The 57,671-nt window shown below is 66.4% G+C and carries 38 protein-coding genes, 4 tRNA genes and 3 pseudogenes (1 of these 45 cut by a window edge); 15 read left to right on the top strand and 30 right to left on the bottom strand.

What is annotated here, in order from left to right; all coding sequences use genetic code 11:
- The 6 genes and pseudogenes from CSQ85_RS06425 to CSQ85_RS06405 all read right to left on the bottom strand — a co-directional run.
- Positions 1-817, bottom strand: the beginning of a protein-coding gene (locus CSQ85_RS06425; protein WP_150383367.1) for an alpha-amylase family protein. It extends 1,157 nt beyond the left edge of the window; the window shows 817 of its 1,974 coding nt (coding positions 1-817); it begins with the start codon at positions 815-817; its stop codon lies beyond the left edge, outside the window.
- Between the two features lie 815 nt (positions 818-1,632).
- Positions 1,633-1,942: pseudogene (locus CSQ85_RS13695) on the bottom strand (4'-phosphopantetheinyl transferase superfamily protein); the annotation flags it as partial.
- A gap of 452 nt (positions 1,943-2,394) precedes the next feature.
- Positions 2,395-8,220 (bottom strand): annotated as a pseudogene (locus CSQ85_RS13625) (acyltransferase domain-containing protein); the annotation flags it as partial.
- A gap of 615 nt (positions 8,221-8,835) precedes the next feature.
- Positions 8,836-11,847: pseudogene (locus tag CSQ85_RS13690) on the bottom strand (fatty acid synthase subunit beta domain-containing protein); the annotation flags it as partial.
- Positions 11,848-11,929: 82 nt separating this feature from the next.
- Positions 11,930-13,555: an acyl-CoA carboxylase subunit beta gene (locus tag CSQ85_RS06410; protein WP_150383365.1), complete on the bottom strand. Its 1,626-nt coding sequence runs from the start codon at positions 13,553-13,555 to the stop codon at positions 11,930-11,932.
- A complete protein-coding gene (locus CSQ85_RS06405; protein WP_150383364.1) occupies positions 13,552-15,471 on the bottom strand; it encodes an acetyl/propionyl/methylcrotonyl-CoA carboxylase subunit alpha in 1,920 nt (639 codons plus the stop codon). The genes CSQ85_RS06410 and CSQ85_RS06405 overlap by 4 nt, the downstream gene beginning before the upstream one ends.
- Before the next feature lie 145 nt (positions 15,472-15,616).
- On the opposite strand from CSQ85_RS06405, the gene CSQ85_RS06400 reads away from it, so the two are divergent.
- The gene (locus tag CSQ85_RS06400) at positions 15,617-16,249 is read left to right on the top strand and encodes a biotin transporter BioY (RefSeq protein ID WP_150383363.1); all 633 of its coding nucleotides are present in this window, start codon (positions 15,617-15,619) and stop codon (positions 16,247-16,249) included.
- Between the two features lie 7 nt (positions 16,250-16,256).
- On the opposite strand, the gene CSQ85_RS06395 is transcribed toward CSQ85_RS06400, so the two are convergent.
- The 3 genes from CSQ85_RS06395 to CSQ85_RS06385 all read right to left on the bottom strand — a co-directional run bounded on the left by CSQ85_RS06395 (position 16,257) and on the right by CSQ85_RS06385 (position 19,247).
- Entirely contained in the window at positions 16,257-17,168 is a 912-nt protein-coding gene (locus tag CSQ85_RS06395; protein WP_150383362.1) for a biotin--[acetyl-CoA-carboxylase] ligase, read from the bottom strand.
- 70 nt (positions 17,169-17,238) lie between these two features.
- On the bottom strand, positions 17,239-18,549 hold the full coding sequence (locus tag CSQ85_RS06390) for a sensor histidine kinase (protein ID WP_150383361.1): 1,311 nt from the start codon (positions 18,547-18,549) through the stop codon (positions 17,239-17,241).
- On the bottom strand, positions 18,546-19,247 hold the full coding sequence (locus CSQ85_RS06385; RefSeq protein ID WP_190972923.1) for a response regulator transcription factor: 702 nt from the start codon (positions 19,245-19,247) through the stop codon (positions 18,546-18,548). Before CSQ85_RS06385 ends, CSQ85_RS06390 begins: the two co-directional genes overlap by 4 nt.
- 149 nt (positions 19,248-19,396) lie before the next feature.
- On the opposite strand from CSQ85_RS06385, the gene CSQ85_RS06380 reads away from it, so the two are divergent.
- Positions 19,397-19,597 carry a hypothetical protein gene (locus tag CSQ85_RS06380; protein ID WP_150383359.1) on the top strand — a complete coding sequence of 67 codons (201 nt, stop codon included), beginning with the start codon at positions 19,397-19,399 and terminating at the stop codon, positions 19,595-19,597.
- A 23-nt stretch (positions 19,598-19,620) separates the two neighbouring features.
- Here CSQ85_RS06380 and CSQ85_RS06375 read toward each other — a convergent pair whose 3' ends face one another.
- Positions 19,621-20,502, bottom strand: a complete 882-nt coding sequence (locus tag CSQ85_RS06375) for an alpha/beta hydrolase (RefSeq protein WP_150383358.1) — start codon at positions 20,500-20,502, stop codon at positions 19,621-19,623.
- Between the two features lie 373 nt (positions 20,503-20,875).
- Between CSQ85_RS06375 and CSQ85_RS06370 the strand changes: the two genes are divergently transcribed.
- Positions 20,876-22,243 carry an amino acid permease gene (locus CSQ85_RS06370; RefSeq protein ID WP_223846881.1) on the top strand — a complete coding sequence of 456 codons (1,368 nt, stop codon included), beginning with the start codon at positions 20,876-20,878 and terminating at the stop codon, positions 22,241-22,243.
- 455 nt (positions 22,244-22,698) lie between these two features.
- On the opposite strand, the gene CSQ85_RS06365 is transcribed toward CSQ85_RS06370, so the two are convergent.
- The 3 genes from CSQ85_RS06365 to CSQ85_RS06355 form a co-directional block, all read right to left on the bottom strand.
- A tRNA-Val gene (locus tag CSQ85_RS06365) sits at positions 22,699-22,771 on the bottom strand.
- Positions 22,772-22,831: 60 nt separating this feature from the next.
- Positions 22,832-22,903: transfer RNA gene (locus CSQ85_RS06360), tRNA-Val, on the bottom strand.
- A 34-nt stretch (positions 22,904-22,937) separates the two neighbouring features.
- Positions 22,938-23,010: transfer RNA gene (locus CSQ85_RS06355), tRNA-Gly, on the bottom strand.
- Positions 23,011-23,303: 293 nt separating this feature from the next.
- On the opposite strand from CSQ85_RS06355, the gene CSQ85_RS06350 reads away from it, so the two are divergent.
- The 5 genes from CSQ85_RS06350 to CSQ85_RS06330 all read left to right on the top strand — a co-directional run bounded on the left by CSQ85_RS06350 (position 23,304) and on the right by CSQ85_RS06330 (position 28,585).
- Positions 23,304-24,560 (top strand): DUF2974 domain-containing protein, encoded by a 1,257-nt coding sequence (locus CSQ85_RS06350; RefSeq protein ID WP_150383356.1) that lies wholly within the window; start codon positions 23,304-23,306, stop codon positions 24,558-24,560.
- A 136-nt stretch (positions 24,561-24,696) separates the two neighbouring features.
- Positions 24,697-25,338, top strand: a complete 642-nt coding sequence (locus tag CSQ85_RS06345) for a TetR/AcrR family transcriptional regulator (RefSeq protein WP_150383355.1) — start codon at positions 24,697-24,699, stop codon at positions 25,336-25,338.
- Between the two features lie 69 nt (positions 25,339-25,407).
- Positions 25,408-26,946: an aspartate ammonia-lyase gene (locus CSQ85_RS06340; RefSeq protein ID WP_150383354.1), complete on the top strand. Its 1,539-nt coding sequence runs from the start codon at positions 25,408-25,410 to the stop codon at positions 26,944-26,946.
- A 171-nt stretch (positions 26,947-27,117) separates the two neighbouring features.
- A complete protein-coding gene (locus tag CSQ85_RS06335) occupies positions 27,118-27,909 on the top strand; it encodes a mechanosensitive ion channel family protein (protein ID WP_150383353.1) in 792 nt (263 codons plus the stop codon).
- Positions 27,910-28,117: 208 nt separating this feature from the next.
- Positions 28,118-28,585, top strand: a complete 468-nt coding sequence (locus tag CSQ85_RS06330; RefSeq protein WP_150383352.1) for a hypothetical protein — start codon at positions 28,118-28,120, stop codon at positions 28,583-28,585.
- A gap of 234 nt (positions 28,586-28,819) precedes the next feature.
- Here the strand turns inward: CSQ85_RS06330 and CSQ85_RS06325 are convergent, their stop codons facing one another.
- The 7 genes from CSQ85_RS06325 to CSQ85_RS06295 all read right to left on the bottom strand — a co-directional run bounded on the left by CSQ85_RS06325 (position 28,820) and on the right by CSQ85_RS06295 (position 37,051).
- On the bottom strand, positions 28,820-30,073 hold the full coding sequence (locus CSQ85_RS06325; RefSeq protein ID WP_150383351.1) for an ABC transporter ATP-binding protein: 1,254 nt from the start codon (positions 30,071-30,073) through the stop codon (positions 28,820-28,822).
- 5 nt (positions 30,074-30,078) lie between these two features.
- Positions 30,079-30,954, bottom strand: coding sequence for an ABC transporter permease subunit (locus CSQ85_RS06320; protein ID WP_223846876.1), 876 nt, complete (start codon positions 30,952-30,954; stop codon positions 30,079-30,081).
- The gene (locus CSQ85_RS06315) at positions 30,945-31,874 is read right to left on the bottom strand and encodes an ABC transporter permease (RefSeq protein WP_107042450.1); all 930 of its coding nucleotides are present in this window, start codon (positions 31,872-31,874) and stop codon (positions 30,945-30,947) included. Before CSQ85_RS06315 ends, CSQ85_RS06320 begins: the two co-directional genes overlap by 10 nt.
- 57 nt (positions 31,875-31,931) lie before the next feature.
- Positions 31,932-33,101, bottom strand: a complete 1,170-nt coding sequence (locus CSQ85_RS06310) for an ABC transporter substrate-binding protein (RefSeq protein ID WP_150383350.1) — start codon at positions 33,099-33,101, stop codon at positions 31,932-31,934.
- A gap of 688 nt (positions 33,102-33,789) precedes the next feature.
- On the bottom strand, positions 33,790-34,911 hold the full coding sequence (locus CSQ85_RS06305) for a D-alanine--D-alanine ligase family protein (protein WP_150383349.1): 1,122 nt from the start codon (positions 34,909-34,911) through the stop codon (positions 33,790-33,792).
- Between the two features lie 218 nt (positions 34,912-35,129).
- A complete protein-coding gene (locus CSQ85_RS06300; protein ID WP_150383348.1) occupies positions 35,130-36,131 on the bottom strand; it encodes an NAD(P)H-dependent glycerol-3-phosphate dehydrogenase in 1,002 nt (333 codons plus the stop codon).
- 20 nt (positions 36,132-36,151) lie between these two features.
- On the bottom strand, positions 36,152-37,051 hold the full coding sequence (locus CSQ85_RS06295) for a lysophospholipid acyltransferase family protein (protein WP_150383347.1): 900 nt from the start codon (positions 37,049-37,051) through the stop codon (positions 36,152-36,154).
- A gap of 243 nt (positions 37,052-37,294) precedes the next feature.
- Here CSQ85_RS06295 and CSQ85_RS06290 point away from each other — a divergent pair, with 243 nt between their 5' ends.
- Positions 37,295-37,927, top strand: a complete 633-nt coding sequence (locus tag CSQ85_RS06290; RefSeq protein WP_150383346.1) for a TetR/AcrR family transcriptional regulator — start codon at positions 37,295-37,297, stop codon at positions 37,925-37,927.
- A gap of 13 nt (positions 37,928-37,940) precedes the next feature.
- The gene (locus tag CSQ85_RS06285) at positions 37,941-39,197 is read left to right on the top strand and encodes an MFS transporter (protein WP_150383345.1); all 1,257 of its coding nucleotides are present in this window, start codon (positions 37,941-37,943) and stop codon (positions 39,195-39,197) included.
- 259 nt (positions 39,198-39,456) lie between these two features.
- On the opposite strand, the gene murA is transcribed toward CSQ85_RS06285, so the two are convergent.
- Positions 39,457-40,782 carry a UDP-N-acetylglucosamine 1-carboxyvinyltransferase gene (murA, locus tag CSQ85_RS06280; protein WP_150383344.1) on the bottom strand — a complete coding sequence of 442 codons (1,326 nt, stop codon included), beginning with the start codon at positions 40,780-40,782 and terminating at the stop codon, positions 39,457-39,459.
- 326 nt (positions 40,783-41,108) lie between these two features.
- Between murA and CSQ85_RS06275 the strand changes: the two genes are divergently transcribed.
- On the top strand, positions 41,109-42,461 hold the full coding sequence (locus CSQ85_RS06275; protein ID WP_150383343.1) for an NAD(P)/FAD-dependent oxidoreductase: 1,353 nt from the start codon (positions 41,109-41,111) through the stop codon (positions 42,459-42,461).
- Positions 42,462-42,744: 283 nt separating this feature from the next.
- Here the strand turns inward: CSQ85_RS06275 and CSQ85_RS06270 are convergent, their stop codons facing one another.
- From CSQ85_RS06270 to CSQ85_RS06260, 3 genes are all read right to left on the bottom strand, one after another.
- Positions 42,745-43,878 carry a beta/alpha barrel domain-containing protein gene (locus tag CSQ85_RS06270; protein WP_150383342.1) on the bottom strand — a complete coding sequence of 378 codons (1,134 nt, stop codon included), beginning with the start codon at positions 43,876-43,878 and terminating at the stop codon, positions 42,745-42,747.
- An 89-nt stretch (positions 43,879-43,967) separates the two neighbouring features.
- Positions 43,968-45,347, bottom strand: coding sequence for a CPBP family intramembrane glutamic endopeptidase (locus tag CSQ85_RS06265; protein ID WP_263390568.1), 1,380 nt, complete (start codon positions 45,345-45,347; stop codon positions 43,968-43,970).
- A 245-nt stretch (positions 45,348-45,592) separates the two neighbouring features.
- Positions 45,593-46,717 carry a CPBP family intramembrane glutamic endopeptidase gene (locus CSQ85_RS06260; protein ID WP_150383341.1) on the bottom strand — a complete coding sequence of 375 codons (1,125 nt, stop codon included), beginning with the start codon at positions 46,715-46,717 and terminating at the stop codon, positions 45,593-45,595.
- A 224-nt stretch (positions 46,718-46,941) separates the two neighbouring features.
- Between CSQ85_RS06260 and CSQ85_RS06255 the strand changes: the two genes are divergently transcribed.
- A complete protein-coding gene (locus CSQ85_RS06255) occupies positions 46,942-47,652 on the top strand; it encodes a response regulator transcription factor (RefSeq protein ID WP_190972922.1) in 711 nt (236 codons plus the stop codon).
- On the opposite strand, the gene CSQ85_RS06250 is transcribed toward CSQ85_RS06255, so the two are convergent.
- Positions 47,646-49,004, bottom strand: a complete 1,359-nt coding sequence (locus CSQ85_RS06250; RefSeq protein WP_150383339.1) for a sensor histidine kinase — start codon at positions 49,002-49,004, stop codon at positions 47,646-47,648. The two genes, CSQ85_RS06255 and CSQ85_RS06250, sit on opposite strands and share 7 nt — an antisense overlap.
- On the bottom strand, positions 48,995-49,777 hold the full coding sequence (locus tag CSQ85_RS06245; protein WP_150383338.1) for a DUF805 domain-containing protein: 783 nt from the start codon (positions 49,775-49,777) through the stop codon (positions 48,995-48,997). The genes CSQ85_RS06250 and CSQ85_RS06245 overlap by 10 nt, the downstream gene beginning before the upstream one ends.
- 131 nt (positions 49,778-49,908) lie before the next feature.
- On the opposite strand from CSQ85_RS06245, the gene CSQ85_RS06240 reads away from it, so the two are divergent.
- Together CSQ85_RS06240 and CSQ85_RS06235 are read left to right on the top strand one after the other, a co-directional pair.
- Entirely contained in the window at positions 49,909-50,424 is a 516-nt protein-coding gene (locus tag CSQ85_RS06240; RefSeq protein ID WP_150383337.1) for a PH domain-containing protein, read from the top strand.
- Positions 50,424-52,268: a PH domain-containing protein gene (locus CSQ85_RS06235; protein WP_223846880.1), complete on the top strand. Its 1,845-nt coding sequence runs from the start codon at positions 50,424-50,426 to the stop codon at positions 52,266-52,268. The genes CSQ85_RS06240 and CSQ85_RS06235 overlap by 1 nt, the downstream gene beginning before the upstream one ends.
- Before the next feature lie 222 nt (positions 52,269-52,490).
- Here CSQ85_RS06235 and leuD read toward each other — a convergent pair whose 3' ends face one another.
- Positions 52,491-53,183 (bottom strand): 3-isopropylmalate dehydratase small subunit, encoded by a 693-nt coding sequence (gene leuD / locus CSQ85_RS06230; RefSeq protein WP_150383335.1) that lies wholly within the window; start codon positions 53,181-53,183, stop codon positions 52,491-52,493.
- 143 nt (positions 53,184-53,326) lie between these two features.
- On the bottom strand, positions 53,327-54,730 hold the full coding sequence (gene leuC / locus CSQ85_RS06225; RefSeq protein WP_150383334.1) for a 3-isopropylmalate dehydratase large subunit: 1,404 nt from the start codon (positions 54,728-54,730) through the stop codon (positions 53,327-53,329).
- Between the two features lie 260 nt (positions 54,731-54,990).
- Between leuC and CSQ85_RS06220 the strand changes: the two genes are divergently transcribed.
- On the top strand, positions 54,991-55,815 hold the full coding sequence (locus CSQ85_RS06220) for an IclR family transcriptional regulator (RefSeq protein ID WP_223846875.1): 825 nt from the start codon (positions 54,991-54,993) through the stop codon (positions 55,813-55,815).
- A 189-nt stretch (positions 55,816-56,004) separates the two neighbouring features.
- Here the strand turns inward: CSQ85_RS06220 and CSQ85_RS06215 are convergent, their stop codons facing one another.
- Complete coding sequence (locus CSQ85_RS06215; protein WP_150383333.1) at positions 56,005-57,375, bottom strand: metallophosphoesterase family protein; 1,371 nt, start codon at positions 57,373-57,375, stop codon at positions 56,005-56,007.
- Between the two features lie 211 nt (positions 57,376-57,586).
- Positions 57,587-57,661 (bottom strand) — tRNA-Gln (locus CSQ85_RS06210).
- Between the last annotated feature and the right edge of the window lie 10 nt (positions 57,662-57,671).

Below are 57,671 nucleotides of genomic sequence, written 5' to 3'. Positions count from 1 at the left end.
TCACCCACTTGCCCATCTTCTCGTTGTACGTGAAGTTGCCGGGCGCGGTGTTCGGGAAGACCTGCGGCACCTGGGAGTCGTACTTGTCCGGGACGGTGCGGTCGTCGTAGCAGAAGTAGTAGTCCTGGTACTTCGGTTCGCCGGCCTCGGCGGCCTTGGCCCAGCGGTGGCTGGAGGCGGTGTGGTTCATCACGAAGTCGAGGCACAGGCTGATGCCGGCCTCGCGCAGTTTCGCGGTGAGCGCGGCGAGGTCCTCGTTGGTGCCGATGAGCGGGTCGACGGTGTCGAAGTCCTCGATGGCGTAGCCTCCGTCGTTGTCCGGATGGGGCATCTGGAGCAGCGGCATCAGGTGCAGGTAGGTGAGCTTCTGCTCCTTCAGGTAGTCGATTTTGCCCGCGAGCTTCTTCAGGTCGCCGGCGAACAGGTCGGTGTACATGGTCATGCCGAACATGTCGCCGCGCTTGTACCATTGCGGGTCCCGCTCGCGGGTTTCGTCGAGGGCCTTCAGGTCGGCGGGGCGGGCGGCGTAGGCGTCGGCCATCGCACGTTCGAACTCCTTGAGTTCGGCGCAGTCGCCGTAGAGCATGCGGAAGAGCGATTCGAGCTCGTCGCGATGGCGGTCGAGGCGTGCGGCGAAGACCTCGTCGGTGGAGTGGACGGGCGCGGCAGGGGCGGTGGAGACGGTGGAGGCGACGGCGGCGGAGCCAACGGCCGGATCGGCCGGATTCACGGCCCCGCCTTCCTTCGCGGACTTGTCGACCTTGGCGGACTTGGGATTGATGGACTTGGGCTTGGCGGCGTGGGACTTGGCGGACATCTTCGCTCCTTGACTGTTTGCGCTGGACTGCACGCAACTTCACTTCGTTGTTCTGTCGTCGGTCGATGCCGTGTCGCATCGGCTGTGTCTTTATGGTATCCGCGCGCGCACGAAATATCAAACCGGTTCGATACCGGCGTGTCGAACCGTTTCGACATCGTTTGGCCAAGCAATCGATCCCGCAGAACACCGGCATACGACATCCGTCAGCGTCAGATTCTCTCGGAATGCGCCGGTTCCCCGAGAAAAACCGTCGCTGCGACATCGCCAGCGTCAGGTTCTCTCGAGCACTGGGGCGATTTCGAGAAAACCTGACGCCACGAAGCGGTCAGCGACGGCTTTTCTCGAGAATACGTACATCACGACACAACGGCTCACGCGCAGCGTCGATCAGCGGCCGTCGATGATCACGACGGCGGAGGCGACGGGGCCGTCGTGGCTGAGGGAGACATGGATGCGCGCCGGGAGTGGGATGCCGCCCGACGGACCTGCCGACAAGCCGCCGCGGGCAGTCGCCCCCGCCGCGCCACGCATCACGGCGTGCGGCCCCAAAGAGGGATCGACGGGGCGGGCATTGCGCATCATGGCATACGGGCTCATATCCGAACCGGGGGCATACCCGCCGGCGGCACCATCGTCATAGCCACCGCTGCCATAGCCACCGCCAACAGCTGCGGCACCGCCGCCATAACCGTTGCCAGCAGACCGCACACCGACGCCGACGCTCCCGACACTGGAGCCCCCGACGCGCGCATCATCGGCATCCCCCAGAGCCTCCTCCATCGAGGTTCGGAACGCCTCGGCGACTTTGCCGGACAGGGTCACATGGGGAACACCGCGCGAATCGTCGAGGATCTCGACGCCGGACCACGGGAAATCATCGAGCGTGAACGGGTAGTCGCACTCCCCCAGCGCCTCGCACCACGCCTTGAGGAACGCCTCCTTGCCCGCCCACTTGGCGGCGAGATGCACGGCCTCGTCGTCGTTCTTGCGCGCCGCGCGGGCCGCGGCCTGCCGCACCTCGCGCACCGAGAAGAGACCACGCATGCGTGAGCCCGGCTCCGCCAGCTGCTCGCCGAACGCCGCGACGTCCACCACGTCATGCCCCAGTCCGTATACGCCCATCGCGACTCCCTTTCATCCTGCGCCACCGGCATGCGTACATGCCACAGCCACGTGCGCCGTCGGCATGCGAGCCATCGGATACCCGACGACATCAGCTCCATGCGCCACAACAATATCCACGCAGACGCTATCTGCATTGCAAGGGGTACATTGCGCCAACTGCGGACATCTATCTCGCTTATGAGGGGTACCCGTATGAGGTATCAAAGCCCATAAATGGCTTAACTCCATCGGTGTCAAGCCGTTTTGATGACCCCATACCCACGACGAGTACCCCTCGCAAGCGAGATGGATGTCCGCAAGACCGCAGAAGTACCCCTCGTAACACGAAAAGGTCAGGAGCAATGAGGTGCACCCTGTTGCTCCAGACCTTTCCGTGCCGATCCATGCCGGCGCACCGGCCTCACGCGCCTATCTCACAGGTCAGGCGCACATGATCGCGTTCACGCCACTCACGCCTCGAAGTAGCCGGAGGCGCCGAGACGGGCGTCGGGGTCGAGGAGCATGGCCTTCTCGACCTCGTGCGCGTCGTAGCGACCGCCGGAGGCGAGACGCGTGCCGTCCTCGCGGAAGCGGCGGTTGTCGATCGGCTCGTAGAGCGCGGCACGGCCCATCATGCCCTCCTCGAGGCGGCGCTGGCCGGCGGCGAGGCGCGCGTTGGCGCGTTCACGCCATGCCTCGAGCGCGGCCTCGCCGTCAGCCTTCGCGACGGCCGCCTCGAAGGCGCCGGGGTGCACGAGCGCCACGAAGCCGCTCACGTGGCCGAAGCCGAGCGACGTGGCGAGTCCGGCCTTGACCGGTTTGCCGTCCGCGACGCGGCCGAACGCGTCCTCGCCGCCGCCGATGCGCAGCGGCTTCCTCAGCCACACCATGTGGTCGTCGCGCTCGAGCTTCGGGTCGACGCAGTCGAGCGAGGCGTTCGCCGGGATGACGCCGGAGGCGAACAGCTGCGTCAGGCCGTTGACCTGGAAGACGCAGGCGCCGCCCTTCGCGTGGCCGGTGAGGGTCTTCTGCGAGATGACGAACAGCGGGTTGCCGTCGGTGCGTCCGATCGCGTGGGCGAGCGTGTTGTGCAGCTCGGACTCGTTCGGATCGTTGGCGTTGGTGGACGTGTCGTGCTTGGAGACCACGGCGATGTCGTCCGGGGTGACGCCGAGACGCGCGAGATCCTTGACGAGCTTCGCGTCACGTCCGCCGAGGCCGGCCGCCAGCGCGCCGAGGCCCGGGGCCGGGATCGACGTGTGCGCGCCGTCCGCGTAGGAGTGGATGAAGCCGACGACGCCGGCGACCGGCAGGCCGAGCCTCAGCGCGATGTCGCCTCGGGTCAGCAGGATCGTGCCGCCGCCCTGGGATTCGAGGAAGCCGCCGCGACGACGGTCGTTCGCGCGGGAGAAGAACCGCGCGTCGATGCCCTTGTCGTACATCTCCTCGGAGTTGGCGGTCGCGTTCATGTTGCCGAAGCCGATCACCGACTCGACGCCGATGTCGTCGATCGCACCGGTGACGACGAAGTCGGCCTTGCCGAGCGCGATCTTGTCGGCGCCCTCCTCGAGCGACACCGCGGCGGTGGCGCAGGCGGAGACCGGCTGGATCATGTTGCCGTAGCCGCCGATGTAGCTCTGCATCACATGCGCGGCGACGACGTTCGGCAGCGCCTCCTGGAGGATGTCGGTCGGGATCTCGTGGTTCAGGAAGCGATCGAGGTAGAGCTTGCGCATCGACATCATGCCGCCGAAGCCGGTGCCCTGCGTGGACGCGACCAGCGACGGGTGGATCGCCTCGAGGATCTCGGCCGGGGTGAAGCCGGCGGACAGGTACGCGTCGACCGTGGTGACGATGTTCCACAGCGCGATCTCGTCGACGTCGCCGACCATCGAGGCGGGGATGCCCCACTTGATCGGGTCGAAGCCCTTCGGGAACTGGCCGCCGACCGTGCGCGTCATGGTGGCGCGGCGCGGCACGCGGATCATCGAGCCGGCGTGGCGGGTCACGTTCCATTCGCCGGACTCGTCGTCCTTCGCGTAGGAGGTGTGGGCTTCGTCGAGCTTGACGTATTCGCGGGCGACATCCTCGCTGGGCACGGAGAAGGTGACGTCGTGGTCGAGGTAGACCTCGCTCTCCTCCTCGTCGGCGCCGTCCTTGTAGTCGTTGCCCATGCCCTCCTCGAACGGGCGGATGCCGGAGCGGGCCACGACCTCGTCGTGGTAGCGCTCGGCGATGTCCTCCTCGGGCACGAGGTTGCCGTCGGTGTCGTACCAGCCCGGCTTGGGGCTGTCGGCCCAGGTGAGCAGGCCCATGTTCCATGCGAGTTCCAGCACGGCCCCGGCGTTGAGGTCGACGGTGCCGTCGGAGTGGATGCCGAGCTCGGCCTGGGCGCGCGTGCGGCCGGAGCCCCACGGACCCAGCTCGCCGATGGAGACGATGACGATCTCGTCCTCGGGGCGGGCGGTCACGTTCGCCCAGTCGGCGAGGTCGACGTGCGGCTGATGCGGGGTGTGCGGGCTGGGCAGCGCCTTGATCAGGGTAGAGCTGTCGTTCTCCCCCTCAGTCGCGCCGCGCACGCCGGCTTCCCCGTCAGAGGGAGCCGAAGCTGCGGCCTCGGCGCGCAACGCCTTGATGTCGATCGGCTCGGAACCGAGTCCGCCGGTCAGGTCCACGTCGAGCGGCGCTTCGGCGGCCTTCGCACGCGATTCGGCGGTGCACAGGTCGAGCAGCTTGGCGGCGATCTGCGCGGTCGAGTACGTGTGGATGCCGTGGCGTTCGACGACGGCGACCAGCGGGTCGTTGCCGCCCATGAGTCCGGTGCCGCGCACCCAGCCGATCTTCGGGTGGGCGAAGGTCACGCGGTCGGACCACACGCGCTCGGCGTGGGCGCGGTTGACGATCGCGTCGAAGGCCGACTTGACCTCGCCGTACGCGCCGTCGCCGCCGAACACACCGCGGTTCGGCGAGCCGGGCAGCACGACATGCAGGCGATGCTGCACGTCGGTGTCGGCGCCGATCCTCGACAGGCCGGCGATCGCGCGCTCGACGCCCCAGAGCATGAGGCGGGCCTGCGATTCGAACAGTTCGCCGGAATCGGCGAGCGTGCCGTGCACCGGCGGGGCGGCGAACGGGAAGAACAGGGTCGGCTCGTACGCGGGCTTGAGGATGGTCGTGGTCGCGCCGGTCGTCTTCTTCTGGACGTTGCCGACCCAGTCCACGAGCGCGTCCACGTCGCGGAAGCTGGACAGGTTCGCGGGCGCCAGCCACAGCTTGGCGGCGCCGGCCGCGTGGGTGCGGTAGGCGCGCTTCGCCCACTCCTTGATCGACGGCCTGAAGCTGTGCGACGTGGCGATGACGGTCGCGCCGCCCGCGAGCAGGCCCTCGACCACCTGCGCGGCGATCGAGTTCGGGCTGACCCCGGTGACCACGGCGACGTCACGCGCGAAGCGGGACGCGGCCGGGTCCTCGGCGACGGGTTCGAGCGCCTCGGAGGCGACACGGGCGAAGGCGGCCTTCAGCGCGGCGCCGGCCGGATCGGACGCATCAAGCTTCGATGCGAACCACTGCGCCTCGTCGGCGACCGCCTTGCCGAGTCCGACGAATCCGCCGGACAGCAGGTCCGCGTCCTTCTCGTAGAAGGCGCGGGCGAGGTCCTCGCGGGCCGACGCCCAACGGTCGTCGAAGAGGATGGCCTTGTTCGCGTCGAAGCGCGGCTCGACCTGCTTGGGCCAGTCGGAGCCGAGCTCGGCGTCGACGGCCGCGACCACGGCGGCGTTCTCGTCCTCGCCCGGCTCGGGGGCAGGGGCGGCCACGCCGAGCTCGTTCAGGACGAATCGGGCGGTGGCGGCGAGCACGCCGTTGGAGCCGGTGACCTTCTCGGCGAAGGCGTCGAGCGCGGCGGAGTCGACCACCGCGCCGCCCGCGGCACCGCCGGCGGACGGCTTGGAGACCGGCACGCCCTTGGTCTGGCCGACCAGCGCCACGGCGTCGTCGATGAGCTGATCGGCGGCGGCCTGGTTGGCGGCGGCGCCGGTGGGCAGCTTGGCGAGATCGCCGCCACGGGAACTCGAGCCCTCGCGGGTGTCGAGCAGGAGCGCGGCGGTCGTGGCCGCGACCCAGCCTTCGCCGAGGCCCCACACGCCGGTGACGCGCTCGCGGATGTGCGCGGGCTTGACGCCGGCCGCGCCGAACAGGGCGCGCAGACGGTCGCGGATCGCCTCGGAGAGGACCGGTCCGAACGGCTTGTAGTTCGGTGCCACCTTGTTGACGATCTTGGCGAGCTGGTCGAGGGTCGCCTCGGCGGCGCCGTCGACGCTGGCCACGCCCAGCTCGGAGCTGATGTCCATGAGCAGCTGGTTGCGGCGCGAGGAGACGCCGTTGGTCAGGGTGTCGGTGGTGTCGGAGGTGCCGATCTGGTCGATGCGGATCTTGGTCGAGTAGGCCATGAGCACGCCGATCGCGTCGGACGCCTTGAAGGGGAGGTCGGCGACCGGGCCGCTGGCGGCGGCCGGAGCGGCGGCGGCCTGCGACGGAGCGGCAACCGGAGAGGCGGGAGCCGCGGCGGACTTGGCGGCCGCGGGCTTCTCTCCCTCGGCAGGGGCCGAGCCGAGCTTGGCGACGGCGGAGCCTCCGGCGGGGGCGGCTTCGACGGGCGCCGGGGCCGACTCAGCCGGCTCGTCAGCCTCGTCGGGCACGAGCGAGTCGGTGTCGGTCATGTACACGCGGCCTTCGTCGCGACCCACGTTGTACACGGTCACGTCGGTGCCGGAGAACTCGGGCAGACGCAGGGTCTTGGACCCGAGGTTCGCGAGCGTCGGCGCGTTGCCGAGACCGACCTCGACGTACTCCTCGACGCCCAGACCGCCCTGCGCCGCGTGGCGGAACAGCAGCGACTGGGTCTCGATCCAGCGCACCGGGGACGCGAACTGCCAGGAGAGCAGCTCGGTCAGCAGCAGTCGGCCGAGCTTCTGGTCGTCGGCGGCGTAGGAGTCCCACACGGCCGGGTCCTCGAGCGCCTTGCGAATGCGCTCGGAGGGCACGACCTCGAGGATCTTCGCGGCGAACTCGCGTGTCATCTCGAACGGGCAGGCCACGAGGTTCGGGATGTAGCGGCCGACCAGTCGCCCGCGGTAGTCGATGTACTGCGGCAGCAGCGCGTCGAGCTTGTCGCGGAACTCCGGCACGCCCTTGCGCAGCAGCACGGAGTGGAACGGCACGTCGATGCCCGGCACGAGCATGAACGCCGGCTTGCCGCCAGCCTCCTTGGCGCGGCGGTTCGCGTCCTCCTTGAGGAACTTGAGGCCCGCGATGGTGCCGGCGATCGCGTACTGGGCGCCCGCGAGGTTGTAGTTGACGATCTGCAGGAACTCGCCGCTCTTCTCGGCCACGGATTCGACGTACGCCTTGACGTGCGCGTCGTCGACGCCGAACTGGTTCGGGCGAAGGGCTCCCATGCGGTAGTTGGAGCAGCCCTGCGCGTCGCGCGGGATCAGGTGGTGCATCGTCGAGCCGCGGTGGAAGACCAGCTCGAGCACGGTCTCCAGCGGGATCACGCCGGCGAACGCGGACAGCGCGTTGTACTCGCCGAGCGAGTGTCCGGCGAAGTAGGCGGGCCAGATGTCGGCGCCGGCCTCGCGCAGTCGCGCGGTCTGGGCGAACGCGACGGTGGCGAGCGCGACCTGCGTGAACTGCGTCAGGTTGAGCAGTCCCTCCGGGTGCCGGTAGGTGACGCCGTTGGCGGTGAGCTCCTTCGGGTTATCGCGCACGAGGGCGATGATCGAGAAGCCGAGCTTGGCGCGGGTGAGCCTGTCGGCGCGCTCCCACACATCGCGCGCGGCGGGCGACTTGGCGCGCTCGTCGAGGACCATGCCCTGCTTCTGGATGCCCTGTCCGGGGTAGACGAACGCCGCGCGGGGGGCGCGCACGAGCGCGGTGCCGCGGGAGACGAGCTGGCCCGCGATGCGGCAGGTGACCTCGAGGGCCATGCCGGCATGCTCGACGCGGCCGACACGTTCGACGGAGATCTCGACCTGGTCGTTCAGCTGGACCATGCCGTACATGTTGTACGTCCATCCGGCGATCTCGTAGTGGGCGCCCTTGTCGTCGACGGCCTGCACCGCGTGCTGCGCGGTGGCGGACAGCCACATGCCGTGCACGAGCGGGGCGGCGAGTCCGGAGATCGCGGCGCCGCGCTTCGAGGTGTGGATCGGGTTGAAGTCGCCGGAGGTGCGGGCGAACGCGGTCATGTCGCCGGGCGCGGTGACCTTGACGCGGCGCAGGAGGCGACGCGCGGTCTGCTTGATGCCCGCGTCGGCAAGACCGCCGTATTCGGGCGCGTCCGCCGGCAGCGCGCCGGAGTAGACGCGGCCGCGGATCGCGAAGCGTTCGGTCTCGCGCGCCAGCAGCGTGCCGTCGGCGGCGGTGTGCGTCACATGGATGGTGACGACGCGGCCGGAGGCGGATTCGAAGTAGTCCTCCGCCCACGACTTCAGGGTGATGGTCTCGCCGACGTGCTTCAACAGCTCGTCCTCGGTCTGTTCGAGTTCGATGAGGTGATCGAGGTGGACGGCGTTGAGCAGGCCTTCGATGACCGGGTAGCCGTGGACGGACACCGAGCCGAGTGCCGCGTAGATCGCCGGCCACGCCGGGCCGACCAGCGCGTCGGGCGCGATGCGGGAGGCTCTGAGGGTGGACGGCAACGCGCCGCCGGTCGCGGCCTCGTGGTCGTAGCCGAGGTTCGCGGAGAACGTATAGGTGGCGGTGGCGACGCCGAACGGCGCCTCGTCGGCGTCGGTGGCCGTGATCTCCGGCATCGCGGCGAGCACGTCGCCGGTGATGGCGGTGTTGCCGATGCCGGCCGTCGCGGCGAGCATCGCGTACACGTCCGGGATCAGGCGCTCACGGTTGACGATCGGCATGCCGCCGGTCGCGTCCTTCGGCACGGTCAGCGGGATGACGATGTCGCGCACGGCGTGCTTCGAGGTGCCGCCGTCCGGGTCGTTGTCCCAGTAGGTGTCGAGGTGGATGTCGAGGTCGTACTCGCCCTTCTCCTCGTCGACGGCGCGGATCTCGTAGTCCTTGTCGCCGAGCGCGGTGCCGTAGGCCGGGTTGTCGGTCACATGGCCGACCCAGGAGATGTTCGGGGACTTGCGGATGAAGTCCTCGGCGCTGGCCGCCTCGCCGAGCGTCGCGTACAGCGGCGCGGCGGCATCCTCCGTCAGTTCCTTGGCGCGCTCGATCGCGGCCGACTCGAAACGGCCGAGGATGTCGGCCACTGGCTCGTCGACGGTCGTGATGCCAGCCACGGAGATCGGGCCCGGGATCACACGCACGGAATCGGCCGGATAACGCGGGTCCTCGGACTGCCACAGCTGGTCCTGGCCCCACCAACGCAGCAGGTCGTTGTCGATGACCGGCACGAACGGCATCGGCTTGGGGTACTCGCGCACGAGCACCGGGAACCACGCCTCGTCGGCCGGCGTCACCGTGATTCTGGCGGCCTGCGGGTACTCGCGCTCCAACGCGGCGATCGCCGGCGCGGGGTCCTTGATCACGTCGTCGCGCGTCACGCCGAGCTTCGAGGCGAACTCGCCGGAGTCGACGTCGGCGACGCGCGCCTCGATGCGGTGCAGCAGGTCGAGGAAGCGGTCGGCGTACGTGTCGTCGACCCACGGGTAGGCGAGCTCGGCGAAACGCTGCGCCCACTGGAGGTAGGTCATCGTCTTCAGGTCGCCGAAGTACGGCTTGGCGGTCTTGTCGAGCGCCTCGATGATCTCGGCGCGGCGGGACTCCAGCTCCTCCGGGTGCTTCATCACGCGCACGAGCAGGCGGCCGCACTCGGCGGACGAGTTCTCCACCTCGTAGATGTCGGCGTGCAGATGGGACAGGCCAGAAGCGACGCCGCCGATCGACTTGCCGGACGGCACCCAGCGCTCGCCGGCGGGGGCGAACGGGTCGGTGTCGGAGTCGGCCGCGGTCTCGGCGGTGATGCCGGGGGTCCTGACGAGCAGCTGCTTGACCTCGGGGCTGGTGTGCGCCTCCTTGGCGGTCATCACGGCGGTGCCGACGAGTACACCGTCGACCGGCATGTCGGGCAGGCCGTAGGCGCGCGACCACTGGCCGGACAGGTAGTCGGCCGCGCGGTCGGGCGTGCCGATGCCGCCGCCGGCGACGAGCACGAGGTTGTCGCAGGCGCGCACCTCGGCGTAGGTGGAGGTCAGCAGGTCGTCGAGCGACTCCCAGCTGTGGTGGCCGCCCGCGGCGCCGCCTTCGACCTGCATGAGGATGACGGTCGGGGAAACGGCCTTGGCGATGCGGATCACCTGACGGATCTGGTCGACGGTGCCGGGCTTGAAGCTCACGTACGGCAGGCCGTCCTTCTTCAGCTGCGCGATCAGCGAAGCCGCCTCGTCGAGCTCGGGCACGCCGGCGGAGATGACGACGCCGTCGATCGGGGCGCCGGACGCGCGCTTCTTCGGCACGATGCGGCTGGAGCCGAACTGGAGGTTCCACAGGTAGCGGTCCATGAACATCGCGTTGAATTCGACGGTGCGACCCTCGTCGAGCAGCTCCTCGAGACGGGCGACGTGGCGGTCGAACACCTCGGCGGTGACCTGGCCGCCGCCGGCGAGCTCGGCCCAGTAGCCGGCGTTCGCGGCGGCCGCGACGATCTCCGGGTCGACGGTGGTGGGGGTCATGCCGGGCAGCAGCACCGGCGGCTTGCCGGTGAGCTCGGAGAACTTGGTGACGAGCCTGTCGCCGGCGGGCGTATGCGCCACACGCGGGGCGAACACCGTCCAGTTCTGGGTGCGCGCGGGCTCGTCGGTCGCGGTGGACAGGGCGGCGCGTTCGGCGAGCGTGGTCGCTTCGACGACGCCGACACCGGTGCCTTCGACGACGTGGCCGATGAGCTTGCCGAGCGTCGATCCCGGCCCCATGTCGACGATCCACAGCTTGGCCGGGTCGGCGCCCTCGAGCGCGGCGCGCACGCGGGCGGCCCAGTCGACGTGGTTCAGCAGCACCTCCTCGGCGAGGGCGCGGGCGCGGTCCTCGTCGAAGCCGCAGGCGCGGGCCCAGTCGACGGTCCGGTCGACGGCCGGCTGCATGAGCGGCGAGTGGAACGGCAGGGTGACGTCGAGGTATTCGAGCACGGGGGCGAACACGGCGCCGCCGCGCACCTTCTCCTCGCGCAGGCGCGCCTGCTTCTTGTGCTCCTTGGCGGCTTCGACGCCGAACGCGGCGAGGTCGTCCGGGAAGCCGGACAGGACGTGGTGGCTGGCGGAGTTGGTCACGGCGATGGAGATCGGGCCGCGCGGGTTGTTGACACGGGCGGCGAGCGCCTCGACCTGGGCGCGCGTGGCGCCGCGCACGGACAGCATCGGCGTGGCCTCGCCGGCGCGCGGACTCAGCGCGAGCTCGCGGGCGGCGCGGGTGCCGGCGGCGCCGATCAGCGCGGCGGTGGCGAGGATCTCGTCGATCTGGTCGCGCGCGGCGTCGATCGAACCGGCCTCGCGGATCGCCTTGACCATGTGCACGGCGAGCACGCCCTGCGAGTGGCCGAGCACGGCGGTCGGGTTGGCACGGGTGACGTCGTATCCCAGATGGTTCAGGTCGATGAGCGCGCCGAGCTGGGTCAGGGCGATGCCCTCGACCGAGGCGGTGGCGTCGGCCGCGGCGCCGAGACGGGCCGGGTTCGGGGTGAAGCCGAACAGGTCGACCGGCCGTCCGGTGGTGGCCAGCAGCTCGGCGTTGACGGGGGTGAGCTTGGCGTAGGCGGCGTCGACGTGGGCGTGCAGCGCGTCGGCGAGCTCGGGGTCGGTGGTCTGGTCGGCGAGCGCGACCGGCCACGGCGTGGATTGGCCGGCGAAGGCGAGCGCGTGCGGTTCGCCTTCGGCCAGGCGGTTGAGGAAGAAGGTGGTCATGGTGTTCCTATCTGTTCCTGATTGGTGGTGTTGTGTAGGTCTGTTGTGTAGGTCTGTTGGTTACGTTTCGTTATGCGGTGAATCAGAGTGGCTGGTTCCCGTGGTGCTTGGTCGTGCGCCTCACGCGCCGCTTCGAGGCGAGCGTCGCCAGCGATTCGACGATCGCCTCGCGCGTCTGCTCGGGGTCGATCATCGCGTCGATCTGCCCGAGTTCGAGCGAGAGGTTCGCGTTGACGGTGGTCTCCTCGTATTCGGCGATGTACTTCGCGCGCAGCGCCTCGACGTCCTGCCCGGAGGCCTTCGCCTTGGCGAGGTCGTGGCGGTGGATGATGTTGACCGCGCCGGCCGCGCCGAGCACGGCGATCTGCGAGGACGGCCACGCGAAGTTCATGTCGGCGCCGATCGCCTTGGACCCCATCACGATGTACGCGCCGCCGAACGCCTTGCGCAGCACGACGGTGACGAGCGGCACCTGCGCGTTGGCGTAGGCGTAGATCACCTTGGCGCCGCGGCGGATGATGCCGGCGTGCTCCTGTTCGGCGCCGGGCTTGTATCCGGGGGTGTCCACGAGGGTGATGACCGGCAGGTTGAACGCGTCGCACAGGCGCACGAACCGGGCGATCTTCTCGGAGGCGTCGACGTCGAGGATGCCGGCGTTGACGTTCGGCTGGTTGGCGACCACGCCGACCGGATGCCCATCGACGCACGCGAACCCGACGAGCGCGGAGGCGGCGAAGCGTTCATGCACCTGCACGAACTCGCCGTAGTCGACGACGCAGCGGATCACGTCGAGCATGTCGTAGGGCTGGCGGTCGTTGTCCGGGACGATCCCGGCGAGACGCTTGGCGGTCTCGCGTTCGGCGCGCGTGGCGGCGTAGGCGTAGACCGGCGGCTGCTCGTCGGAGTTGGACGGCAGGTAGGCGAGCACGGTGCGCGCGTAGTCGATCGCGTCGGACTCGTCCTCGCCCAGGTAGTGGGCGACGCCGGACTTGCGGCTGTGCACGTCGCCGCCGCCCAGATCGGCCATCGAGATGGTCTCGCCGGTCGCGGCCTTGACGACGTCGGGGCCGGTGACGAACATGTTCGAGTTCTCTCGCGTCATGATGATGAGGTCGGTCAGGGCCGGGCAGTAGACGGCGCCGCCGGCGCACGGGCCGAGGATAAGGGAGATCTGCGGGATGAAGCCGCTCGCCTCGCACGTCTTGCGGAAGATGCGCCCGTACTGGGTGAGCGCGGCGACGCCCTCCTGGATGCGCGCGCCGCCGGAGTCGACGATCGCGACGACCGGCACCTTGAGGCTGATCGCCATGTCCATCAGGTGGCAGATCTTCTCGCCCTCCGCGGCGCCGAGCGTGCCGCCGCGCACGGAGAAGTCCTGCGCGTAGACGGCGACCTTGCGCCCGTAGACGAGTCCGAAGCCGCAGATCACGGCCGATCCGGCGTTGCCGGCGTTGATGTTGCCGCCCTGGAAGCGGCCGATCTCCTCGAAGGTGCCGGTGTCGAACAGCAGGTCGAGGCGCTCGCGCGCGGTCTTCTTGTGCTTGGCGTGCTGCTTGTCGCGCGCGCGGCTTTCGGCGTCGCGGGCGAGCTGCGCGGCGCGGATCACGGCGGCGCGCAGCGGCTGGCCGCCCTGTTCCTCACCCGACCCCTGTTCCACGGGTTGTTTCACGGCGTCGCGCACGGCGGGGCTGTTCATGATGTCGGTCATTTCGCGGCCTCCTCACCCTGCGGCTTGGCGGCGTCGCCCTTGGCCGAGCCACCCTTGGCCGAGCCGGACGCCCCAACCACGTCCAGCGTGACCAACGTGTCGCCGGCCTCCACGCCATCGGCGGGACCGACGAAGATCTTGGTGACCGTGCCGGCGGCCGGCGCGTACACGTAGTTCTCCATCTTCATCGACTCGAGCACGACGAGCAGGTCGCCCTTCGCCACCTGCTGGCCGGCCGCGACGTTGATGCGCGTGACGACCGCCTGCATCGGCGAGGCGATGACGCCCGACTTCGCGCCGTCGTCGATCGCGCCGCGCGCGGGTCCGGCGCTGTGCGACCCGCCGCCGCGCAACGGCTGCGTCGGGCGGTTCGCGCCGCGCACGCGCGCCCCGCCGGTCAGGCTCTCGACGATGTCGACCGGCACGGTGAGCTTGACGCGCTGGTCGTTCATCTCGATGACGAACGTCTCGGTGGCGTCCTTCTTCTCGCCGTCCGCCCCCGCGCCGGCCCCCGCCGCCGCGGCGAGCGAGGCGGGCTGGCCGGCGCCCACGGTGCCGGGCTCGCGGTTCAGGTACGTGCGTTCCAGCCATTTCGTGCTCACGTCGAAGGCGTGGCCGTGTTCGGCGGTGAACGCGTCGTCGCGGAAGATCCTCTTGAACAGCGGGATCGGAGTGGGCACGCCCTCGATCGTCATCTCGTCGAGCACGCGGCGCACGCGTGCGACCGCGTCGAGGCGGTTCTGCGCGGTGACGACGACCTTGCCCATCATCGAATCGAACTTCGGCGAGACGGTGTCGCCCTCGACGACGCCGGTGTCGATGCGCACGCCGGGGCCGGACGGCCAGACGATGCGCTCCAGCGTGCCGGCCGACGGTGTCAGGTTCGTGGCCGGGTCCTCGGAGGTGATGCGCAGCTCGAAGCTGTGGCCGCGCGGCTCGGGCGCGGGCGTCAGCTCGCCGCCGGAGGCGATGACGAGCTGCTCGCGCACGAGGTCGAGGCCACAGACCTCCTCAGAGACGGTGTGCTCGACCTGGAGTCGCGGATTGACCTCGAGGAAGTAGACCTTGCCGTTCGGCGTCACCATGAACTCGCAGGTGCCGAGGCCGGTGTAGCCGACCGTCTCGAACAGGCGGCGCGAGTACTCCTTGAGCGTCTCGGTGACCTTCTCGGGCAGGAACGGCGCGGGCGCCTCCTCGACGAGCTTCTGGTTGCGCCGCTGCAGCGAGCAGTCACGCGTCGAGTAGACGGTGAAGTTGCCGTGGCTGTCACGGCCGGACTGCGTCTCGACATGACGCGCCTTATCGATGAACTTCTCGATGAAGTACTCGTCGAGGTCGCCGCCCTCGAGCGCGTCGTGGTTGGTGTAGAAGCGACGCAGCTCCTCGTCGTCGCGCACGACGGTGATGCCGTGCCCGCCGCCGCCGTCCGTGCGCTTCATCATGATCGGGTAGCCGTGCGTGTGCGCGAAGTCGAGCAGCGTGCGGATGTCCCTGACCGACTCCGACAGGCCCGGCACCGGCGGCACCTTGGCTCGCAGGGCGACCCTGCGGGCGGTGATCTTGTCGCCGAGGTCGACGAGCGCGGTGTGATGCGGCCCGACCCAGATCGCGCCGGCCGCCTCGACCTTCTGCGCGAAGCTCGGCACCTCGGAGAGGAACCCGTAGCCCGGGTGCACCGCGTCGGCGCCGGATCGGTGGATGATGTCGACGAGCAGGTCCTCGTTGAGATACGTGTCCTGATAGGTGTCGCCGGGCAGGAGGTACGCCTCGTCCGCGAGGTCGACGTATTGCGAGTCGCGGTCCTGTTCGGCGTACACGGCCACCGTGGCGATGCCCATCTCGCGCGCGGTCCTCACCACGCGCAGGGCGATCTCACCACGGTTGGCGATCAGCAGTTTCTTGACGATATGCCCCATATCGTCAGATTGTTCTCCCGATTACTGACGCTTTCAATCGAAATGTCTACAAAACGACCGCGGAAGTTTTGTCGCGTTCCACAAACGTCACCGTAGGTTCGCGGGATTATCGTCGGTGGCAATCATCCAAGCAGAAGGGGAAATCATGTCCAACACACCCGAAACCACCACAGCCGCCAAGACGTCCGTCAAGACCGCCGTCAAGCCGGACGAGCCCAAGGCCGTCTCCGTCGCCCGCCGCGCGGCCGCCGTCTCATGGAAGCCGGCGCTGTTCGCCGTGCTCATGTGGGTCTCCGCCGCGGCCGGCCAGATCCCGATCCCCGGCACGCCGGTGCCGATCACGCTGCAGACCTTCGTCGTGATGCTCGCCGGCCTCATGCTCACCTGGCGTCAGGCCGGCGCGGCGGTCGCCGCCTACCTCGCCGCGGGCGCGGCCGGCCTGCCGGTGTTCGCCGGCGGCGCCTCGACGATGGCGCTGGTCGGCCCGAGCGCCGGCTTCCTGCTCGGCTTCCTGCCGGGCGTCGTCGTGATCGCGCTGCTGCGCGGCAAGGGCGGCAAGGGCAAGTCCGCATCGATCCTGACCGCGCTGCGCTACTTCGCCGCGGCGATCCTCGGCGGCGTCGTGGTCGTCTACGCGTTCGGCGTCCTCATCCAGTCGACGCTGACCGGCCTGCCGGTCGCCGCCGTGGCCGTCGCGTCGATGGGCTTCATCATCGGCGACATCGTCAAGGCGTTCGTCGCCTCCCTCGCGGCCGCCGGTCTCGCGCGTCTGCGCTGAGCCGGACCTACTGCAGCAATCCCACCTCGCTCGCCAGCAACGCTCGCGTCACGCCATCGGGCGTCTCGACGTTGATCGACGCGTCGTCGTTCAGCGCGACGACCACGCCGCGCACGGCCGACCCGTCGATCAGCTGCGCCTCGATCTCACGGCCCATCATCCAGCAGACGTGACGCATCTCCGAACGCAGCCGCCCGGCCTCGACCATCGGCGAGTCCACGAACGTCTCCAGACGTCTGCGCAGCGACTCGACGAACCGGGAGAGCACGCCGTCTCGCAACGACTCGATGTCCGGCAACGGACCCACGTTCATCTGCAGCGACGTGGCCTGCGGCGTGGGCAGGTGGTCGGCGGGCACCAGCAGGTTCGCACCGAAGCTGAACGCCACCACGCGCCACGCGCCGGACGCGGGGCCGCCGGACGGCGACGGCATCACCTCGGTCACGGTGCCGCCGATCTTGAGTCCGTGGCAGTAGATGTCGTTCGGCCATTTCAGCTTGAACCCGCAGTCCTCGTCGTACGGGCGGGCGCCGCACGCGTCGATCTCGCCCTCGAGCGCGTCCAGCGCGGCGAGTTCGCCGATCATCGCCAGCCATCCGTTGAACAGCTCGTCGTCCGCGACCCGCGCCGGCACCGGCACGACCGCCGTCGCCGTGAGCGATTTGCCGGGCACCGTGATCCACGGCCGGCCGAACCGCACCAGCGCGTTGCTCAGGTAGTCAGCGGCGATCACGGTGATCGGCAGATGGTCCGAGGCCAGTTCCCCGGACTCGCCCACGTTCACGACGATTTCGCCGCGTTCGACCATGCGTCGCGCCCCCGCATGAGTCGAATCCATGTCGGCCACCGAGACAACCATGTCCGCGACCGATCTCGTTCTTTCCAGTCGCGGCGCTGCGACCTTCAGCAATGACATCATAGTCTTCACCATACGCCCACATGTCCGATGCGTCAAAGCCACTGGACGCAGTCGACCAGAAAACAACCCGTCAACAGGGGAAGAGCGCGGTCAGGGACCAGTTCCCGGCGTCCTCCTCGATGGTGAGCGAGCCGCCACGGCGTTCCGCGAAATCACGGTAGTAGGCGAGCCCCCGTCCGGTGGAAGCCCCTTCGGCCGGACGATCACGGTCGGCGCCGTGCGCGCCAGCCCGCTTCGGCGTATCCGCCAGTGACACGACGACGCCCTCCGCGCGCCCCGAAACGGCCAACGCATAGCCCCGTTCGGGATCGGCGTGCTTGGCGATGTTCGCGAAACACTCCTTGAGGAAGGACGCCACCACCGTCAGATCCGCGCGTTCCAGACCGGCCGGCACGCTCTGCGGCATCACCACGGCGCCAGTGAAACCGATCCGCTCGAGCCGCGCGGTCTCGGTCGTCACCAAGGCGCGCAACACATCCCACGACGTTTCGCCACAGACGGACCCGCCGGACGCGCCAGACGCTCCAGACGGGTCGGCCGGATCACCGACGCCGGCGCCCGCCACATCCACGCCCTCATTCCCCGAGAGCACATGCACCGCCCGCCGCGTACTGTCCAGCGCGCCACGCACGTCCTGAACCATCTCCTGATCGCGATCAAGCCGACCGCCATCACGACCACCCCGATCATCGCGTTCGTCGCGCTGAAGCCGGAGCAGCACGTAACTCAACCGGTTCGCCACGTCGTCGTGTAGCTGATGAACGACCTGGTCGCGACGCAACCGCTGATCACGCTCCCACTGGTCACGCTCACGGCGACGGCGCGCGGACGCCGCCACGATCACCGCCATCACGGCGTTGAGACACACCATGATAAAGGCACACAACACCACCATCAGGTAGTCGGGATGCACCACGTCCGCGATTGACCCGGTGACCAGCGGCGTCAGCACGCACAGATCGAACGCGATCTGTCCCGCCAGCACGTTCCCGTGCGCGGTCACGACGATGGCGAGCAGCACGTTGAGCATCAGTGTCCACGTCGACGTGAACAGCGACGCGGGCAAGCATGACATGACCAGCCATATCCCGCATACGACACGCGCCGCACGGTACGGCATCCACCCGATGAACGGCGTCGCGACCGCAAGGCACGCCGTGCCCACGAGGGAGCAGACACCCATGAGCGCATATCGGGGATCGTCGAGGGAGAACCACCCGTTCATGAGGAGGTTGCCCGTATCGACCAGATTGGCGACCGCGATCAGCACGGCCACCACCGTCAGCAACGGATGCGGACGGCCATCGGCCAGCCCGCCCTCCGCCGCGGTTCTCGGCCGGAACAGCCTCATTAGTCCCGTCAACGACGTCATGAACGTCATATGCGATGCTGTACCTGACATATCCGTATTACCTCCTGTCGCGTGGCGACTCCCAGTTTCCTCATGGCGTGGTGCATGTGCACGTGGACGGTGGATTCGCTGATGCCGAGCGCCCGCGCGATCTCCCCAGTCGTCAGATGCCTGCCGTACAGTCTCGCGACCGCCAGCTCGCGTTCGCTGAGACGGCCGAGACGATCGACGCCCAAGGCCGGTTGACCGTGGCCGTCGGACGACTCCGGTCGACTCCAGCCCTGTGCCGCCTTGACTATCGCGGGACCAAGCATCCGCGGGATGTTCTCCTTGGCGACGAGCGCCTGGCCGCCGGCCCGCGTCAGACTGTCGGCGAACGACTCCGGGTCGAGGGCCGTGATGCCGACGACGCCGATCGTCGATCCGCCTCGGCGCAGGGCGGCGCACACCTCCGGCCCGGTCATGTCGGTGAGCGACATGTCGCTCACCAGCACGTCCGGCGGCTTCGGCGTGTGCAGGCACCGGTGGATCGCCGCGGCTCCGGTGGAGACCGCCCAGATCATATGGAACCTCGGATCAAGCCGTTCGATGGCCACGCGAAGGTACGCCAGGGCATACGGATCGTTGTCCACCAAGCCGATGGCGATGGCGCTCGCGGACCTCGCGGGTCCCGAGGACCCGTCGCGGGGAGATTCCGATGATTCCGGTGCACGGCTGATGTTGCTCATGAGGCCCATGCTAGGGAGCCGGCCGATGATCCCCTAATCGAAGTAAACGATCCCTTTACCGCGTCTTGGCGGGCGGGATCGGCCGGTTCACAATGGTGGTGACAGCACGGAATCGCGGCCAATCGCGAACGACGACGGGAGACGGCATCATGAACGCACGACACATGGCCAAGATCGCGGGATTCATCGTCCTGCTCATCGGCGGTCTCGCCGCCGTGCCGGTGCTCGACTACATACAGTACCTGCATTGGGAGATGCCCGTCTTCGCCGCGCACAACAGCCGCACCGAAGCCGGGATGTCGGATCAATTCAACGACGCGGAAGGACGCCCGCGGGATCCGATGTTCTGATTCATAGACCCGTCATCGATCCGTCACCGATCCGCCGGCACCCGAGCCGGCCTATGACCGGGCGCGTCCGCGAAGGTGCGGCGCAGCCAGTCCTCCGCCAGACGTGGCCAGCATTGCACGCACGGGACGACGTTGGCGTATTTGCCGGCGCCCGCAGTCTCCTCGTCGCCCAATGACAGCCCGTGACTGCCCTCGGGGAAGAGGTGCGCCTCGACGCTCACGCCGGCGGCGTGACAGGCTTGGACGAGCATGAGCGTGTTCTCCACCGGCACGGTGGCGTCGGTCATCGTGTGCCAGACGAATACCGGCGGCGTCTTCGCGTCGATGTGCCGTTCGATCGACAGGCGCTCCAGCATCGCCGACGACTCCGCGTCATCCGCATCCCCCGCCGCGTCGCCCAACAGGCAGCGGAAACTGCCGCGATGGGCCATCGGACCGGAGGTGATCACCGGATAGGCCAGCATCAGCGCGTCCGGACGGACCTCGTCCGGGTCCAGACCGTGCGCGCGAAGGTCGTCGTCGCCAGCCGCGGTGGCGAGGTTCGCCGCCAGATGACCGCCGGCCGAGAATCCCAGCACCGCCACGCGCCGCGGGCCCACATGCCATTCGTCGGCGTGATCTCGGATGAGGCGCATTGCCTCACCCGCCTCGACCAGCGCCACCGGATAGCGGCTCGGACGGACCGAATACCGCAGGATGAACACGTTGAACCCGCGTCCGAGGAACCTGAGCGCCACCGGCTCGGCCTCACGATCGGAGGTCATCGCGTACGCACCGCCGGGCAGGATCAGGATGGACGCCCGACGCCGTGCGGGGTCCATCTCCCGACTGTTGTCCGCCACGTATCCGGTGAACCGCGCCTCGCTGCCGTCGATGCCGGTGATCGTCCGCTCGATGTACTGCATATATGCCTCCTCGCCTTCCATCGTAACCGTGATCGTCCAACGCGCGCCCGCCCGAAATGCGGACCCCGCGCGTATACTGTTCGCGGCCTTTTCGCGGACACCCGCCGTTTCCGTTCCGGACAGCTCCGGGCAATCTCGGGCGGCGGCCGCATATGAGGAAGCAGCACATGACAACGACCATCATCGATCGAGAGAGAGCATGATCAAGACCGACACCGACATGAGGAAACGCCCCGAACCCGCGCCCCCGTCCGACGACGACGCGACGACCGCACATACGACGGTCGGCGGCAGCGACGACGCCGACCACACCAACGACAACACCACCAACACCAACACCAAGCACGCCCTGCACACCAACCTCAAACGCGGCATGGAGTCGCGACACCTCCAGATGATCTCGCTCGGCGGCGTGATCGGCACCGGCCTGTTCCTGAGCTCCGGCTACACGATCCAGCAGGCGGGCCCGATCGGCACGATCCTCGCGTACGGCATCGGCGCCGTCATCGTGTATCTGGTGATGCTCACGCTCGGCGAGCTGTCCGTGGCGATGCCGGTGACCGGCTCGTTCCACGTCTACGCCGAAAAGTTCATCGGGCCGGGCACCGGATTCGTCATCGCGATCCAGTACTGGCTCACCTGGACGGTGGCCTTGGGATCGGAGTTCACCGCCGCGGGTCTGCTCATGCAACGATGGTTCCCGCATACGCCCACCTGGATATGGTCGGCGGCATGCATCGTATTGATCTTCGTCGCCAACGCCCTTTCGGTGAGATTCTTCGCCGAGGCGGAGTTCCTGTTCGCCTCGATCAAGGTGTTCGCGATCTGCGCGTTCATCCTCATCGGCCTCTTGGCGATCTTCGGCGCGGTGCCGATCTCCGGCTACGACCACGCGCCCCTGTTCGGCAACCTCGTCAAGGACGGCATCTTCCCCAACGGCTTCATGCCGGTGTTCGCGACGATCCTCACCGTCAACTTCGCCTTCTCCGGCACCGAGCTGATCGGCGTGACCGCCGGCGAGACGCGCGATCCGGAGACCGCCGTGCCGAAGGCGATCCACACGACATTGTGGCGTCTGGTCCTGTTCTTCATCGGCTCGATCACCGTGATGTGCGCGCTGATCCCGTGGCGCGAGGCTGGCGTGGGCGAAAGCCCATTCGTGCTCGTGTTCAACTCGATCGGCATCCCGTACGCAGCCGACATCATGAACTTCGTGGTGCTGACGGCCGTGCTGTCCGCGTCGAACTCGGGCCTGTACGCCTCCACGCGCATGGTGTGGTCGATGGGCAACGAGGGCATGATCCCCCGCTGGTTCGCCAAGACGAACCGCCACGGCGTGCCGATGCTGGCCCTGTGCGCGGCGATGGCCGGAGGACTTCTGGCCCTGTTGAGCTCGGTGATCGCGGCCTCGACCGTGTATCTGGTGTTGGTGGCGCTCTCCGGCCTGTCCGCCGTGGTGGTGTGGATCGCGATCGCGTACTGCCAGATCGTGTTCCGCAAGCGCTGGATCGCCTCGGGTCACACGGTCAAGGAGCTCAAGTACGCGACGCCGGGCTACCCGTACACCTCGTGGGGCGCGTTCATCCTGTGCACCGCCTCGTTCCTCCTGGTCTTCTTCGACAAGGAGCAACGGTTCGCCCTCGGCGCCGAGATCGTCTTCATCATCGTGTGCTACGCCGCCTACTTCGTCCAGCGGTGGTGGCGCCAACGGCATCCCGTTCCACCCCCGGACCTCCACTGATCCGGAGCCAATCCGGGACCACATCCGACCAACCCCCACTACGCCCAACCCATATCCACACCAACCAACAACCACCCCAACCCATCCCAACAACAACCAACCCCCGAACCACGACTAACACCAACCCCACCTACAGTACGTTCCTCCGGAGTATTCCGTATGGTTTCCGGAGGAACGTACTGTAGGGGACCGCCAGTGTACGTTCCCCCGGAAAGACGACGAAAAGGTCCGGAAGAACGTACCGTGAGGATCAGTCAGCGTACGTTCCCCCGGAAGGGTGACGAGAAAGTCCGGGGAAACGTACCGTGAGGATCAGTCAGCGTACGTTCTCCCGGAAGGGTGACGAGAAAGTCCGGGGAAACGTACCGTGAGGATCAGTCAGCGTACGAACGGCCGGGCCGATAAGCCCGGATACGACAAACCCCGCCTGTACTCAGGCGGGGTTTGTGTTCGGGTGGGCGATGTAGGAATCGAACCTACGACCCCTTCGGTGTGAACGAAGTGCGCTAGCCGCTGCGCCAATCGCCCGAATCTGCAATTATCAGCCACAAAAACAAAACCGGCAGTCACCTGCCGGCCGTTTTCGAGTGGGCGATACAAGATTCGAACTTGTGACCCCTTCCGTGTCAGGGAAGTGCGCTACCACTGCGCCAACCGCCCGGGTCATTCATCCAGCCGAAACCGGCTTTCCGAGAGCGGACAACGGGACTCGAACCCGCGGTCTCAACCTTGGCAAGGTTGCGCTTTACCAACTAAGCTATGTCCGCAGTGCAACGCTCGAAGCGAAGCAACAGGGGGATAATATACACGACATTCCACCACCTCGCATCCTCGGCGTGTCGCGCCGGTTTTCGGGCGATTCCCCGCCGACCACAAGCAGATCCCCAGACCGACCCCCGAGACCCCCTTCTCGGGCACGGCGGCACCCTCCGTCACTCCGGGACAACCGCACAATCCCCCGGTATCCGCCGAATATCACACGAAACCCGCGGTTTTATCCGAGAGGCAAGCCGCCCCTCCCCGACTAGTATTGAGGCGAAGCCCGAAAGGAGGCGCGTCCATGACCAACGTGTTCGACTACGTCAAGACGGAACGACGGCCGTTCACCGACCCGGACGCGCCGTTCAACGAGATCGACGCCCTCGTCTTCTCCTCGCTCTCCTACGAGGACGTGACCGCCTTCTCCCCCACGATCACGCTCGACGAGGATCGCGAGACCTCCTTCCCCGCCAGATTGCGCGCCTTCGAGCCGGATCACCCGTGGGCGTGGCTCAAGGGGCTCGTGCGCGAGCCGTTCGACTCGGTCACGCTCGCCGAGGCGAAGGCGTCGTTGCACGACGGCGAGGGCACTGAGGCCGACGACCTCGACACGCAGATGGTCGGTCTGGTCGATCCGAACAGGACGCACGACTTCTTCGACGCCGTGGCCGATTCGCCGCGATTCGCCGCCACACACCTCGGCGCGGCGGTCGAGCATGTGAACCCCGGCGAGCAGACGCAGTTCGCCGCGATGACGTTCATGCTGCCCGACGGCCGCGGCTGGAACGGCAAACCGCGCGTCAAGGACCCGACGCGCGGCGGCACGCTGGTCATCTCCTTCCGGGGCACCGACGACTCGCTCATCGGCTGGAAGGAGGACTTCAACATGGCCTTCCAGTACCCGGTGCCGGCACAGCGGGCGGCGAGCGCGTACCTCGACATGGTGGCCCGCCTGTGGCGTGGGAACATCGTCCTGACCGGCCATTCGAAGGGCGGCAATCTGGCGGTGTACGCGGCGATGAACGCGACCGACCAGGTGCAGAGCCGCATCCGTCACGTCTATTCGCTCGACGGTCCGGGATTCCCGCCGAACGTGGTCACGTCACGCCAGTATCTCGACATCCAGCCGAAGGTGACGAAGATCGTGCCGAGTTCGTCGATCGTCGGGCAGATCTTCGAGACGCCGGAGCCGTGCCGTGTGGTCACGTCCGATTCGGACGGCATCATGCAGCATTTCACGTTCTCCTGGCAGGTGGAGGGCGATCATTTCGTCTCGGAGCCGGATCTGTCGGCAAGCTCCCAGTTGTTCAACGAGTCGCTGAACAACTGGATGCAGGGGCTGACGGTCGAGCAGCGCGAACGGGCGGTGGACGCCCTGTTCGCGGTGTTGCACGCGAACGGCGCGACGACGTTCTCCGAGGTGATCGCCGGCTTCCCCGGTTCGATCCCCGCGATGATCGGGTCGATGCTGGGCCTGTCCGCGCAGGACCGCAAGCACCTGTTGGAGGCTGTCGCGATCCTCGTCAAGGCCACGATCGCTCGCAACAGCAAGCGGTAGCCGCACCCGGCCCACCCCTTCCAACATGTCACCTTATTGGTTATACTGTCCAAACAAGTCGTCTCAACAGCATGTCCAATAAATCAATACCACCGATACCACGCGACGCCAATCACGCGAAAGGGAGGCCGTCATCATGCCACGTCCACGCAGGGACTCGAACATCCCGCCCGCCAAGCAGCGCATGGAGGACGCGTTCTGGGAGCTGCTCGCGGATCGCGAATACCGGCGCATCACCGTCACCGACGTCGTGCGCAAGGCACAGGTGAACCGCAACTCGTTCTACTACCACTTCTCCGGGCTGCCGGAGCTGGCCGACGCCGCGATCCTCGCGGAGATCAAGACCTCCCCGCTGATGCAGGAGGTGCCGCCGAACCCCGGCAACGGCGTCGACATCAAGGAGCAGTGGCGCAAGCACGTCACCCAGTTCATCAGCACGCCGCGCGAACGCGAGCGACTCAACCGCCTCGCGATGCTCGCCGGCCCGCACAGCTCCCCCGAACTGGTCGAATCGCTGCGTGACTTCGAACGCCTGTCGCTGATGGAGATGCTCGAGCTCGACCCGGAGCACATCGACCTCAAAACCGATCTGATGCTCGATTTCACCGTCGGCGGTCTGCTCACGGTGCTGCGACGCTGGCCCGAGCTGCGCCAGTCGGCCTCGATCAAGGACCTGCTCAACGAGGACATCGCCGTGCTCGCCCTCGGCATCTACCTGTCGATGTCCAAGGAGAACATGCTCGACTACTGGAATCGCATCTTCAACAAGCAGCAGTAACCTTTCTCACAGAGCCGAATCACACGATCAGCATGGCGTTTCGCGCCGCCGCACGGGATGATGGGAAGTATGACGAACAACGATTCGAACATCGATCCCAAGGCCACGGCATCCGCGACAACCGCGACTTCCGCGCCCTACACCGCGCAACTGGCCGACAAGACGACCGGCGCCGCGCTCGGCGGCGAGCACCGCACCCGCATCGAACACGACTGCATCGGCGAACTGCCTGTGCCGGACGACGTGTACTGGGGCATCCACACGCAGCGCGCGATCAGCAACTTCCCGGTCTCCGGCATCGCCGACTCGTCGCATCCGGAGCTGATCCGCGCGTTCGCGACGGTCAAGCGCGCCTGCGCGAGCGCGAACGAGGAACTGGGCATCCTCGACAAGGACAAGGCGCGGCTCATCCGCGAGGCGTGCCTCGAGATCGAAGCCGGCAAACTCGCCGACCAATTCCCGGTGGATGTGATGCAGGGCGGCGCCGGCACCTCGTCGAACATGAACATGAACGAGGTGATCGCCAACCGCGCGCTCGAACTCGCCGGCCACAGGCGCGGCGACTACGCGTACATCCATCCGAACGACGACGTCAACGAGTCGCAGTCGACCAACGACACGTATCCGGCGGCCTGCAAGCTCGCGCTGATCGACGCGATCCACCCGCTCGCCGAGTCGACGAAGCGACTCGCGCAGGCGTTCCACGATCTCGCCGACAAGCACATCAACGACGTGACGATCGGCCGCACGCAGCTGCAGGACGCCGTGCCGATGACCTTCGGCCAGGAGTTCCACGCCTTCGCGACGCTGCTCAAGTCCGATCTGGCCGGCTTCGAACGGCTCGTGCCGCAGCTCGCGCAGCTGAACCTCGGCGCCACCGCGATCGGCACCGGCATCTGCGCCGATCTGCGCTTCCGCAAGTCCGCCACCGAGCATCTGGCGCGCATCACCGGTCTGCCGATCACGGCCGCGCCCGACCCGGTGGCCGCGATGACCGACATGGGCGCGTACGTGGCGACCTCCGCCGCGCTCAAGAACCTCGCCGTGCACCTGAAGAAGGCGGCCGACGATCTGCGACTGCTCAACTCCGGCCCGCGCGCCGGCTTCAACGACCTCGACGTGCCGGCGCGTCAGGCGGGTTCGAGCATCATGCCCGCGAAGGTCAACCCGGTGATCCCGGAGTGCGTCAACCAGTGCTGCTTCATGGTGTTCGGCATGGACGTGACCGTCAACTGGGCCGTCGCCGAAGGCCAGCTGCAGTTGAACGCCTTCGACCCGGTGATGGTGCACGAGATCCTCTCCGGCATGGCGCTGCTCACCAACGCGATGGACACGTTCCGCGTCAACTGCGTCGAAGGCATCGTCGTGCACACCGAGATCGGACGCGCGCACGCGGAGACGTCGCCGTCGATCGCGGCCGCGCTCAACCACTACATCGGCTACGAGAAGGGTTCGGCGATCGCCGCCGAGGCGGTGCGCACCGGTCGCACGGTGCGCGAGATCGCCGGCGAGCAGACCGATCTGCCCGCGGACCAGCTCGACAAGATCCTCGATCCGATCCGCCTCGCCCGCGGCCTCGGCCAGACCTGCCGCGAGCATCAGGAGTGAGGATTATCCTGCGACCGCGTGGAGTGGGATTTCCTGTTCGGGACCGTAGGCTTGGCCGAACGGCCTTGAGTGTGTCCTGAACAGGAAATCCCACTCCACGTTCCGCGTTCTTCACAGCATTTCTTCGGGCGGTGCGCGTCTGTCGCCGGTTTGCCCGGTTATGGTGGGCGTATGACTGATTTCAATGAGATGATGGTGGCTTGGTTCCACGCGAACGCGAGCAAGCTGATCTGGCTGCTGATCGTACTGGTCGTGGCGGCGATCGCGGACCGCGTGCTACGGCGTGTGGTGCGCAAGATCCTCGGCAATTCGCAGGTGCCGATCCCGAGCGCGTCGATCTTCGTCAACCTGATCCGTGTGGTGCTGTGGTGCCTCGCCGCGGGCATGGTGCTCAAGCCAGTGTTCGGCATCGATCCGACGACGCTGGTCACCGCGCTCGGCGTCGGTGGTGTCGCGCTCTCCTTCGGACTGAAGGACACGATCGCGAACGTGATCGGCGGTTTCGGGCTGATGGTCGGGCGCGTGATCCAGCCCGGAGATCCGATCACCATCCAAGGCGTGACCGGCACGGTCGTGGACATCACCTGGCGTCACACGGTGATCGAAACCCGTTCGGGCGATCGCATGGTGATTCCGAACTCGGTGCTCAACACGGCGTCGCTGACCAAACTCACGGCCGCATCCGAAGGATCCGTCTCCGTGCCGTTCACGGTCAAGGGCGGCAGCGATCCGGAGGCCGTGAGCCGCGACATGCTCAAGCGCGTGACCGAGGCCACCGCGGACCTCACCCAGCCGGACAATCCTCCACTGGTCAAGTTCACCGGATTCTCGCCCTACGGCACCGAAGGCCAGATCCTCCTGTTCGCCCGCGAAGGCGTGTTCCTCTCGACCGTCAAGGACAAGGCCGCCCGCGCCCTCGCCTCCGCCGACTACCTCGTCACCGACGGCGGCATCTCCGAGTGACGCGTAGCTTGTAGCGTCGCTTCACTCGCGGACAAGCTGGCCTGCAACGCGGGTCTGAGAGGTTGCCTGAAAGGTAGTGGGTCCAGAACCCACACGCGATGCCGGGACATCATCCCGGCATTTTTTCGATGCCAAGCATATCGAAATACGATATCGAAATACGATATGCTTATATCAATTTACGAGATTCCTGTCGAAAGGAACCGCCATGGAATCCGCAACCGTCCGCAAGGCTCTCGTCGGTATCCTGCAATTCGCCGCCGCTCTCATCACACTGCTCGCCGTCGCCGTGATCCACGAGACAGTCGCCGAGGGATTCCGCAACTGGCCGGAAATCGCATTCATCCAGCCGTTCATCACCGCCTCGATCATCATCGGCACGATCCTGCTCCTCGTCGTCGAGGTCGAAACCGTCGCCATCTGCTGCGCACCCATCACCCGCATGAGCGACAGGTCCCTGACGACGCGCCTGCGCATCACCCGAACCACCCTGCTCGCCCTGACGGGCTACATGCTGGTCGCGTTCGTCGTCTTCTGGGCCACGACCGGACTCATGCACTTCACGATCCTCACCTCCGCCGCCCTCCTGAGCGCCCTCGGCCTAGTCACGGCGGCCCTCTTCACCGCCCGACTCCACGACCTGCGTCCAACCCCCGCCAGCACCCCTCGTCCCTAACCAACCGGACGCCAACAGTCTCCATACCGTCCGCAACCCACCAGAGCAACTCACATCCAACGGTAACCGGACGCAACATCCCCGATAAAACGAGCGGGGGATGGCGATTCTCTGTTCGGGACCGTAGGCTTGGCCGAACGGCCTTGAGTGTGTCCCGAACAGAGAATCGCCATCCCCCCGCGGTCACCGCCGGAACCGAACAAACCGGAACCGGTTGGCAGGTAGAAACCGCCGTCAGCAGGCCAGCGCCGCCACCGGGCGAGGCGCGACGACGACCTCGTCCCCGGGCACGAGCCCGGCCGGCAGCTCGTTCGCCGGCAGCTGCACGGTGACCTTGAGCTGCTCGCCCTTGTTCCAGTGCTGGTATTCGCCGGTGGAGATCTCGCAGTCGACGCGCGCGACGGCGCCGAGGAAGTGGATCACCTCGACGCGGGCGTGCTCGCCCACCTTGGAGGTGGATTCGCCGGCGCGCACGAGCGTCAGGTTCTCCGGGCGCACGAGCACCGTGACCAGATCGCCCTTGCGGGAGTTCGGCAGCAGCGGCACGCGCTGGCCGAACACGACCGCCTCGTCGCCGTTGGAAACGCCGGGCAGGCGGTTGGTCAGACCGATGAACGTCGCCACGTATTCGGTGGCGGGACGCTGGTAGAGGTCCTGCGGAGCGGCGATCTGCTCGATGCGGCCGTGGTTCATGACGCCGATGCGGTCGGCGACGGCCAGCGCCTCCTCCTGATCGTGGGTGACGAACACGGTGGTAGTGCCGGTGTTGAGCTGGATGCGGCGGATCTCGTCGCGCAGCTGCACGCGCACCTTCGCGTCGAGGGCGGAGAGCGGCTCGTCGAGCAGGAGCACGCGCGGCTTGATCGCGAGGGCGCGGGCCAAGGCCACGCGCTGCTGCTGGCCGCCGGACATCTGCTGGGTGTACTTGGTGGCCTGATCGGCGAGACCGACGAGCTCGAGCTGCTCCATCGCGATCTTGCGACGCTGGTCCTTGCCGACGCCACGCACCTCGAGACCGAACTCGACGTTTTCGACGGCGGTCATGTGCGGGAACAGCGAGTAGGCCTGGAACACCATGGCCATCTCGCGCTTGTTGACCGGCACGCCGGTGACGTCCTGACCGCCGACGAGGATGCGGCCGCCCTGGATGTCCTCGAGGCCCGCGAGGGAGCGCAGCGCGGTGGACTTGCCGCAACCGGAGCCGCCGAGGAGCACGACCATCTCGCCGGGCTTGATGTCGAGGTTGAAGTCGTCGAGCGCGCGGGTGGAGGCGCCCGGGTAGATCTTGACGACGTCCTGCATCTGGATGCCGCCGCCGCGGGTGGTGGAATCCTTGAGCAGGGCCTTGGCGGCCTTGGTCACATCCTTGCCCTTGACGCCTTCGAGCGTGGCGGTCGGATCGTTCTTGAACGCGTCCTCGGACTGCGCGGCCGAAGCGGCCGGCACACCGGCGGATGCGCCGGAGACGTTCTGTTCTGCGAGAGACATGGGAGTTACTTGCCTTCCTTGGATTTGGCCATGCGCTCGGAGATCAAGTCGAGCGCGACCAGCAGCACCACGCCGAACAGCAGCGCGAGCAGCGACATGGCGGTGGAGATCTGAGAGTTGGACTGGCCGAGCTGGTAGAGCGCGACCTGCAGGTTCATGCGGCCGAGCAGCGAAGCCACGGTGTATTCGCCGAGCACGACGGCGATGGAGATGAAGCTGGCGGACAGGATCGACTGCCACAGGTTCGGGATGATCACGCGGAAGAACACCTTCGGCCAGGAGGCGCCGAGCGAACGGGACGCCTCGACAAGGGTCTTCACGTCGATCGAATTGAGGCCGACGGCGATGGCGCGGAAGGCGAACGGCATGACGAGCACGACGTACGCGAAGCACAGCCAGATCGGGTTGGTGTCGAACACCTGGGAGCTCAGCCAGCGGTAGATCGGGCCGAGGCCGACGACGAGCACGATCGCGGGGATCGTCAGCGGCAGGGTCGCGACCCATTCGATCGCGCGTTCCAGCGCCTTGGAGCGGATGTGCACGATCACCATGGTCGGCACCATGAGCAGCAGCATGAGGACGACGGTCACGAGGCACAGGCCGAGCGAGGCGCCGAGGCCCTGCCACAGCACAGTCAGGTCGGCGCCGAGCGATTCGCCGTTGCCGGTGAAGATCGCGATCCACGGCGCGGCGGACCAGCGTCCGGACAGCGGGTGACGCAGAGTGAAGACGAGCATCGAGATCAGCGGCACGAACAGGAACGCGAGCGTGACGAACAGGATCACGAACTTGATGACGCTCTGCTTGCGGATGCGCGCGGCGCGCAGCTGCGGCGGCTTGGGACCGGTCGGCTGAAGCGTTTCGTTTGATTTCACTGCCAACGTCCGGCCCTCTTTTCCACGGCGTGGCTCAACAGCATGACGATGGCCACGACGATGATCATCGCGAATGCCAGCACCTGGGCGAAGCCCTGCTGGTTGGGGTCCATCTCGTTGCGCATCGCGCCCTGGATCATCAGCGGCACGAGGATCGAGCGCTGGGAGAACAGGGCGGCGGCCGTCGCGTACGCGGAGAACGCGGAGGCGAACAGCAGCAGGAACGCGGAGATGAATCGGGGGGCGAGGATCGGCAGGGCCACACGCGTCCAGTACTGGAACGTGTTGCCGCCGAGCGACTCGCAGGCCTCACGCCACTGCGGGCGGATCGAATCGACCGCGGGCAGGAAGATGATGATCATCAGCGGGATCTGGAAGTAGCAGTACACGGTCACGAGGCCCGGCAGGGAGCTCAGCCAGTTCGGGTTGACGGTCAGTCCGGTCACGGTCTTGATGAGCATCGTGCCGATGCCGTTGATGCCGATCGTCGCGATGAACGCGAACGCGAGCATGACGCCGCCGAACTGGGCGAGCACGGACGAGATCGCGGAGACCATGCGGCGCAGCAGGCCGTTCGGCTTGGAGCCGATGACGAGCGCGTAGGAGGCGAGGCCGCCGACCACGGCGCCGATCACCGACGAGGCGATGGACACGAGGATCGACGTGACGAACGCGGAGACGGTGTTCGCCTCGAAGAGCTTGTTGAAGTTCGCGAGCGTGAAGCCGCCGTCACGCGTCTGGAACGCGCCGATGATGACGATCACGGTGGGGGCGAGCAGGAAGCACGCCGTGTACGCGAAGAACGGGATGGTCACCGCGAAGGTGCCCAGTTCCTTGCGATGCCGCGCGATGGCGGACGATGAAGAAGTAGCGGAAGGGCCCGCCGGCTTGGCGGCGGACCCGTTCTGTGCGATTGCGGCAGTCATGGTGATTGCGTCTCGCGTGTGATCAGTGATGATCGGTGATCTGCGATTGCCCGCGGATCAGTTGCCGATCGTCTTGTCCCAGTTGTTCTGGAGCCAGTCGGTGATGCGGGTGGCGTCATCGTTGGTGTAGGAGACCGGCTTGCCTTCGATGGTGATGGCGTCCTTCAGGGTGTCCTGATCGACGGTGCCGTCCTCCTTCATGGAGGAGAGCAGGACCGGGTTGGCTCCGCCCTTGAACCACAGGTTCTGGGCTTCGGCGGAGTACAGGTACTCCTCCCACAGGCGGGCGGCCGCCGGGTGCGGGGCGTCCACGTTGATGGCCTGGTTGTAGTAGCTGACGACCTGGGCCTTCGGGAAGGTCTTGTACTCCCAGTTGACGCCCTTGGACTTCAGCTCCTTCTTGTAGGAGGCCTGGTTGTAGGTCCAGTCCATGACGACACCGGTCTGGCCGGAGTCGATGGTGCCGTTGGTCACGTCGACGGTGGTGAGGTTGCCGGCGTCCTTGAGCTTCTTGAAGAAGTCGAGGCCGGGCTGGAGGTTGTTGATGTCGCCGCCGGCCAGCTGGTTGATCATCAGGTAGCCGTTGAAGGCGGCGCCGGCCTCGGCGGGCTTGCCGTTGAGGGCGACGGTGCCGGCGAACTTCGGGTCGAGGAGGTCCTCGAGCTTGTTGATGTCGCCGTACTTGTCCTTGTTCCAGCCGATCGACATGATGCCGGTGTAGTCGGCGTAGTAGGCGCCGTTGGCGTCCTTGTTCTCATCCGGGATCTTGTCCCAGGCCTGCACCTTGTACGGGGCGAAGGCGTCGGTGGAGGTGGCGGCGATCTGCTGGCCGACATCGAAGACGTCCGGCGCGGCGTCGGTGCCCTTGTTGGTCTTGGCGGCGTCGAGCTCCTCCTTGGAGGAGGCGTTCGGGTTGAGCTCGGTGACCTTGATCTTCGGGTACTTCTTCTTGAAGGTGGAGATGACCTCGCCGTAGTTGGACCAGTCGTGCGGCAGGGCGATCACGTTCAGGGCGCCTTCCTTCTCCGCGGCGGCGACGAGGTCGTCCATGGTGCCGAAGTCGGACAGGGAGGTGGCCTTGGCGGACTTCTGGTCGACGGTGACGGACTTGCCGGCGGGCTGCTGGGAGTCGCCGTTGGAGGAGGCGCTGCTCGAGCCGCAGGCGGCCATCGAGAACGCGAGCACGGCGGCGATGGCGCCAGCCGCAAGCTTACGCAGGTTCTTCATATGTTCCTCTTTACTCAACTAACCTCTAGGGAGTCGGGGCTTTCATTCGCGCTGTATTCACGCGGCCCATAATTCCAAGGCAGAAAGTTACGGCCGCTATCTGTCGTGACACCGGCCTGACGGTGAACATCGCGCGACCTTGCGCAACGCTTCGATGAATTTCAGGAAACTACAAGTGAAATATGACAGCTACGTCGTTTTCGTCACTTTTCCGTGAGGACTTTGCTGCCGCCAGCCTTCAGCGCTATTCCCAGTTTCAGTTCCAGCGGTGGCCGCGGGGGATGAGGATTCTCTATCATGGACACGCTCCGGGCTGAGCCGTGAAGCGGACAGTCCAGTGAACTGTCCGTAGGCGAGGGGAGCAGCTATGCTGCGACGATTGCGCGCAGCGCAATGGGCCAAGTCTTTACGGTCCAAGACAGAGAATCGCCATCCCCCGCTCCGTTACGCACAAACGTTACGTTCATGCCGCTTCCGCTCCGTTACGCACAAACGTTACGTGACATTCCCGCCGCTTCCGCTCCCCCGCTACGTTTCGCGACGTCCCCACTCAACGGAGCGAGGGGCGGCGATATTCTGTTTTGGACCGTAAAGACTTGGCCAGAGCGGCCCGGAGCGTGTCCAGAATAGAATATCGCCGCCCCTCGCGGTCACCCGATAAAGAGCGGTAAAGGGTCAGCGCGAAACGCTAGCGCAGCACCCCTTCGATGAGGCGCGTGATCAGCTCGGTGTAGCTCACGCCGGTGGCGTCCCACGCCTTGGGGTACATGGAGATCGGCGTGAATCCGGGCATCGTGTTGATCTCGTTGACCATCACGGAGCCGTCGGGCTGCACGAACGTGTCGACGCGGCTCAGGCCGGCGCCGTCGACCGCGACGAACGCGCGGCGGGCCACGTCGCGCACGTCCTCGAGGACGCTGACGGGCAGGTTGGCCGGCACTTCGACATGGCTGGCGGTGGCGTCCATGTACTTGGAGTCGAAGTCGTAGAACTGGTCGTCGTCGTTGTGGTCGAGGACGATCTCACCCGGCCAGCTGGCTTCGGGGTCGTCGCCCGGATGCGCGCACAGCACGGCGCATTCGATCTCGCGGCCGTCGATGCCCTGTTCGATGAGGACCTTCCAGTCGTGCTTGCCGGCTTCGGCGATGGCCGACCCCAGCTTCTCGATCTGTTCCTCGCGCGTGCGCGCTTCCTCGACCTTGGTCACGCCGAAGCTGGAGCCGGCGCGCGACGGCTTGACGAACAGCGGGTACGTGAGTTCCGCCTGCTCGACTTTCGCCAGGGCATCGGCGGGCTTGACGGTGCGCGCGTCGACCATGACGCCGGGCGCGGTGGGGATGCCGGCGGCGCCGAGCACGACCTTCGTGTAGTGCTTGTCCATGCAGGCGGCGGAGGCGAACACGCCGCATCCGACGTACGGCACGTTCATCATCTCGAGCAGGCCCTGTACGGTGCCGTCCTCGCCGTACGGCCCGTGCAACACGGGGAACACGGCGTCGATGTGGCCGAGCGATTCGAGTGTGCCGTCGGCGTTGCGCGCGAAGAAGCCGTCCTGTCCCAGAGCCACGTCGAGCACGACGTCGCGCGCGCCAGCGATCTTTTCGACGACCGGCAGCGCGCCGCCGTCGAGGTTCCAGCCGCGCGGGTCCTCGCCGTCGACGATCCACTTGCCGTCCTTGGTGATGCCGACCGGAATCGCCTCGAACCTGTCGGTGTCGAGCGCGCCCAGCACGCCGGCCGTGGAGATGCAGGAGATCGAATGTTCGTCGGCCCTGCCGCCGTACAGCACCACGATGCGCTTCTTGGCCATGTTCCTTGTCGTTCCTTTCGTCGCCTTCCGGCCTCGCGCCGGATCGGCCGGTCGGTGTCGCCCGCCCGTTGTCGATTACGGTTGCCCGGTTGCCCGGCCCGTTTCTGCCCGTTTCTGTCCGTCGTCGATTATCGTCCGTCAGGGGACGACGGTCCAGCGGACGCGAGGTTTCTCCACAGATTACCCGGCGACGGTTTCACGTCGATGGCGCGCGGGCCTCACTCGGCGGTGATCTCGCGTCCGAACAGCTGGGAGAGCATGTCGGCGCAAGAGATGCCCTCGTCGAGGACGCGGCTCATCGCGTAGGCGAGCGGCGTGGGCACGCCGAGTCGGTCGCCGAGTTCGACGACGGCCCCGGTGGTGGGCACGCCTTCGGCGACGCCGTTGCTCACGCGGGTGGCCTCCTCCTTGCTCAATCCCTTGCCGAGGTTCGAGCCGAACGTGTAGTTGCGGCTCAGGGGCGATCCGCAGGTGGCGATGAGATCGCCCACGCCGGCGAGTCCGGCGAAGGTCTTCGGGTCGGCGCCGGCGGCCTGGCCGAGCGCGGTCAGTTCGGCGAGGCCTCGCGTCTCGATCATCGCGGCCGTGTTCTCGCCGTATCCGGCGCCGCGGGCCATGCCGACGGCGAGCGCGACGACGTTCTTGAGCGAGCCGCACATCTCCAGTCCGATGACGTCGGTGGTGACGAACGGCTTGAAGTAGTCGGTGGTGCAGGCTTCGGCGACCTTGGTCGCGTTGTCGATGTTCTCGCAGCCGACGACGGTGGCGGACGGCTGGCGCAACGCGATCTCCTTGGACAGGTTCGGCCCGGAGATGGCGGCGAAGCGTTCGGCGGGCAGGTCGAGGGTTTCGCGCACGACCTCGTCCATGCGCTTGTTGGTGCCGCGTTCGATGCCCTTCATGAGGCTGACGACGATCGCGTCGTCGGGGATGAGCCCCTTGAAATCCTCGAGCGCGACGCGGGCGAACTGCGCGGCGATCGCGACGACGACGATTTCGGCGTCCTTGACGGCTTCGGCCTTGTCACCGGTGGCGTCGATCGAGTCGGGCAGATGCTTGATGAACGGCAGTCGCACCTCGTTGCAGTGGCGTTCGTGGATGCCTTCGACGATTTCGGGTTCGCGCGCCCACATCGTCACCTTGTTGCCGGCGTCGGCCAGCACCTGGCCGAAAGCGGTACCCCATGCGCCCGCGCCCAATACCGTGATTCTCATATCCATTGCTCCTTACTTCTTACGCCCTATTTCTCCGCCGGCAGCGGCTTGCGGCTCATCGTGCGGTAGTCCCAGTAGCCATCTTCGGGGAAGCGTTCGCCGCGGATCTCCTCGAGCTGCCTGTTGAGCTGGCGGAAGATGCGCCAGTTGAGCGCGTCCACCGCCTCGGTCGGCGGCTCGCCGCCCCACTCGTCCGCATCGGAGAGCAGGTCGGAGTAGTCGAGCTGCGGACCGTAGTACATGACGACGTTCTTGCGCGGCCACGGCCACCAGTGGTTGATCGACGCCGCACCCCAGGTCGCCGCGCAGAACAGCGGCACCTGATGTCCAAGCCTGCGGGAGGCTTCGAGCGCGATGAACGCGGCGCCTTCCTTGGTGCTCATCACCCATTTCTTCGGGTCGCGCGTGACCGTGCCTTCGGGCCAGACGGTCAGGGGGCGGCCGGAGGTGAGGATGTCGATCGACGTCTCCTCGATCTGCTTGGCCTTGCCGGAGTGGCGCTGGACCGGCTGCATGCCGACCAGCTGGAACCACTTGCCGATCAGGGGCCATTTGGCCATCTCGGCTTTGGCCATGTAGCGCGGGCGGCGTCCCATGTGGAACAGGCTCGCCATCGGCACGAATACGTCGAACATCGTCACGTGCGATGCCGCGGTGATGAACGGGCCGTCCTCGGGCACGCGCTCGAGCCCCCATGCGCGCGTTTTGCAGCTGGCGCGGAAGACCACGTCGACGCCGGCGAGCAGTCGCTTGGTCGCCTTCGGGTTCTGCGCGTTGATCTCGGCGACGTTGGCCTTGCGGTCGGGCCCGGTCGGGAAGTCGTGCATCGGATCGACGAGATGATGCCGCTCGGCGAGCTCGGCGACCCTCGCATTGCTTAAGGGTGTGACCGCGGAGCGCGGCGACGGTTTTCCTTTGGATGCCATGCGCCTTATTCTACAGCCCGTTACAGCGACTCGTTCTCAATAACAAAAGTGTGAGGATTGACGACCCATCAATCGCACATCAACACTCCATTTTCCGCGCGATTCCACGGTTTTGGCCCGATGTGCGATTGTGCGGAAGCGTGCGTTTGGCTCACACGTTCCCTATTGAGAACGATTCGCTGTAAAGCGCCCATTATACATACCAACCGTCGGTATGTATAATGGGCGGTCAAGGAGGCACGCATGGCACGCAACAAGCACCCGGAACGCACCCGCGCACGCATCCTCGACGTCGCGAAGCGGCTATTCCTCACCAAGGGGTATGACGGCACCACGATGCAGGACATCGTCGACAGCCTCGGCGACCTGTCGAAAGGCGCGGTCTACTACCACTTCAAGTCGAAGGAGGCGATCCTCGACGCGCTTGGCGAGGAGGACCAATCCCGCCACGACCCCATGGCGATCAACGACACGGGACTCACCGGATTGGACAAGCTGCGTGAGGCCTTCCGCCGTTCCGCGGCCGACAACGAGCATATGCGGCTGATGAACATGGCCTATCCCGCGATGCACGATCCGAAGCTCCTGGCCGCCAATCTCAAGGTCTGGCGCACCCAAGTCGCCGATATGTTCGAGGCGATGATCCGCGAAGGCGTCGCCGACGGCTCGATCGACACCGCATACCCACGCGAGGCGGCGGAACTGCTCGCCCTGCTGACCAACTACTGGCTCGCCCCCACGTTCTACCCGGCGACGGCCGACGAAATGCATCATCGCGTCGAGGCTCTGGCCGCGGTGTGCACCGGGTTGGGCGTACCGATCCTCGACAAGGATCTCATCGAAACCGTCTCCCGCGGATACGCCGCACTGATCTGATCGGACGCCCCTCATGAACCCGAATACCCACCCCCATTCACACTCCCCGCTTATCTCACGCGATTTCATCCTGCTGGTCGCCGGTCAGGGCATCTCCCTGTTCGGCAATCTCATGCTCCGGTTCGCGATGTCGATGTGGGTGCTCGACGAGACCGGTTCCGCAACGGTCTTCGCGTCGATCCTCGCGGTGTCGATCGTCCCGACGATTCTCCTGTCGCCGTTCGGCGGCGTGCTCGCCGATCGCATGAACCGCCGCACGATCATGGTCGCGCTCGACGCGCTCTCCGGCGCGCTGGTGCTGGCGTGCGCACTGCTCTTCGCCGCGATCGGCTTCAACATGATCGCGATCGCGGCGATGCAGGTGGCCCTCGCCGTGCTCGGCGCGTTCGAGACGCCGACCGTGCAGGCCGCGCTCCCCCAGATGTACCGCAGGTACGGCTCGGGCGTGATGCGGCAGGCAATGGCGGTCGTCAATCAGACGCAACAGCTCGGCTCCCTGCTGCCGAGCTTCCTCGGCGGCGTCCTGTACGCGATGTTCGGCATCCACCTGATGATGGCGATCACCGTCGCGTGCTTCGCGGCTGCCGCCCTACTCGAATGTTTCATCCGGCTCGGCGCGCCCGATCGGGGCGACGAGGAGCTGCCGACGCCGCTCGAGGACCTGAAGGCCGGCATCCGATTCCTCACCCATGATCGCCCGAACGTGTTCCGGCTGGCGTTGTTCGCCGCCGGGTTGAACTTCGTCGTGATCGGGTATTCCGCCGTTGGATTCCCGTATACGATCCGCACGGTGCTCGGGTTCGACGCGACCGTCTACGGCGTGGCCGACGGGCTGGTGGGCGTGGCCGGCGTGGCGGGCGCGTTCATCGTCGGATTGTTCGCGACGAAGCTCACGATGCGGCACATGCCGATGGCGCTGGCCGTGTTCGTGCTGCTGCTCGCCCCGCAGGGCCTCGCGTTCCTGCTGCCAGTCGCCCCGTGGGTGAAGCTCGTCGTGCTGGTGGCGTTCACCTGCGGCACGATGGTCGCCAGCTGCTTCGCGAACCTCATCACGATCCCGACGATCCAATTGAGCACACCGGAGACGATGACCGGCAAGGTCATGTCGATGTTCTCCGCGCTGTGCATGTGCGCCCAGCCGCTCGGCCAGATGGTGTACGGCTGGGCCTACGACCGGTTCCCCGTCGCCGTGGTGCTGTTCGCCAGCGCCGCTGCGTTGGCCGCGCTCACCGTGGCGATGGTGCCGCTCGCCCGCAGTTTCGACAAATGACGGCTCATCGGCTCCAACGCCGTCCGGCTGTGCATCGACCAGCACCACCCTGTCGCCGACGGCTCATTTTCTTAGGCAGTTTTCACGTTTCTTAGGCAGGTCCCCGACGGCGTAGCCTCGAGAATCTCCTGAAATACAAGGCAGGTCCCGACCTGATTAAGTCGGGACCTGCCTAAGAAGTGAAAAATCTGCCTAAGAATTCATGCTGGCCAGTTGCAGGGCCTGCCATCGAAGCCCTGCGACTGCCAGCAGCCTCTGGTCAGTCGATGTCGGCGCCGAGCTGGTGTAGCTTGCCGCGGAAGTCGGCGTAGCCGCGGTCGATGAGCGAGATGCCCTGCACGTTGGACGGGCCCTTGGCAGCCAGCGCCGCGATGAGGTGCGAGAATCCGCCGCGCAGATCCGGCACGTCGATGTCGCGGCCGGTCAGCGGGGTGGGTCCGAAGATCACGGCCGAATGCTTGTAGTTGCGCTGCTGGAAGCGGCACGGCAGGGAGCCGAGGCATTCGCGGTACAGCTGGATCGTGGCGCCCATCTGCACGAGCGGCTTGGTGAAGCCGAAACGGTTCTCGTAGACGGTCTCGTGCACGATCGACAGGCCGTTCGCCTGCGTCAGGGCGACGACCAGCGGCTGCTGCCAATCGGTCATGAAGCCGGGGTGCACGTCGGTCTCGATGGCGACCGGGTGCAGGTCCCTGCCCGGATGCCAGAATCGGATGCCCTTGTCGGTGACGTCGAACTCGCCGCCGACCTTGCGGAACACGTTGAGGAACGTCATCATCTCCGGCTGGGTGGCGCCCTTGACGAAGATGTCGCCATGCGTGGCGAGCGCCGCGGACGCCCAGGATGCGGCCTCGATGCGGTCGGTGAGGGAGGTGTGCGTGTAGCCCTTGAGCTCCTTGACGCCCTCGATGCGGAAGGTGCGGTCCACGTCCACGGAGATGATCGCACCCATCTTCTGCAACACGGCGACCAGATCCATGATCTCCGGCTCGATGGCCGCGCCGGACAGCTCGGTCTTGCCCTCGGCGAGCACGGCGGCGAGCAGCGTCTGCTCGGTGGCGCCGACGGACGGGTACGGCAGGTGAATCTTCGCGCCCTTCAGGCCGTTCGGCGCGGTGATGTGGATGCCGTCCTTGTGCTCCTTGTCGACGTTGGCGCCGAGCTTGCGCAGGGTCTCCAAATGGAAGTCGATCGGGCGTCCGCCGATGTTGCATCCGCCGAGCGCGGGGATGAACGCCTCGCCGAGGCGGTGGACCAGCGGGCCGGAGAACAGGATCGGGATGCGCGAGGAGCCAGAGAGCGTGTCCACGTCGGCCACGTCGGCCAGCTGCACATGGGATGCGTCGATGGTGACGACGCCGTTCGCGCCGTCCACATCCACATCGACGCCGTGCAGGCGCAGCAGGTCGGAGACCACATGCACGTCACGGATCTCGGGGACGTTTCGCAGGACGGACTTGCCCGGCGCGAGCAGCGCGGCGACCATCGCCTTGCTCACGAAGTTCTTCGCGCCACGCACCTTGATCGTGCCATTGAGGGGCTTGCCGCCCTCGACATGCAGCACATCGTTCTCGTTTTCGCCCACGACTACCTCTTTCGTCTTCTTTCCGACCGTTCTTCCTGACCGCCGAAACACTATCACTCAGTGTGCCATACGCCATGTGCGAACGTCGTGAAAGAACGACCCGGCTACGTTCGCAGCGAAACCGCCCGATTCGGCCTGATTGATCCCGGACCTCACCACACCACCCACACACACAATGTGACCCGCGTCACATTATCACGCCGTCAAGCGCGCCCGGCACACCGCCCGATCGCGGTTTTGCTATCGTGGTGAACGGCTGGTGAACGCTCACAGGAGGCAATGACCGACTCCGGGCGTTCCCGACATAACCCGCAAAGGAGCTTTACATGACCACAGTCGCCATCGTCGGATGCACGCACGCCGGCACCTTCGCCGCCACGTCGATCCTCGCCGAGCATCCCGATTGGACCGTCCACGTCTTCGAACGCAACGGCACCCTGTCGTTCCTGTCTTGCGGCATCGCGCTGTGGGTGGGCGACCATGTGTCCGATCCGAAGAAGATGTTCTATTCCTCCCCCGAGGCGCTCGCGCAGGCCGGTGCGACCATGCATATGCGCACCGACGTCACGTCGATCGACGTCGCCGGCAAGACGCTCGACTACCGTCCGGTCGACGATCCGGACGCCGAGCCCGAGACCCTCCACTTCGACAAGCTGGTCGTCACCACCGGCTCGCGCCCGGTGATCCCGCCGATTCCGGGCATCGACAGCCCGCACGTCCTGCTGTGCAAGAACTGGGATCACGCGATCGCGATCAAGGCCAAGGCCAAGGAGGCCAAGTCCGCGGTCGTGATCGGCTCGGGCTACATCGGCGCCGAGATCGCCGAGCAGTTCAGCCTCACCGGCGTCAAGACCACGCTGGTCGACGGGCTCGACCGCCCGCTGGCGAACAACTTCGACAAGCAGATCACCGATCAGGTGGCGGCCGCGTTCGAGGAGCACGGCGTCACGCTCGCGCTCGGCCAGAAGGTGACCGCCTTCCGCGACAACGACGATGACACCGTCACCGTCGTCACCGAGAAAGGCGAGTACACGGCCGAAATGGCGATCCTCGCGGTCGGATTCCTGCCGAACACGGACCTCGTCAAGGGCCAGGTCGACATGCTGGCGAACGGCGCGATCGTCATCGACGAGTACATGCGCGCCTCCGCGCCGGACGTGTACGCGTGCGGCGACTCGGCGACCGTCTTCTACAACCCGACCGGCAAGCACGACTACATCCCGCTGGCCACGAACGCGGTGCGTCAGGGCCTGCTGGTCGGCCGCAACATCGACAAGCCAACCGTCAAGTACCTCGGCACGCAGGCGACCTCCGCCGTGCAGCTGTACGACCTGTCGCTCGCCGCGTCGGGACTCACGAAGGCGGGCGCGGAGCGCCGCGGACTGACGGTCCACGAGACCGAGCTGACCGAGGACTACCGCCCCGACTTCATGCTCACCACCACGCCGGTCACGTCGATCCTCACGTGGGATCCGGTCACGCGCGAGGTCAAGGGCGGCCAGTTCTGTTCGAAGGCCGACATCTCCGGCGCCGCGAACGTCATCTCGATGGCGATCCAGGCGAAGTTCACCATCGACCAGCTCGCGAACGTCGACTTCCTGTTCCAGCCGAACTTCGACAAGCCGGTTTACTACGTCGGCGCCGTAGCCATGAAGGCCGCCGCCGAAGCGGCGGAATAAATAGGTTGCCGTGGGGTGGCCCCCTCTGACGAGGAGGCTGACAAACTCCATGCAATCGCGGGTGAGTTTTCCAGTTGGCCCCCTCTGACGGGACGTTGCCGTAAAGCAAACAGCAGAGCTGTTTGTAGGCAACGTGCGAGCCGACAGGCGAGCTAGCCATCTGCGCGCGCAGCGCGTCCACAATTGCAGGACGGGCTGGCAGCCGCAGGCTGACTGGGGGAGAGAAGGCGAGCAGCCTTCCGGGCTGCGAGCAACGCAGCATCGGCCTACGGCCGATCCCGTCTCACTCCGCTTTGATCTCGCGGGCGAGCTCCGCGTCCCACATCGCGCCGGTGGCGGACATCACACTGTCCGCGCCGGCGCTCTTGTACGCCCGGTAGTCGGCCGGGGTGATCACGCCGCCGACGCCGTTGATCGCGAAGTCGAGGTCGAGCTTCTCGCGCAGGGCGGCGAGACGGCGGACCATGTCGAGGCCGGCGCCGCGGATCGCGTTGCCGCACACGCCGGAACGGTCACGCCCGGCGCCGGGCAGCGCCTGACGGCCTGCCGCGTCGACGAGCTTCGCGGAGATCGTGTTGATCGTGCTGAAGCCCTGCACGGTGCCGCGTTCCACGGTGGAACGGATCATCAGTTCGAGCGAGGAGTCGTCGGGGAAGTACGCGAGCTTGACCATGAGCGGGGTGTCGCCGATCTCGTTCTTCACCGCCTCGGTGATGCGTCCGACCAGCTGCGGGTTATGGCACAGCAGGCGGTTGTGCCCCTCGTTCGGGCAGCTGGTGTTCATGACCATGACCTTCGCGCCGGTCTCCTTGACCAGTCGCGCGGTGGTGGCGTGATCGGCGATGTAGTCGGCCTCGCTCATGCCTTCGACGCGCGATCCCTGGAAGCTCGGCACGAGCAGCTGGCCGGGGCCGGCCGCCTCGATCGCGCGGAACATGTCCGGCTGCCAGCGGTCCGGGTCCTGCGAGGGCACGCCGAAGCTGTTGGAGATCGAGATCGGCAGCTCGTAGTTCGTGTCGGCGAGCACGCCCTCGTCGAGTTCGTCACTGCCGGGGGTCAGTGAGCCGTCGGCCGACTTCGGATGCACGGCCAGCACGTTCGGGAACGGGTTGCAGCCCCACGCCCGCGAGCGCACGGTCTTGTACGTCGCGAGGTCGAAGCCCATGCGGAACGCGGCCGTCGTGTACCGGCTGTTGAGCAGCGGCCCCGCGGGGATGCCGAACGCGAGGTTCACCGGCACGCCGAGGAACGAGTCGGCGGGCTGGGCCGGTTCGGCGGCCTCGGCGGATGCGCTGGACTTGGCCGTCTCGCCCAGCTCCCCCTTCAGCGCCTCGGCGAACAGCCCGAACGGCCCCTGTTCGTAGTTGTCCTCATACGTGCGATTGACGTCGTAAAACGGTTCGAACTGCTCGCTCATATCTCCTCCTTGGCGCCGGACGCTTCAGTTGTGCCGCTATACGTTCCAGCATAGGGCAAGGGACGAGCCAAACCGCTGACAGCGCAACGTCAGCCCATCAGCGCGCCGACGAAGGAGACGATGGCCGTCAGAGCGTTGCCGGCGACGAACACGATGAACGCCCACGACGTCCAGCCGAGGTATGTGCCGGGCGCGCTGCGGTTGGCGCGCACGTAGGTCTTCAATCCCCTGCCGTAGACGACGAACGCGAGGATCGTGCCGATGACCCCGATCAGACTCAGGATGAGCGAGTACACCAGATACCCGTTGTCATTCAGATAGTGCGAGGCGAGGCCGTCGACCACGCCGCTCAGGATCGCGTTGTTGAAGATGTGTATCGCGATCGACCACACCAGCGAGTACTCCATCGCGACGAAACCAAGCAGCAGGCCCATCAGGAAGGCGAACGCGCCCTGCACCACGTCGCCGTGAAAGAGACCGAAGAGGAGCGCCGAGGTGACGATCGCGAAGTTGCGTCCGAACGGCTTCAGTTCCTTCATCAGGACGCCGCGGAACATCACCTCCTCGCAGATCGGGCCGATCAGGCCGATGTACAGCCACATGCTCACGGTGACGGCCGACTGGTCGATGCCTTCCGACGTGGGCGATGGCAGGGACATACCGATGACGGAGAAGCCAAGCTGTATCAGGGTGACCACGCCCTGAATGCCGAGGCACAGGGTGAGGAACACCAAGAGCCACAACGGTTTCATGCGCGCGCCACCGTACCGACTGACGCGCCCGATCTGCCATGGCTCGCCGTAGTTGTCCCTGTGCGGCCCGCCGAGCCAGAACTCGCGGGTGAGGATGTCCTTGCGGCGCATGAGCAGCAGGAACACGATCGCGCACGTCACCGCGACCAGCATCGTAATGCCGATGTAATAATTGGCCGTGGCATCGGAGAAGAACGACTCGCTGAGCGTGCCGTCGGAGCGGCCCGCCATCGTCACGATGATGACGGTCAGCGCGGTCATGATCGCGCCGATGTCCATCACCACCTCATACGCCAGCGTCAGGCCGACCGGTCGGGTGATCATCCTGCGCTGCCGCCTGCGGAGCACCTTGCGTGGATCCTCCGGCAGGACCTGCGGCACCGGCCGGACCAGCGGAACTGACTGGACCGGCGGAATCGGCTGATTAGGCATGGGGGCAGGCATGGGCGCGGGTGCCGGAGCGGGGACGAACTGCGCCGGCTGCGGCGGATAATACGGCCGCGACGCCGGCTGTGGCTGATAGTACGTCTGCGCCGGCTGCCCCGCCGGCTGCTGAGTGTGGTAGTTCGCCGTCGGATAACCCGGCTGGGACGGGTAGCTCGGAGGAACCTGATACGGCGGATACCCCTGCGGAACCTGCGGGGTTTGCGGCTGGGGTGATTGCGGCTGTGATTGCGACGGTGCCACCGGCCGCTGCGGCTCATGGTTTGTGTTCATGATTCATACGCTAATCGCTCAGACTGTGGAACGCATGACAGTTGTACACAAGCGTCGACCCTAGTGCACAGATGATTACCTGCCTTGGCCCAGCTTGTCGGTCATGAACTGCGCCGAAATCGTCACGCATCTCCCGGCCTTTCCACGCATCAAAAGCGCCGCCAGTGGCGAAAATCCACTGACGGCGCTTTCCTGAAAACGGACCGGAGTATCGGAATGTCATATCGGTGTCAGATCATCACCTCTCAGGCCATCACCGCGCTGACGTAGGAGAAGATGGCGGATGCGAGAGTGATCGCGACGAACACGATGAACGTCCACGAGGCCCAGCCGGAGTAGGTACCCTTCACGCTGCGGTTGGCCCGGCGGTACTCCGCGAGTCCCTTGCCATACCTCGCAAACACGATGATCAGGCCGATCAAACCGATCGCGATGGTGGCCCACATGAATGCCGTGCTCCCGGCCTCGCCGAAGTAATGCGCGATACCCGTGTCCAGTCCGACGAGGACCGCGTTGTTGAATACATGGAGCGCGATCGCCCATATCAGCGAGTACTCCATCGCGATGAAGCCGAGCACCAAGCCCATGACGAATGCGTAGGTGTTCTGCACGAGATCCTGATGGAACAGGGCGAATACCAGTGCGGAGGTGACGATCGCAAAGTTCCTGCCCAGCGGTTTCAGCTCCTTCATCAGCACACCGCGAAACAGCACCTCCTCGTAGATCGGTCCGATCAGACCGGCGTACAGCCACATGCTCACGGTGACGGACGCCTCACTGATGCCCTCAAGCGCCGGCGAGACGAGATCGACGCCAACCTGGCTCAGTCCCCAGGTGATGGCCATCTGCACTCCCTGCACGCCGAACACAAGGGCCAAGAATACGAGGGCCCACCTCGGGGTCATGCGCGCGCCGCCGTATTGACTGACGTGTCCCAACTGGTTCGGTTCGCCGTAGGTGTCGGTGTGCACGCCTCCCAGCCAGAACTCGCGTGTGAGGATGTCGCGCCTGCGCACGATCGTCAGGAATCCGATGGCGACGAGCACCACGGCGAGGCTTGCCACACCTTGCCCCCGGAAATACTCGTCACGACTGGAGGACGTGAACGCGAGGAAGGCGACAGCGGCATTACCGAGGATGATCAGGATCATCTGGTAAATGAGCGTCACCCCCATCGCGCGGGTGACGACGCGGCGTCGCCATCCGCGCCACCACTGGCGCTGTTCGGGAGATTCGGGGGATTCGGAAGCGGAAACGGAAACGGAAACGGAAACAGGCTGCTGCGGTTGCAGCGGCTGAGCGGTGAGTACCGACTGGGACTGAAGCGGCTCAAGTGCCGGCCGCTGCGGCTCATTGGTGATAGTGCTCATGATTCCAAGGTATCCGTTGGAAACAGGGCGATTCCGGCGGTGTACACACCCGTCCACCCTTGTACACACACGTCTACAGACGGTTATCGAAAACACTCATCGCACCCGAAAACCCACCTTTGGGCTCCCCTTGTCGGGGGAGCTGGCCCGCGAAGCGGGACTGAGGGGTAGTCAGAGGACCAGAATCCCCCTAACTGCACAGACCGACCACTAGAATGGCGCGTATGAGTGCTGAGAGGGGACAGTCCGCACAACCCGTGCCGACGCTGGTGGCCGTGGTCGACAACGACCGCATGGCGCTGCTCGCGTTGAAGGGGATCCTGCCGCAGCTGCTGCCGTCGACCCGCTGGGCCTGGGAGGCCCAGTCCGCCGACGAGGCCGTACGCAAGGCGTTGGACCCCGAAACCCGCCCGAAACTGTTGCTGGTGGACATGTCGCTGGGCGACGCGACCGGTGTGAGCGTGTGCCGCAAGATCCGCATGCGCACCGATCGCGTGGCGCTGCTCGGCATCACCGCGTTCTCGGTGTCCGACTATGCGTCGCGCGTCGCGGAGGCGGGTGCGCAGGGCATCGTCTCGAAGGCCGACATGCCGCAACTGGCGCAGGCGTTGCGCGCGGTGGCTTCGGGCGGCGTCTATGTGCCGCCGGCGATGCGGTCGATGGTCACGTTCCGCACCGCGTCCGAGGCGCACCGGCTGCTCGCCAATGACGCCGCCGGCCGCACCGGAGACGCCGCGGATGCCGATGATCGTCCGAAACTGGGCACCAAGGAGGCCGAGACGTTGCATCTGCTCTCACGCGGCCTCACCTACGACCAGATCGCCGCGCAATGGGGCGTCGCGGCCTCCACGGTCCGCACGCACGCCCATCGCGCGGTCGACAAGCTCGGCGCCAACTCGCTCGCGCACGCGATCGCGATCTGGCTGAGTCAGTGAGTTCCGAGTGGGATGTCGGCGCTGATCATCCAGGTGTCGTCGAGATCGCTGGTGGTGAGGGTGCCGCCGACCGATTCGACCGCCGCGCGATGCAACGCCAGCCCGCTGCCGTGGCGTCGCCCGTGCACCAGGGTCTTCGATTCGTCGGCGATCGCGTTGACCTCGCTGATGCGGATATGCTCCGCGGTGATCTCCACGAACAGGCTGTACGCGGGTTCGTCGCCTCGCCGCGCGCCGTTGGTGTTCGCGTCCGTCTCGTCCATCGCGCAATGCCGCACGATGTTCGCGTAGATCTCCTCGGTCAATCCCATGACCACGCGCCGCACGGGTTTCGGCACGGCGACGTCCGGCGCGCTGTTGAACCTTGTGACGCCGACGAGTCCCAGCATCGCCATCGTCCGACCCTGATCCTCGATGAATTTCTCGAGTTGCGTGTCGAAGGCGGCATCGTTGCCGATCGGCGGCGCCGCAGGCCCTCCGGCGCCCCCGGCACCGTCAGCCCCCTCCACCAGATCGGCGAGCTCGCGTTTGCCGTTGAGCACGTCGATGACCTCGTGCACGCGGTCGAGCGCGTGATGTGAACGGGCGTAGATCGCGTCGAGCACTTCCCCGTCGTCGTCCATCGCCTTCGCGCGCCACGCGAGCATCGCGATGGTGGACATGTCGTTGGCCACTGAATCGTGGATCATATGGGCGAGCTCCTGCTCGCGCGTGACCCGGTCGAGCAGGCGTTCGACGCGGGCCGCGCGCTCCCCCGCCGCGGACGCGCGACGGAACGCGGCGCCGAACACGACGAGGAACCCGAGGACCATCAGATCGAGCACGAACGCACCGACGAACACGATGATCCTGTACTGCGGCGGGATGGTCTGCGACATGGCGGAAACCGTGCCGTCCGCTCCGATCCTGGCGAACTCCCGGACCATGCCGTCGATCACACCGCCACCGATCGACGCGGTGTCGAACAATACGAAAAAGGCGGCGTCCGCCAGCGAATAGGCGATCAGCAACCCCAGCATCGCACGGTTGGACAGTGCGTATCCGATCGTCAGGAAGATGGTGATGATGGCGGTCCCGCCGCTCGTCCACCACGAGTCGTCCGGCAGGAACGGCACGGCCAGCAGCAGCACCGGGGCGATCAGGCACACCAGCCGGGTCTGGAACGGCACCACGGCGACGACGACGAGCCATCCCAACGCCCACAGCATGTCCGGTGGGCTGGCAGGGGGGATCAGGATCATCTCGATCACCAGCAGGACCGCGCCGACGATCGCGTTCTTCTCCAGGAAATGCGGCGCGCGCAGCCATGCAAGGACGCGTCGCGCCATATCGCGCAGTTCGCTCACCGCCATCGCGGGGCCTCGCTTCCGCTCGCGGCCGGCACGACGCCGACCCTCGAGGACGGCTTGTCGAACCGCGCTCCCTTGGGGTTGCTGGGCAGGATCATCATCACGATGGAGATGAGCTCCGACAGCACGTACGCGCCGATGACCAGCATCAGGGCTATGACCAGCACCGGCACGTTGAGGGCGTCGCCGTCCGATGCGGCGCCGATGACGAGGCCGACTCCGCCGATTATGCCGGCGAGTATCACCCCCAGAGGCGCCAGGAACCACCATCCACGCAGATTCTCATCATGCAACCGCCGGATGGACAGCGACAGGCCAGGCAGGAAGAGCACCAGCTGGGCGACGGCCATGGCGGACGTCACGATGTCCGTCAATGGCGTGCCCGCGGACTCCTTGCCGGCCACGCCGTCCGCGAAACCCTCGGAGAAGGAGCCGACAGGACCGGCGGGGTCGCTCACGCCGAACGCCGACGCCACGACGTTCGCCACGAGTCCCACCGCCACCAAGGCGATCAGCATGAACAGCTGGCTCCACCAGTATTCGCCGCGGGATGCGCGGCCGCTGTAGATGAACGTCTTGCGGAACAGCCGCACGATCGCGTTGCCGAAGCCGATGCCGTACCACGGCGCGTCGAGCGGCGGCTTGGCGTTCGGCGCATTCGGCGCGAGCGGGGCGTACGGGAGGTTCGGCACCGGGGTGTGGGGGTTCGGGGTGAACGGCCCGTCCCCGGCGAATCGGTTGCTGCCATCGTCCATCGGCTTGTTGCCATCGTCCATCGGCGTTCCTTTCCTCGCGATGTCTTCCACTCAACCGCATCCGACGCCGCGCGTCCAGTCGGTCGGCGCCGGGTCGACATCTGTGTACATGTATCGTGGTCATTCCGCGATTCTCGGATACAGTGGGCCGTATGAACGAACTTGGGGAAGGCTCCGACGGCTGCGACGACAACTGGCGTGCGCTGCCCGAACGCGCGCGGACGGCATGGCTGGTGAACGAGACGATCAGCTTCGTGATCGCGATCGCGGTATGCGGCGTGGTGGCCGCGGTCTGCATCGCGAACGGCTGGTGGGGATTCTGGCAACGGCTCATCGTCGGCCTGTTCGCCGCGTACGCCGTGCTGGATCTGCTGACGCAGCCGTTGCAGACGAAATACGCGTACACGTTCTACCGCTTCCGCATCGGCGGGCGCGACCTGCGCACGCGCAGGGGATGGTTGCTGCGCAAGTCGACCGCCGTGCCGTACAACCGGGTGCAGCATGTGGACACGAAGCAGAACCCGGTGCTGCGTCATTTCCATCTGACCACGGTGGTCGTGCATACGGCCTCCGACGAGGTGGAGATCGAGGCGTTGGACACGGACGAGGCCGAGCGTGTGGTGGCGCTGATCACCGACCGCGTGGCGAGCGCGAAGGACGACCTGTGATGGAGACGATGGGCGCACGTTCCGGCGATTCCTCCGGCGATTCCTCCGGCGATTCCTCCGGCGCACACGCCGACGGCTGGCGGATGCTGCACCCGCTGGGGTTGCTCGTCGCCCTGATCCAGTCGATCCGCGGGATCATCAGCACGGTCGTCTCGCTGCTGGTGGTGTTCCGGCTGCTCATGCAGGGGCGATCCATGTCATGGGGCACGTGGGCGCTGATCGTGGCGGCCGTGGCGTTGACGCTCGCACAGCCGGTCATCCGATGGGCGTCGACGCGCTATCGGCTGGGGACGGATTCGCTGCAGTTCCGCTCGGGGCTGTTCTTCCGCAAGCACCGGACGATCGGATACGGCAGCATCCACGCGATCAGCAGCTCGTCGCCGGTGTACATGCAACCGTTCGGCATCGTGCAGCTGACCGTGTCGGCCGCGGGCGCGGGCGACACCGACATCACGCTCGACGCGGTCCCCACGGCGTTGCAGCTGGAATTGGAACGGCTGCGCGCACGGGCGTGCACGGGCGCCGCGACCAACGTCGCGACCACAGCGACTGCACCGGCCACATCAACCGCAGCCACACCGGATTCACCGTTGACTGCGGCGGCCGCCCCATCTACTTCGTCAGTCCCTCCGTCATCCCTCTCCCCATCATCCGACGCGCGCCCGAAAAGCGACGCCCCCGTCTTCCGCGCGTCGGTGCGCGACATCATGCTGTTCGCGATCACCGATCTGGGATTCATCGCGGCCGCGTTCGTCGTGTTCGGGTTCGTGCAGAATCTGCAGGATATGCTGCCGCGCGACTGGGTGCGCACCGCCGAACGGTCGGTCGGCGACTACGCGGCGCGGGGCGTGACCGCGATCATCATGCTGGTGCTGGCCTGCATGATCGTGCTGATGACCGTCAGCGTCGTCACGTCGCTGCTGCGGTTCTATGGGTTCGAGGTGTGGCGTCGCGGCGACGATCTGGTCGTCGTGCGCGGCCTGTTCACGCGCAGCACGACGACGATCCCGGTCTCCCGCATCCAGTCGATCGTCGTCCGTCAGTCGCTGCTGCGTCGCCCGTTCCGCCTGTGTTCGGTGGGATTGGGGCTTTCCTCATCACCGAGCAGCGACGGCGAGGCAAGCGGCATCTCCGCGGCCCGCATCCTGCCGGTGATCGGCACCTCACGCGTGTACGGCGTCCTCACCGCGATGCTCCCCGAGTGGGCCCCGCGCGAGCCTGGCGACGCCGCGGAGCCCATCCATCACACCGGCCGCGATCTGCTGCGCTACTACGTGACGACGCCGATCGCCGTCGCCCTCGTCGCGGCCGTGGCGGTGGGCACCGGCGTGATGGTGACGGTAAGCGGAGCACCGTCCCGATGGCTGTTCATCGTGCCGCTGGCGATCGGCGCGTACTGGACGGCCTGCCGCGCGCTGAAGTCGCGCACCGAGGGGTACGCGATCCTGTCCGATCGGTCCGACTCGTCCGATTCATCCGATTCCCGATCCGAGGCGACCGAAACGACCACCGGCGTCTCAGGTCCTTCGGCCAGATCTGATTCCGCCGCCTCCGACCCCGCCGCCGCGACGCCATCCCCGTTGCCCCATCGCATCCTCGTGACGGGAGCCAAGGGACTGACCACGTTCGCGATGACGACCCGTCGATCGCGCGTCCAGTCGATCACCCGGTCGACGACGCCGTGGCGCGAGCCGCACGGCATCGAAAAGGCGGAGATGCCGCTGTTCGTGATGAACGGCATCTCCGCCCTACGGTTCACATTCCTTCACCGAAGTGACGCCGAAACCCTCGACGCCTGGCTCACCCGGCCCGTCGGCGCAACAATCTCGCGAAATCACCCCTGATCTCCCGAATTTGTTGCGCTGACTCCAAGTGAGCGCAACAATCTCGGGAGATATGGGCTGACTTCCAGAATTTGTTGCGCTGAGCCGTTATCAGCGCAACTTTTTCGGGAGATCAAGGGTGATTTCGAGAAATTGTTGCGCCGAAATGCCGGAACGACAGAGAGCACGGTTCGACGCGGGTCCTGCCGGGAGCCCACTGGGCCCCCGACCGCCTGATCGCAACTAGATGATGCCGCGATCGGCCAACGGGCCGGCCCAATTGTCCTCCTTGGGCTCGCGGGCGGAGGCGATGGGCTGCTCGGGCAGGTGCTTGGCGGGGATCGTCTTGGGCTTGAACGGGAACCTCTCTGCGCGCATCTTCTCGTAGGCGGCGATGTCGTCCTCGTGCTGGAGCGTCAGGTCGATGTCGTCGTAGCCGTTCATCAGACGCCAGCGCGTGTAGTCGTTCACCTCGAACGGCAGGGTCACGTCGCCGCAGGTCACGGTGCGATCCTCGAGCGAGACGGTCATCTCGCGTCCGGGCTCCTCGTCGAGGAGCTTCCACAGCAGTTCGACGCTCTCCTGCGGCATGATCGCGGCGAGCACGCCGTTCTTGGCGGTGTTGCCGTAGAAGATGTCGGCGAAGCTCGGGGCGATGACCACACGGAAACCGTAGTCGTGCAGCGCCCACACCGCGTGCTCGCGGGAGGAGCCGATGCCGAACTCGGGGCCGGCGACGAGGATCTGGCCCTTGCCCGCGTATTCGGGTTTGTTGAGCACGAACTCGGGGTCACGGCGCCACGCGTAGAACAGCGCGTCGTCGAAACCGGTCTTGGTGACGCGCTTCAGGAACACGGCCGGGATGATCTGGTCGGTGTCGACGTTGGAGCGGCGAAGCGGCACGCCCACGCCGGTCAGAGTGGTGAGTTTTTCCATGATTGTCCTTTCGGGGTCTCCCCCACCCGGCCTTGCCGGGAGCCCTCTCCTCGGAATGACCGAGGAGGGGCCGATGCGAAGTTTGCGAAGCCGAAGTCGGCCGAAATCGACCGAAATCGACCGAAATCGATGATTGTCGGGGTTCACAGGTCGGCCGGCGACGAGATCGTGCCGCGGATGGCGGTCGCGGCGGCGACGGCCGGCGACGCCAGATGCGTGCGCGAGCCCTTGCCCTGACGTCCCTCGAAGTTGCGGTTCGACGTGGAGATCGATCGCTCGCCCGGCACCAGCTTGTCCGGGTTCATGCCGAGGCACATCGAGCAGCCGGCGTTGCGCCATTCGGCGCCGAAGTCCTCGAACACCTTGTCGAGCCCCTCACGTTCGGCCTCGAGGCGCACACGCGACGAGGCGGGCACGACGAGCACGCGATGGATGTTCTTCGCCTTGTGATGACCCTTCATGATCGCGGCGGCCTGACGCAGGTCGTCGATGCGGCCGTTGGTGCACGATCCGATGAACACGGTGTCCACGGCGATGTCCTTGATCGGCATGCCGGGCTTCAGACCCATGTAGTTGATCGCGCGTTCGGCGGCGGCGCGCTTGGTGGCGTCGGCGATCTTGTCCGGTTCCGGCACGTTCGCGGTGATCGGCAGGCCCTGACCGGGGTTGGTGCCCCACGTCACGTACGGCCCGAGCTTGGTCGCGTCGATGTCCACGACCTTGTCGAACACGGCGTCGTCGTCGGTCCTGAGCGTCTTCCAGTACGCGACCGCCTTGTCCCACATCTCACCTTCCGGCGCGTGCGGACGGCCCTTCAGGTACTCGAACGTGGTCTCGTCCGGGGCGATCATGCCCGCGCGGGCGCCGGCCTCGATGGACATGTTGCACACGGTCATGCGCTCGTCCATCGTCAGGTCGCGGATCGCCTCGCCGCGGTATTCGATGACGTAGCCCTGGCCGCCGCCGGTGCCGATCTTCGCGATGATCGCGAGGATGATGTCCTTGGCGGTGGCGTCGGACGGCAGCTTGCCGTTGACGTTGATCGCCATCGTCTTGAACGGCTTCAAAGACAGGGTCTGCGTGGCCATCACATGCTCGACCTCGGAGGTGCCGATGCCGAACGCGAGCGCGCCGAACGCGCCGTGCGTGGAGGTGTGCGAGTCGCCGCACACGATGGTCATGCCCGGCTGGGTGAGGCCCAGGATCGGGGCGAACGCGTGGACGATGCCCTGATCGGCGTCGCCCAGCGGGTGCAGTCGCACACCGAACTCCTTGCAGTTCTTCTCGAGCGTCGACAGCTGCAGGGCGCTCGTCTTGTCCGGGTTCGGACGGTCGATGTCGACCGTCGGGGTGTTGTGGTCCTCGGTCGCGATGAGCTGATCGACGTGGCGCGGCTTGCGTCCCGCCAGTCGAAGTCCCTCGAACGCCTGCGGGCTGGTGACCTCGTGCATGAGCATCAGGTCGATGTACAGCAGGTCGGGCGCTCCATCGCTGCCCTTGCGTACCAGATGATCGGCCCAGACCTTCTCGGCCAGTGTCGTTCCCATGGGGATTCCTCCTAATTTTCTTGGCGCCAGGTATTGCTTTTGCGCCTTGTTCGTGGTATTAGCCTATGCGGCGTAGCCGGGGGCGATCACATCCCGGCCGGATTATGAGATACACACGGATGTACTCACATTTTCCGTGTGCGTTTTCCTTGATTCACCGCGATTACCGCCCCCCGTCTTCCCCCACATCGTCGGGTTCACCTCGTGAGACACCTCTTCGATTTGGCATTTCACTATGTGAGATGGTATAAACGGCAATTATGACTTCAACAAGCGCAGACCCCACTGTGGCCGAAACGCCGCTCGCGGAACAGATCCCCGCCGAAGACCAGACCTCGGAGACCGCCGAGCAGAACGACGGCGAGGTGCATTCCGGCGTCGGCGTACTTGACAAAACCGTAAAGATTCTCGACGCCCTCGAGACCGGCCCCTCCACGCTCGGCCAGCTCGTCGCCGCCACCGGGCTCGCCCGCCCGACCGCCCACCGCCTCGCGATCGCGCTGGAGCGCCATCGCTTCGTGCTGCGCGACCAGCACGGCCGTTTCGTGCTCGGCTCCCGCTTCGCCGAGCTGGCCGCCGCCGCCGGCGAGGACCGCCTCCTCACCGCGGCCGGCCCGATCCTGCAGACCCTGCTCGACCGCACCGGCGAGTCCGCGCAGATCTACCGCCGTCAGGGCGATCAGCGTGTCTGCATCGCCGCCGTGGAGCGCGCCTCCGGCCTGCGCGATTCGATCCCGGTCGGCGCGATGCTCTCGATGGAGGCCGGATCGGCCGCCCAGATCCTGCTCGCCTGGGAGGATTCCGAGCGCATGCACCAAGGGCTGCGCCACGCCAAGTTCAACGCGACCAAGCTCGCCGCCGTGCGCAAGCGCGGCTGGTCCGAGTCGGTCAACGAGCGCGAGGAGGGCGTGTGCTCGATCTCCGCGCCGATCCGCAACGCCTCCGGCCAGGTGATCGCCGCGATCTCCATCTCCGGCCCGTCCGGCCGTATGGGCAACGCGCCCGGCCGCCGCTACGCGCCGCTGGTCATGGCCGCCGGCAAGTACCTCACCGAGGCCCTGATCAAGGCCTCCACCGGCCGCTGAGCCGATTCCTTGCTCTCGGCCCCCTCTGTCAGGACGTTGCCGTGAAGCAAACAGCAGAGCTGTTTGTAGGCAACGTGCGAGCCGACAGGCGAGCCAGTAGAACGCGCGCGCAGCGCGTCCTTAATTGCGGGTCGGCTGTCAGCGAAGCTGACTGGGGGAGAGAAAGTCCGGGACAAGACCAGAGAAGGCCTAGCTAAACAGCCCCTTGATCTGCGACCACAGCGACGGCTTGCGCAGCAGATCATCACCCTCCCCCTCCTGCGGCGGCTTGGCGTTGAGCGCATACGTGTACGCCTTCTTGGAGCTCGGCTTGCCGACGAGCTCGCCGAACTCCAGCAGCTGCGTGCGCGGCTCGTACGGGTGGCGGATGTCGAATTCGATGAGACGCGTCGCCCGCTTGGCCGGCGCGGGGCCGTAAGTGTCGAATCCGCAGGTCGGCGTCGCGGTCATCAGCACGCCGTCCAGTTCGCCGACGAACCCGTTGCGGTGGTCATGACCGGTCGCCACTCCTATATACATAGGCGTAGTCGTCAAAGGCGCATGCGCGGCATCACCCGCCTCGCGATCACCCGCATCCTGATCAGCGGCATCGCGCCCGGACAGGATCGCGAATTCGTCCGACTCGTCCGGACAGCTGATACCCTCACCTAGATACCCGCCGGGACGCACCTTCTCCTCGTCCAGCACGTAGTACCGCGAAGCGTGATCACGGTATCCCTGCATCGCGTACGCCGTGGTCGACGAGACCGGCTTGAGCAAGTCGTAGTACTCGGGCAACGGCAGATGCTGGAAGACGCCCGATTTCGCCCCGATCAGGCGCGGGACATCACGCAGGAAACCGAGCGTGTCCGCGGACGGGCCGGAGAACCCGCCGCCGTGCACGTAATCGCCCGAATCGAGAATGACCAGTCCCAGCACCGTGCGCTTGTTGTCCGGGTCCGCGACCGGCAGCGCGAACGTGCCCACCGCATGCGGATACACCACCTGATCGTGCAGCAGACTGTCCACGGGCAACACGTCGGCCTCGACTCCGGGAGTCGGGTTCACGCAGCCGGGGAACCCGCGGTAGATCGCGTCGAGTTCCGCGTTGTCGAGCCCGCACTGGAAGTCATGATTGCCGTACGTGACGGCGAACGGCACCTTGCGGTCGATCAGCGGCTGCAGGAACTGCCCGATCGCACCTCGCACGAGATCGCGTGTATGAGCCTTCGCCTCGGCCTCGGCGTCGGCGTCGTCGAACTCGTTTGCGGGGCTCCAGCGGCGCTTGCGGAACGTCGGCGCGAACGCCGGGTCGTATCCGGCGATCTGATTGCCGGTGAAGACGACGAGGTCCGGTCGCACCGCATCGAGACTCGCCCCTATCAGGCGGATGGTGTCCTTCGCGACCTTCGCGCCGGCCTGGATATCCGCGACCTGCAGGACGCGGAACTTGCCGGAGGTATGGAACTGCAAGCGCCCAAGACGCGCCGATATTGACAGGGGACGGGTCTCCCCCGCCTCGGCCGGCCTGATCCTCGGCTTTGAAGACATCCCTTCGGACGCGCGCTGTGTTTCCGTCATATCCCCCACTGTAGCGATGATTTGGCTAACCGCATATTTCCAACGACGCATTTCACATCGCACCGTAACTACGAATCACGATGCATTCCCATCGCGAGCTCGCGCGGCGCGCGCCACGCACGCACACCGCGCACTCACACCGTGCACGTCGCACCACGCACGCCGCACACTCACACCGAAAACAAAAACCCTCGCTATTCGCGAGGGTCATTGGCTGGGATGCCTGGACTCGAACCAAGAATGGCTGAACCAGAATCAGCTGTGTTGCCAATTACACCACATCCCAATTTGGCAGG

The sequence above is a fragment of the Bifidobacterium rousetti genome, from assembly GCF_008698235.1.
Lineage (GTDB): Bacteria > Actinomycetota > Actinomycetes > Actinomycetales > Bifidobacteriaceae > Bifidobacterium > Bifidobacterium rousetti.
This window is presented reverse-complemented; position numbering and strand designations above follow the sequence as displayed.

Coding starts and splice junctions, on each gene's coding strand:
- CSQ85_RS06410 (WP_150383365.1), bottom strand. CDS start 13,555: ATGACCGACATCATGAACAGCCCCGCCGTGCGCGACGCCGTGAAACAA.
- CSQ85_RS06405 (WP_150383364.1), bottom strand. CDS start 15,471: ATGGGGCATATCGTCAAGAAACTGCTGATCGCCAACCGTGGTGAGATC.
- CSQ85_RS06400 (WP_150383363.1), top strand. CDS start 15,617: ATGTCCAACACACCCGAAACCACCACAGCCGCCAAGACGTCCGTCAAG.
- CSQ85_RS06395 (WP_150383362.1), bottom strand. CDS start 17,168: ATGATGTCATTGCTGAAGGTCGCAGCGCCGCGACTGGAAAGAACGAGA.
- CSQ85_RS06390 (WP_150383361.1), bottom strand. CDS start 18,549: ATGACGTTCATGACGTCGTTGACGGGACTAATGAGGCTGTTCCGGCCG.
- CSQ85_RS06385 (WP_190972923.1), bottom strand. CDS start 19,247: ATGAGCAACATCAGCCGTGCACCGGAATCATCGGAATCTCCCCGCGAC.
- CSQ85_RS06380 (WP_150383359.1), top strand. CDS start 19,397: ATGAACGCACGACACATGGCCAAGATCGCGGGATTCATCGTCCTGCTC.
- CSQ85_RS06375 (WP_150383358.1), bottom strand. CDS start 20,502: ATGCAGTACATCGAGCGGACGATCACCGGCATCGACGGCAGCGAGGCG.
- CSQ85_RS06370 (WP_223846881.1), top strand. CDS start 20,876: ATGGAGTCGCGACACCTCCAGATGATCTCGCTCGGCGGCGTGATCGGC.
- CSQ85_RS06350 (WP_150383356.1), top strand. CDS start 23,304: ATGACCAACGTGTTCGACTACGTCAAGACGGAACGACGGCCGTTCACC.
- CSQ85_RS06345 (WP_150383355.1), top strand. CDS start 24,697: ATGCCACGTCCACGCAGGGACTCGAACATCCCGCCCGCCAAGCAGCGC.
- CSQ85_RS06340 (WP_150383354.1), top strand. CDS start 25,408: ATGACGAACAACGATTCGAACATCGATCCCAAGGCCACGGCATCCGCG.
- CSQ85_RS06335 (WP_150383353.1), top strand. CDS start 27,118: ATGACTGATTTCAATGAGATGATGGTGGCTTGGTTCCACGCGAACGCG.
- CSQ85_RS06330 (WP_150383352.1), top strand. CDS start 28,118: ATGGAATCCGCAACCGTCCGCAAGGCTCTCGTCGGTATCCTGCAATTC.
- CSQ85_RS06325 (WP_150383351.1), bottom strand. CDS start 30,073: ATGTCTCTCGCAGAACAGAACGTCTCCGGCGCATCCGCCGGTGTGCCG.
- CSQ85_RS06315 (WP_107042450.1), bottom strand. CDS start 31,874: ATGACTGCCGCAATCGCACAGAACGGGTCCGCCGCCAAGCCGGCGGGC.
- CSQ85_RS06310 (WP_150383350.1), bottom strand. CDS start 33,101: ATGAAGAACCTGCGTAAGCTTGCGGCTGGCGCCATCGCCGCCGTGCTC.
- CSQ85_RS06305 (WP_150383349.1), bottom strand. CDS start 34,911: ATGGCCAAGAAGCGCATCGTGGTGCTGTACGGCGGCAGGGCCGACGAA.
- CSQ85_RS06300 (WP_150383348.1), bottom strand. CDS start 36,131: ATGGATATGAGAATCACGGTATTGGGCGCGGGCGCATGGGGTACCGCT.
- CSQ85_RS06295 (WP_150383347.1), bottom strand. CDS start 37,051: ATGGCATCCAAAGGAAAACCGTCGCCGCGCTCCGCGGTCACACCCTTA.
- CSQ85_RS06290 (WP_150383346.1), top strand. CDS start 37,295: ATGGCACGCAACAAGCACCCGGAACGCACCCGCGCACGCATCCTCGAC.
- CSQ85_RS06285 (WP_150383345.1), top strand. CDS start 37,941: ATGAACCCGAATACCCACCCCCATTCACACTCCCCGCTTATCTCACGC.
- CSQ85_RS06275 (WP_150383343.1), top strand. CDS start 41,109: ATGACCACAGTCGCCATCGTCGGATGCACGCACGCCGGCACCTTCGCC.
- CSQ85_RS06270 (WP_150383342.1), bottom strand. CDS start 43,878: ATGAGCGAGCAGTTCGAACCGTTTTACGACGTCAATCGCACGTATGAG.
- CSQ85_RS06265 (WP_263390568.1), bottom strand. CDS start 45,347: ATGAACACAAACCATGAGCCGCAGCGGCCGGTGGCACCGTCGCAATCA.
- CSQ85_RS06260 (WP_150383341.1), bottom strand. CDS start 46,717: ATGAGCACTATCACCAATGAGCCGCAGCGGCCGGCACTTGAGCCGCTT.
- CSQ85_RS06255 (WP_190972922.1), top strand. CDS start 46,942: ATGAGTGCTGAGAGGGGACAGTCCGCACAACCCGTGCCGACGCTGGTG.
- CSQ85_RS06250 (WP_150383339.1), bottom strand. CDS start 49,004: ATGGCGGTGAGCGAACTGCGCGATATGGCGCGACGCGTCCTTGCATGG.
- CSQ85_RS06245 (WP_150383338.1), bottom strand. CDS start 49,777: ATGGACGATGGCAACAAGCCGATGGACGATGGCAGCAACCGATTCGCC.
- CSQ85_RS06240 (WP_150383337.1), top strand. CDS start 49,909: ATGAACGAACTTGGGGAAGGCTCCGACGGCTGCGACGACAACTGGCGT.
- CSQ85_RS06235 (WP_223846880.1), top strand. CDS start 50,424: ATGGAGACGATGGGCGCACGTTCCGGCGATTCCTCCGGCGATTCCTCC.
- leuD (WP_150383335.1), bottom strand. CDS start 53,183: ATGGAAAAACTCACCACTCTGACCGGCGTGGGCGTGCCGCTTCGCCGC.
- leuC (WP_150383334.1), bottom strand. CDS start 54,730: ATGGGAACGACACTGGCCGAGAAGGTCTGGGCCGATCATCTGGTACGC.
- CSQ85_RS06220 (WP_223846875.1), top strand. CDS start 54,991: ATGACTTCAACAAGCGCAGACCCCACTGTGGCCGAAACGCCGCTCGCG.
- CSQ85_RS06215 (WP_150383333.1), bottom strand. CDS start 57,375: ATGACGGAAACACAGCGCGCGTCCGAAGGGATGTCTTCAAAGCCGAGG.